The 57,671-nt window shown below is 72.9% G+C and carries 43 protein-coding genes and 1 pseudogene (1 of these 44 cut by a window edge); 24 read left to right on the forward strand and 20 right to left on the reverse strand.

Translation table 11 applies throughout. From position 1 onward, the window contains the following. On the forward strand, positions 1 to 1,004 hold the 3' portion of the coding sequence (locus tag SMA5143A_RS24605) for an ABC transporter permease (RefSeq protein WP_107465018.1). It extends 88 nt beyond the left edge of the window; the window shows 1,004 of its 1,092 coding nt (coding positions 89-1,092); its start codon lies off the left edge, out of view; it ends in the stop codon at positions 1,002 to 1,004. Further along, positions 1,001 to 2,221 carry a substrate-binding domain-containing protein gene (locus SMA5143A_RS24610; RefSeq protein WP_107465019.1) on the forward strand — a complete coding sequence of 407 codons (1,221 nt, stop codon included), beginning with the start codon at positions 1,001 to 1,003 and terminating at the stop codon, positions 2,219 to 2,221. The genes SMA5143A_RS24605 and SMA5143A_RS24610 overlap by 4 nt, the downstream gene beginning before the upstream one ends. A 24-nt stretch (positions 2,222 to 2,245) precedes the next feature. On the opposite strand, the gene SMA5143A_RS24615 is transcribed toward SMA5143A_RS24610, so the two are convergent. Continuing rightward, entirely contained in the window at positions 2,246 to 2,722 is a 477-nt protein-coding gene (locus SMA5143A_RS24615; RefSeq protein ID WP_107465086.1) for a hypothetical protein, read from the reverse strand. A 530-nt stretch (positions 2,723 to 3,252) separates the two neighbouring features. On the opposite strand from SMA5143A_RS24615, the gene SMA5143A_RS24625 reads away from it, so the two are divergent. From SMA5143A_RS24625 to SMA5143A_RS24640, 4 genes are all read left to right on the forward strand, one after another. Next, the gene (locus SMA5143A_RS24625; RefSeq protein WP_146193948.1) at positions 3,253 to 3,657 is read left to right on the forward strand and encodes a hypothetical protein; all 405 of its coding nucleotides are present in this window, start codon (positions 3,253 to 3,255) and stop codon (positions 3,655 to 3,657) included. Between the two features lie 58 nt (positions 3,658 to 3,715). Beyond that, on the forward strand, positions 3,716 to 4,897 hold the full coding sequence (locus SMA5143A_RS24630; protein WP_258193718.1) for a hypothetical protein: 1,182 nt from the start codon (positions 3,716 to 3,718) through the stop codon (positions 4,895 to 4,897). A 67-nt stretch (positions 4,898 to 4,964) separates the two neighbouring features. After that, positions 4,965 to 5,474: a DUF2690 domain-containing protein gene (locus tag SMA5143A_RS24635; protein ID WP_181361997.1), complete on the forward strand. Its 510-nt coding sequence runs from the start codon at positions 4,965 to 4,967 to the stop codon at positions 5,472 to 5,474. Between the two features lie 188 nt (positions 5,475 to 5,662). Next, positions 5,663 to 7,048, forward strand: coding sequence for an LCP family protein (locus SMA5143A_RS24640; protein WP_181361998.1), 1,386 nt, complete (start codon positions 5,663 to 5,665; stop codon positions 7,046 to 7,048). A 16-nt stretch (positions 7,049 to 7,064) separates the two neighbouring features. Here SMA5143A_RS24640 and SMA5143A_RS24645 read toward each other — a convergent pair whose 3' ends face one another. After that, positions 7,065 to 7,895 carry a DUF4394 domain-containing protein gene (locus tag SMA5143A_RS24645; protein ID WP_107465022.1) on the reverse strand — a complete coding sequence of 277 codons (831 nt, stop codon included), beginning with the start codon at positions 7,893 to 7,895 and terminating at the stop codon, positions 7,065 to 7,067. Positions 7,896 to 8,241: 346 nt separating this feature from the next. On the opposite strand from SMA5143A_RS24645, the gene SMA5143A_RS24650 reads away from it, so the two are divergent. The 4 genes from SMA5143A_RS24650 (at position 8,242) to SMA5143A_RS24665 (ending at position 13,336) form a co-directional block, all read left to right on the forward strand. Further along, on the forward strand, positions 8,242 to 9,456 hold the full coding sequence (locus SMA5143A_RS24650; protein ID WP_107465023.1) for a PucR family transcriptional regulator: 1,215 nt from the start codon (positions 8,242 to 8,244) through the stop codon (positions 9,454 to 9,456). Between the two features lie 50 nt (positions 9,457 to 9,506). Next, a complete protein-coding gene (locus SMA5143A_RS24655) occupies positions 9,507 to 10,145 on the forward strand; it encodes a phosphoribosylanthranilate isomerase (RefSeq protein WP_107465024.1) in 639 nt (212 codons plus the stop codon). 147 nt (positions 10,146 to 10,292) lie between these two features. Further along, complete coding sequence (locus SMA5143A_RS24660) at positions 10,293 to 11,756, forward strand: aminotransferase class I/II-fold pyridoxal phosphate-dependent enzyme (protein ID WP_107465025.1); 1,464 nt, start codon at positions 10,293 to 10,295, stop codon at positions 11,754 to 11,756. A 152-nt stretch (positions 11,757 to 11,908) separates the two neighbouring features. Next, entirely contained in the window at positions 11,909 to 13,336 is a 1,428-nt protein-coding gene (locus tag SMA5143A_RS24665) for a cytochrome P450 (protein WP_181361999.1), read from the forward strand. Positions 13,337 to 13,509: 173 nt separating this feature from the next. Here SMA5143A_RS24665 and SMA5143A_RS24670 read toward each other — a convergent pair whose 3' ends face one another. After that, a complete protein-coding gene (locus SMA5143A_RS24670; RefSeq protein WP_107465026.1) occupies positions 13,510 to 14,418 on the reverse strand; it encodes an amidohydrolase family protein in 909 nt (302 codons plus the stop codon). A 198-nt stretch (positions 14,419 to 14,616) separates the two neighbouring features. Between SMA5143A_RS24670 and SMA5143A_RS24675 the strand changes: the two genes are divergently transcribed. The 4 genes from SMA5143A_RS24675 (at position 14,617) to SMA5143A_RS24690 (ending at position 18,160) form a co-directional block, all read left to right on the forward strand. Further along, a complete protein-coding gene (locus tag SMA5143A_RS24675; RefSeq protein ID WP_107465027.1) occupies positions 14,617 to 15,798 on the forward strand; it encodes an ABC transporter ATP-binding protein in 1,182 nt (393 codons plus the stop codon). Further along, positions 15,795 to 16,460, forward strand: coding sequence for an ABC transporter permease (locus tag SMA5143A_RS24680; RefSeq protein ID WP_107465028.1), 666 nt, complete (start codon positions 15,795 to 15,797; stop codon positions 16,458 to 16,460). The genes SMA5143A_RS24675 and SMA5143A_RS24680 overlap by 4 nt, the downstream gene beginning before the upstream one ends. Continuing rightward, entirely contained in the window at positions 16,457 to 17,146 is a 690-nt protein-coding gene (locus SMA5143A_RS24685; protein ID WP_107465029.1) for an ABC transporter permease, read from the forward strand. Before SMA5143A_RS24680 ends, SMA5143A_RS24685 begins: the two co-directional genes overlap by 4 nt. Positions 17,147 to 17,239: 93 nt before the next feature. After that, positions 17,240 to 18,160 (forward strand): ABC transporter substrate-binding protein, encoded by a 921-nt coding sequence (locus SMA5143A_RS24690; RefSeq protein ID WP_107465030.1) that lies wholly within the window; start codon positions 17,240 to 17,242, stop codon positions 18,158 to 18,160. Positions 18,161 to 18,210: 50 nt separating this feature from the next. Here SMA5143A_RS24690 and SMA5143A_RS24695 read toward each other — a convergent pair whose 3' ends face one another. Beyond that, on the reverse strand, positions 18,211 to 20,022 hold the full coding sequence (locus SMA5143A_RS24695; RefSeq protein ID WP_308812047.1) for a protein kinase domain-containing protein: 1,812 nt from the start codon (positions 20,020 to 20,022) through the stop codon (positions 18,211 to 18,213). A gap of 339 nt (positions 20,023 to 20,361) precedes the next feature. Between SMA5143A_RS24695 and SMA5143A_RS24700 the strand changes: the two genes are divergently transcribed. From SMA5143A_RS24700 to SMA5143A_RS24710, 3 genes are all read left to right on the forward strand, one after another. After that, positions 20,362 to 21,750, forward strand: a complete 1,389-nt coding sequence (locus tag SMA5143A_RS24700) for an SMI1/KNR4 family protein (RefSeq protein WP_107465032.1) — start codon at positions 20,362 to 20,364, stop codon at positions 21,748 to 21,750. Positions 21,751 to 21,872: 122 nt separating this feature from the next. Beyond that, on the forward strand, positions 21,873 to 23,651 hold the full coding sequence (locus tag SMA5143A_RS24705; RefSeq protein WP_107465033.1) for a serine/threonine-protein kinase: 1,779 nt from the start codon (positions 21,873 to 21,875) through the stop codon (positions 23,649 to 23,651). Positions 23,652 to 23,885: 234 nt separating this feature from the next. Further along, positions 23,886 to 27,260: a pyruvate carboxylase gene (locus SMA5143A_RS24710; protein ID WP_107465034.1), complete on the forward strand. Its 3,375-nt coding sequence runs from the start codon at positions 23,886 to 23,888 to the stop codon at positions 27,258 to 27,260. 52 nt (positions 27,261 to 27,312) lie between these two features. On the opposite strand, the gene SMA5143A_RS24715 is transcribed toward SMA5143A_RS24710, so the two are convergent. The 10 genes and pseudogenes from SMA5143A_RS24715 to SMA5143A_RS24760 form a co-directional block, all read right to left on the reverse strand. Then, positions 27,313 to 29,172, reverse strand: a complete 1,860-nt coding sequence (locus tag SMA5143A_RS24715) for an ABC transporter ATP-binding protein (protein ID WP_375136540.1) — start codon at positions 29,170 to 29,172, stop codon at positions 27,313 to 27,315. Beyond that, a pseudogene (locus SMA5143A_RS44795) lies at positions 29,118 to 29,519 on the reverse strand (ABC transporter permease subunit); the annotation flags it as partial. The gene SMA5143A_RS24715 and the pseudogene SMA5143A_RS44795, both read right to left, overlap by 55 nt. A gap of 344 nt (positions 29,520 to 29,863) precedes the next feature. Continuing rightward, positions 29,864 to 30,823 carry an ABC transporter permease gene (locus SMA5143A_RS24725; protein WP_181362000.1) on the reverse strand — a complete coding sequence of 320 codons (960 nt, stop codon included), beginning with the start codon at positions 30,821 to 30,823 and terminating at the stop codon, positions 29,864 to 29,866. Further along, on the reverse strand, positions 30,820 to 32,409 hold the full coding sequence (locus SMA5143A_RS24730; RefSeq protein ID WP_107465037.1) for an ABC transporter substrate-binding protein: 1,590 nt from the start codon (positions 32,407 to 32,409) through the stop codon (positions 30,820 to 30,822). Before SMA5143A_RS24730 ends, SMA5143A_RS24725 begins: the two co-directional genes overlap by 4 nt. A 110-nt stretch (positions 32,410 to 32,519) precedes the next feature. Continuing rightward, a complete protein-coding gene (locus SMA5143A_RS24735; RefSeq protein ID WP_107465038.1) occupies positions 32,520 to 33,347 on the reverse strand; it encodes a class I SAM-dependent DNA methyltransferase in 828 nt (275 codons plus the stop codon). Then, entirely contained in the window at positions 33,344 to 34,606 is a 1,263-nt protein-coding gene (locus SMA5143A_RS24740; protein WP_107465091.1) for an MFS transporter, read from the reverse strand. Before SMA5143A_RS24740 ends, SMA5143A_RS24735 begins: the two co-directional genes overlap by 4 nt. Next, positions 34,590 to 35,654, reverse strand: a complete 1,065-nt coding sequence (locus tag SMA5143A_RS24745) for a dipeptide epimerase (RefSeq protein ID WP_107465039.1) — start codon at positions 35,652 to 35,654, stop codon at positions 34,590 to 34,592. Before SMA5143A_RS24745 ends, SMA5143A_RS24740 begins: the two co-directional genes overlap by 17 nt. Continuing rightward, the gene (locus SMA5143A_RS24750) at positions 35,651 to 36,784 is read right to left on the reverse strand and encodes a PLP-dependent cysteine synthase family protein (protein WP_107465040.1); all 1,134 of its coding nucleotides are present in this window, start codon (positions 36,782 to 36,784) and stop codon (positions 35,651 to 35,653) included. The genes SMA5143A_RS24745 and SMA5143A_RS24750 overlap by 4 nt, the downstream gene beginning before the upstream one ends. Continuing rightward, on the reverse strand, positions 36,781 to 37,629 hold the full coding sequence (locus SMA5143A_RS24755; protein ID WP_375136539.1) for a Rossmann-like domain-containing protein: 849 nt from the start codon (positions 37,627 to 37,629) through the stop codon (positions 36,781 to 36,783). Before SMA5143A_RS24755 ends, SMA5143A_RS24750 begins: the two co-directional genes overlap by 4 nt. Beyond that, positions 37,626 to 38,882, reverse strand: coding sequence for an ATP-grasp domain-containing protein (locus tag SMA5143A_RS24760; RefSeq protein WP_181362001.1), 1,257 nt, complete (start codon positions 38,880 to 38,882; stop codon positions 37,626 to 37,628). The genes SMA5143A_RS24755 and SMA5143A_RS24760 overlap by 4 nt, the downstream gene beginning before the upstream one ends. A gap of 117 nt (positions 38,883 to 38,999) precedes the next feature. Here SMA5143A_RS24760 and SMA5143A_RS44090 point away from each other — a divergent pair, with 117 nt between their 5' ends. After that, positions 39,000 to 39,308 carry a hypothetical protein gene (locus SMA5143A_RS44090; protein WP_308812048.1) on the forward strand — a complete coding sequence of 103 codons (309 nt, stop codon included), beginning with the start codon at positions 39,000 to 39,002 and terminating at the stop codon, positions 39,306 to 39,308. Here the strand turns inward: SMA5143A_RS44090 and SMA5143A_RS24770 are convergent. From SMA5143A_RS24770 to SMA5143A_RS24780, 3 genes are all read right to left on the reverse strand, one after another. Then, a complete protein-coding gene (locus SMA5143A_RS24770) occupies positions 39,257 to 40,507 on the reverse strand; it encodes a vWA domain-containing protein (RefSeq protein WP_107465042.1) in 1,251 nt (416 codons plus the stop codon). The genes SMA5143A_RS44090 and SMA5143A_RS24770 overlap by 52 nt on opposite strands. Further along, complete coding sequence (locus tag SMA5143A_RS24775) at positions 40,504 to 41,766, reverse strand: AAA family ATPase (RefSeq protein ID WP_107465043.1); 1,263 nt, start codon at positions 41,764 to 41,766, stop codon at positions 40,504 to 40,506. Before SMA5143A_RS24775 ends, SMA5143A_RS24770 begins: the two co-directional genes overlap by 4 nt. Positions 41,767 to 41,867: 101 nt before the next feature. Continuing rightward, a complete protein-coding gene (locus SMA5143A_RS24780) occupies positions 41,868 to 43,283 on the reverse strand; it encodes a hypothetical protein (protein WP_107465044.1) in 1,416 nt (471 codons plus the stop codon). A gap of 306 nt (positions 43,284 to 43,589) precedes the next feature. Between SMA5143A_RS24780 and SMA5143A_RS24785 the strand changes: the two genes are divergently transcribed. Continuing rightward, the gene (locus SMA5143A_RS24785; RefSeq protein WP_107465045.1) at positions 43,590 to 45,077 is read left to right on the forward strand and encodes an MFS transporter; all 1,488 of its coding nucleotides are present in this window, start codon (positions 43,590 to 43,592) and stop codon (positions 45,075 to 45,077) included. A 126-nt stretch (positions 45,078 to 45,203) separates the two neighbouring features. Here SMA5143A_RS24785 and SMA5143A_RS24790 read toward each other — a convergent pair whose 3' ends face one another. After that, complete coding sequence (locus tag SMA5143A_RS24790) at positions 45,204 to 46,841, reverse strand: cellulase family glycosylhydrolase (RefSeq protein ID WP_107465046.1); 1,638 nt, start codon at positions 46,839 to 46,841, stop codon at positions 45,204 to 45,206. A 163-nt stretch (positions 46,842 to 47,004) separates the two neighbouring features. Beyond that, positions 47,005 to 48,111 carry a GDSL-type esterase/lipase family protein gene (locus tag SMA5143A_RS24795; protein ID WP_107465047.1) on the reverse strand — a complete coding sequence of 369 codons (1,107 nt, stop codon included), beginning with the start codon at positions 48,109 to 48,111 and terminating at the stop codon, positions 47,005 to 47,007. 216 nt (positions 48,112 to 48,327) lie between these two features. Between SMA5143A_RS24795 and SMA5143A_RS24800 the strand changes: the two genes are divergently transcribed. Continuing rightward, positions 48,328 to 51,990: a S8 family serine peptidase gene (locus SMA5143A_RS24800; RefSeq protein ID WP_107465048.1), complete on the forward strand. Its 3,663-nt coding sequence runs from the start codon at positions 48,328 to 48,330 to the stop codon at positions 51,988 to 51,990. Positions 51,991 to 52,048: 58 nt separating this feature from the next. Here the strand turns inward: SMA5143A_RS24800 and SMA5143A_RS24805 are convergent, their stop codons facing one another. Continuing rightward, positions 52,049 to 52,627, reverse strand: a complete 579-nt coding sequence (locus tag SMA5143A_RS24805; RefSeq protein ID WP_107465049.1) for a TetR/AcrR family transcriptional regulator — start codon at positions 52,625 to 52,627, stop codon at positions 52,049 to 52,051. Between the two features lie 226 nt (positions 52,628 to 52,853). On the opposite strand from SMA5143A_RS24805, the gene SMA5143A_RS24810 reads away from it, so the two are divergent. The 4 genes from SMA5143A_RS24810 to SMA5143A_RS24825 are packed head-to-tail and all read left to right on the forward strand — an operon-like array spanning position 52,854 to position 57,658. Beyond that, complete coding sequence (locus tag SMA5143A_RS24810) at positions 52,854 to 53,417, forward strand: 2Fe-2S iron-sulfur cluster-binding protein (RefSeq protein ID WP_107465050.1); 564 nt, start codon at positions 52,854 to 52,856, stop codon at positions 53,415 to 53,417. Next, positions 53,414 to 54,406 carry an FAD binding domain-containing protein gene (locus SMA5143A_RS24815; RefSeq protein ID WP_107465051.1) on the forward strand — a complete coding sequence of 331 codons (993 nt, stop codon included), beginning with the start codon at positions 53,414 to 53,416 and terminating at the stop codon, positions 54,404 to 54,406. The genes SMA5143A_RS24810 and SMA5143A_RS24815 overlap by 4 nt, the downstream gene beginning before the upstream one ends. Further along, positions 54,403 to 56,523 (forward strand): xanthine dehydrogenase family protein molybdopterin-binding subunit, encoded by a 2,121-nt coding sequence (locus tag SMA5143A_RS24820; RefSeq protein WP_107465052.1) that lies wholly within the window; start codon positions 54,403 to 54,405, stop codon positions 56,521 to 56,523. The genes SMA5143A_RS24815 and SMA5143A_RS24820 overlap by 4 nt, the downstream gene beginning before the upstream one ends. After that, positions 56,516 to 57,658 (forward strand): XdhC family protein, encoded by a 1,143-nt coding sequence (locus tag SMA5143A_RS24825; RefSeq protein ID WP_107465053.1) that lies wholly within the window; start codon positions 56,516 to 56,518, stop codon positions 57,656 to 57,658. The genes SMA5143A_RS24820 and SMA5143A_RS24825 overlap by 8 nt, the downstream gene beginning before the upstream one ends. Positions 57,659 to 57,671: the final 13 nt, after the last annotated feature.

Below are 57,671 nucleotides of genomic sequence, written 5' to 3' on the forward strand. Positions count from 1 at the left end.
GACACCTCGCCGGCGCGTACGGACTCCTGGTCCTCACCGGCCTGCTTTACCTGGTCTTCTCCCTCGCCCTGCCCCGCACCTTCCCCACGCTGGACACCCTCGACTCGATCCTGTCCACGCAGTCCATCCCGGCCGTCCTCGCCCTGGCCGCGATGGTCCCCATCGTCACCGGGGCGTTCGACCTCTCCATCGGCTACGGCCTCGGGCTGGCACATGTCATGGTGCTGTACCTCATCGTCGACGCGGGCTGGCCCTGGCCGCTCGCCTGCCTCGCCGTGGTCGCCGGGGGAACGGCCGTGGGCGTCCTCAACGGCGTCATCGTCGAGTTCGGCCGGATCGACTCCTTCATCGCGACGCTGGGCACCGGCAGCATGATGTACGCCGTCACCGGCTGGATCACCGACGGCGGCCGCATCGTCCCCGGACCGGAAGGACTGCCGACCGCCTTCACCGACCTCTACGACTCCACCTTCCTCGGCCTCCCGGTCCCGGCCTTCTACGTCCTCGCCCTCACGGTCGTCCTCTGGGTGGTGCTGGAGCGGCTGCCCCTCGGCCGGTACCTCTACGTCGTGGGCTCCAACCCGCGCGCCGCCGACCTCGTCGGCATCCCGGTCCGCAAGTACACCGTGTGCGCCTTCGCCACCTCGGGGCTGATCGTCGGCTGCGCGGGCGTCCTGCTCGCGGCCCAGCAGCAGCTCGGCAACCCGAGCGTCGGCCTCGACTATCTGCTGCCCGCCTTCGTCGGCGCCCTCCTCGGCGCCACCGCCATCCGGCCCGGCCGCCCCAACCCCCTGGGCACCCTGGTCGCGGTCGCCGTCCTCGCCGTCGGCCTCACCGGCATCGCCCAGTTGGGCGCCGAGTTCTGGACCGTCCCGCTGTTCCACGGCGGCACCCTGCTGCTCGCCGTCGGCCTGGCGGGCTACTCCGCGCGCCGCCGGCTGCGCACCGGCGCCACCACCACCTCCGACGCCGAGGCCGTGACGCCCGAGGACGGTGGCCCATGAACCGGACCGCCCGCAGCGCCACCGAGCCCCGCACCCCTGCGCGAGGAGCCCCCGTGCACCATCACCGCACCCCCACCCCCGGCCCCCGCACGGCCCGGTCCGCCGCAGCTCTCCTCCTGGCCGTGGCCGCCGCCCTGACCGGCTGCGAACGCGGCTCGTCGAGCGACTCGGGGGACTCACCCGCCACCGCGGACGGCTGCCCGGCGGTCCGCGCCAGGGCCGAGGAAGCCGTCGGCAGGGCGGAGCGGACCGACGTCCCCTGGAACGGGCCGACGACCGGCCCGAGGGCGGTGGCGGGCAGGACCCTCGTCTTCGTCGCCCAGACCATGACGAACCCGGGTGTCGCCGGGGCGGCCGGCGGCGTACGGGAGGCCGCACGGGTGATCGGCTGGAACGTCCGGGTGATCGACGGCGGCGGCACCCCGGCGGGCATCCAGGCGGCGATGAGCGAGGCCCTCGCCCTCAGGCCGTCCGGCATCGTCGTCGGCGGCTTCGACCCGAATTCGACGTCCCAGCAGGTCGCCCGGGCGAACGCGGCGGACATCCCGCTCGTCGGCTGGCACGCGGTCGCCTCCCCGGGCCCCAGCAGGCAGCCCCCGCTCTTCACCAACGTGACCACCCGCGTCGAGGAGGTGGCCAGGATCAGCGCCCAGTGGGTCATCTCGGACTCCGACGGGAACGCCGGGGCCGTGGTGTTCACCGACGCCTCGATCCCCTTCGCCAAGCACAAGTCCGAGCTGATCAGAGAAGAGCTGGCCACCTGCCGGGGCGTACGGCTGCTGTCCTACGAGAACATCCCGATCCCGGACGCGAGCAGCCGCACGCCCCGAGAGGTGTCCTCGCTGCTCTCCCGCTTCCAGGACCGCTGGACCCACTCCGTGGCCATCAACGACCTGTACTTCGCCGACGCCGCCCCGGCGTTCCGTGCCGCCGGGCGGAAGGGCTCGGGTCCGCCCTTCAACATCGGTGCGGGGGACGGCGACCCGTCCGCCTTCCAGCGCATCGACAGCCGCGGGTACCAGGCGGCCACCGTGCCCGAGCCGCTGTCCCTCCAGGGCTGGCAGATCGTCGACGAGTTCAACCGTGCCTTCTCCGACAGCCCCGCCAGCGGATATGTGGCCCCCGTGCACATCACCACCGCCGACAACAGCGAGGGCGCCACCACCTGGAACCCGTCCGGCTACCAGGAGGCGTACCGGGAGATCTGGGGCAGGTGACGGCCCGGTCGCAGGGACGCGACGTCAGTCCTCGACACGGAGGTCGAAGTGGACGCGGTCGCCGTCCAGGGTGATGTAGCCGTCGCCCTCGGCGTCCTTGTAGACACCGGTTCCGCCGGCGATGGACGTCTTGGCGGTGATCGGCGCCGGGTTCTCGCGGGTGATCATGTCGTTGAGGGTGATCTCCCCCTTCTTCAGCCGCAGGACACGGGTGCACTGCGTGGTCACCCGGTGTCCGGTGGCCTCCACGGCGGCGCAGCGTGCGCCGGCGTCACCGGCGAACTTCTTCTTCCGGGTGTACAGGTTCAGACGGGTGACCCAGCTGTCGCCGGGCTCGACGTGCCGGGGCTTCGTGTCGACGGCCGTGACGCCGGTGAGCCTGAGGCGCACGACGCCGTCGCCCCTGGCGTCCGCCACCGCGGTGGCGGCGAGCGGGGAGAGGGCGAGGACGGCGGTCAGGGCGGCGGCGGTCACACCGCGACGGACGGAGGCGGAGCGCATGGGTTCTCCCTCGGGTCGGCTTCGGGCGCCCCGGCCACCGGGGCGCCGGCGAGTCATTCCAGGCGTCCGCGTCCCAGCGGGCAACGCGCCTCGCGTGGGCCACCGCACCGGCCACCCGGCCAGGCGAACCGGGGAGGGCGTGATGCCGGACAGCGGTGCGACACCCCGCGGCCTCCCCTGGTCGCCGGAGCCGAGCCGTCCCCGTGGTGTCCACGAACAGGAGACCCGCGCGTCGCCGCCCGCGACCGCCGCGCGGACGGCCGCCTCGGTCTGCGGCACGTACCGGCCGCGGAAGGTCTCCAGGGCGAAGATCCAGGCCTGCGGGTACGCGGTGCGGGCCCTTGCGCAGCAGGGGTCGCCGCGTCGGGGTTGAGCGTGCCGAACTGCCGCTCATCACGGTTCCCTTGACGCCACCGCGGGCCGTGACCAGGGGGTTTCGGTCCTGACCGAAAGGGAGGGCGGATGTCCCTCGCGGGTCGGCAAGCTTCGGTGCGGGACCGAACCAACGAAAGGGCACACTCGACATGCGCATGGGACGCGGAAAAATGCTGGCCACCGCGAGCACGGCGGTCGCCGTGGCGGCACTTCTGGGCACGGCGACACCCGCGAACGCCGCGATCCACCAGTGCGAGAGGTCCGGCAGCCGGATTCCCTGCACCACGGTCACCGGCATCGACCCGGGCTCGTACCTGCTGGTGCGCCGGGGCCCCGGCTACGGCTACGAGTCCATCGAGCCCGCCTACAGCAGGCTGTACAACGGCAACGAGGTCGGCCTGTCCTGCTGGACGCTCGGTGACGGGGCCTACGACAACCCCAACTACCGCTACTGGATGTCCATCGAGCTCCCCAACAGCCGCTCGGGCTACGTCAACGACTGGTACCTGAACACGGGCAACCCCGACGTCTGGAAGCAGCAGATCCGCCAGTGCCCCTGACGTACGGCGCTTGCCCTCTCCTCACGTGAAGGTCGATGACGATATGCGTTGCACTGCCTTGACCAAGGCCACCGTGGGCCGCAGACACAGCAGTCTTCTCGCCACGGTCACGGCGTTCCTCTCCCTGACCCTCGTCGGCGCCGTGTTCTCCCCTTCGGCCGCTGCCGCACCGGCACGGCCCGACGACCCGTCGGCCGCCGCACGCACCAGCGTCGTCGTGCCCGCCGGGGTCACCGCCGGGGTCGCCGTCTTCGACCGGCAGACCGGTGATTTCACCGAGCAGCTGAACCCGAGCATGCGATTCCGTTCGGCCTCGATCGTCAAACTGCTGATGGTCCTGGACTATTTCTGGAACCGGGACCCCGGTTCCCCTGTGCCGGCCGCCGACCGGGCCTGGCTGGAACCCATGCTCCGCGGCAGCGACGACGACGCGGCCAACTACTACTGGTCGAACCACGGCTCCACATCGATCGTCACCCGTATGCGCCGCAACCTCCAGCTGAGCGACACGGAGCTCCCCGCCGACCCGGATTTCTGGGGCTACACCGCCATGTCGGCCCGGGACACGGTGACGGTCTACCGCTACATCCTGGAGAAGGCCCCCGCCTCCGTACGCACCTTCATCATGGACAACCTGCGTCAGTCGACCCGCTGCGCGTCGGACAAGTTCGACCAGCACTTCGGCATCGCCGGTGCCTTCAACCGCCCCTGGGCCGTGAAGCAGGGCTGGTCGGGCGACTCGTACCCGGAGGGCACGTGCGGGCCCGCGAGCACCGTCTCGGCCGGGTCGACGAGGGACGCCGATCCCGCCGCCGCGGCCGTGGACCTGACCCACCCGGTCCTGCACTCCACCGGCACCGTCGGGGCCGGGGACCGCTCCATCGTGGCCGTCCTCACCCAGCACGAGGCAGGTACGTCCTACGGGAAGGCGTACACCGACATCGGTCGACTGACCCGGTCGCTGCATGTTCCCGGTGGCGTCGCGCCGACCGGGAAGTGGTACGGAACGTGGAGTTCGCAGGTCGCCGTCCGCAGCGAACCGCGCATCGGGAACAACGTGCTGACCCGACTGCCCGCCGGGGTGGAGGTACTGGTGGGTTGCCAGAAGAAGGGCCAGTCCGTCTCCGTGCCCCCGTACACCAACGACTGGTGGGCGTATCTGCCCCAGTACGGCGGCTACATCTCCAACATCTACATCAGCCATCCGGACAATCAACTGCCGGATGTCCGCCTGTGCTGAAGTCCCCGGACATGTCAGGGCCATGAGCACACGACCAGGAACGCGACGATCGAATGGGACACACGGAATGCTTGAGTTGAACAGCGGCGGTCGCCGCAGGACCCTGGCGATGGCGTTCGCCGCAGCCGCCTTCGCGACCGCCTTCACCGTGCAGGGCGCTTCCCCCGCGCATGCCGCCAGCCCGTATGACGGCGCCGACCCGGCGGCCACGGGTTGCGCCTCGAATGCCAAGACTCTCGCCTCCGCGCCTCTCTATCTGCCGGGCACGACCAGTCAGGTCGGCACCATCGAGATGCGCTACAGCAACACCTGCCTGACCCAGTGGATCCGCGTCCAGTCCGACAGGACCAGGTGCAGCGGGGACCCCTGCCGCAACAAGGCGGAGATCACCCGCCCCGCCGGCGCCGACGGCCCGGCCCTGACCGTGGGCCGCGGCAACGTGGCCGCGGGCGAGCCCTATCAGTGGAGCCTGATGGTCTACACGCCCAACACCCGCTCCTGCGGGACCGGCAGCGCCGACACGGGCAACAACACGGGCTACCCGTACGGGGAGTGGGGTCGCCAGATCTGCGGCTGAGCCCCGCACCGGGGCCTCCCCACGCGCAGGGACGACGGGGCGTCGGGGAGGCCACCGGGGTGGGTGAGCCGAGTTGGACGTCCTTCCGTATCTCTCCAGGGATAGAGTCCTCGGGTTCGGTGATCACACGTGCCGGGCGTGGAGAGTCAGTCGACCGGCCGGATGCGGCCGAGGCGGGGGGAACGCCGGTGAGTGGTACGGGAAGGCGGCGTGCCGGGATCGGGAGCGGGGGGACGCGGCTCACACGGCGGGGCAGGATCGTCGGCTGGGTCGCGGGGGTCTCCGCGGTGGTCGTGCTCGGTGTCGCGGGGGTCGGCGCCTGGGTGTACAACGACCTCGACGACAACATCACGGCCGCCGACGTCGACAACAAGCTCGGCGGGAACCGTCCGGTGAACCTCAGCCCCGGGTCCAAGAACATCATGGTCGTCGGCTCGGACAGCCGTGACGGGAAGAACGCCAAGTACGGCCGGAACCTGACCACCATGCAGTCGGACACGCTGATGGTGCTGCACATCCCCGCGGACCGGAAGTGGGCGACCGTCGTGTCGTTCCCCCGCGACTCGTGGGTCGAGATATCGGCGTGCGAGAAGGGCGGCGGCGGCACCTCGGGCCCGCACCGGGCCAAGATCAACGAGGCGTTCGCGATCGGCGGCTCCACCGGCGAGGTCGCCGGAGCCGCCGCCTGCTCGATCCGGACGGTCGAGGCCAACACCGGGCTGCGCATCGACCACTTCATGTCCGTCGACTTCTCGGGCTTCAAGGGGATGGTCGACGCCCTGGAGGGCATAGAGGTCTGCCCCGAGCAGGCCATCCACGACAAGAACGCCCTCCTCGACATGGAACCCGGCTGCCAGACCGTCAAGGGCGAGACCGCCCTCGGCTACGTCCGCACCCGCTACGCCGTCGGCGACGGCTCCGACATCGGGCGCATCGGCCGCCAGCAGGAGTTCATGGAAGCCCTCGCCGCCAAGGCGAAGTCCAAACTGACCAGCCCCGGCGCGCTGTACGACTTCATGCAGTCCGCCACCAAGTCCCTCACCACGGACAAGGATCTCGCGGGCATCGACCCGCTGTACGACCTCGCCTCCGAACTGAAGGGCATCCCCAGCGACCGGCTGACCTTCCTGACGGTCCCCAACTACCCGCGCGAGGCGGACGTCCCGAGCGACCGCGCCAACGTGGTCTGGCAGTACCCGTACGCGGCCGACCTGTTCACCTCCCTCGCCAAGGACCGCGAGGTCGAGAAGAAGCAGTTCCAGACCCGGGCCAAGGAGGGCCTCGTCTACGCCTCGAACGTGCGGGTGCAGGTCCTCAACGGCACCGGGGTCACGGGACGCGCCGCCGCCGTCGCCGAGAAGCTGCGCGCCGCCGGGATCACCGTCGTCGGTACGGGCAACGCGCCCGAGACCACCGCGAAGACGACGGTCGCCTACCCGCCGGACCTGGCGAAGCAGGCGAAGGTCCTCACCTCGCGACTGCCCGACGCCCGGGCCGCCGAGGACGCGGGCGCCGCGCAGGGCGTGGTCACCCTCGTCGTCGGACCGGACCTCGACCCCGCCACCCTGCGGTGACCCGGACGGGCAGGGGTCAGCTGCCGGTGAGGCTGATCGCCAGGTCCGTGATGTTCAGCGGGAACTGACGGATAGGCGTCGCCTGGCCGGTGAGGAGCTCGACGGTGTAGAGCGTCGGGTTGCTCGCACCCGACGGGGTGAGGGAGGCGAAGGCGGCGTTGTCGACCGTCCGCCCGCCGCTCAGCGTGCTGTAGATGTCCATGCCGGCCTTCAGCTGGGCGTCGATGCCGAGGCTGCCGGTCGGCGCGAGCGTGCCGTTGTTGGCGGGGGACTGGATCACGACCTGGTCGGTGTTCGTGTTGACGTCGAACAGGGTGGTCCCGGTGGCCGCGTTGAGGTCGTTGTTCGTGTACGCGGCGGCGGTGACGCCCTTGGTCGTGCCCTCGACGGGCGGGGTGGTGAGGTTCAGGTCCTGGATGGTCGAGTGGTCGTTCAGGTTGTGCCGCAGGTTCTGGCCGTTGTCGCTGATCACCCGCAGCCGGTCGGCCGCCGGGTTGAAGTCGACGCCGAACGTGGTGCCGTGCAGCGCGTACTGGAGCTGGGACACCTTGGTGACCACGACGTCCTGGGTGGCCGGCGGGGTCTTGATCGTGTAGATGCCGCCCTTGTTGCCGACGCCGTACAGCAGTCCGTCCTGCACCCGGAAGTCGATGCCGACCAGGGCCGTGTCACCGCTGAGCCCGGTGACGGTCCTGACCCAGTTGAGGACGTCGGGGCGGTCGGTCGTGAACGTGGCCATCAGCGTGCCGTCGCCGGTGATCCCGAACGCCCGCAGGCTGGGGACGGCGGCGGGGGCGGCCGAGGCGGAGCCCGGAGCGCTCAGCAGAAGCGCCGTCGACGTGGCCATGACCGCTGCCGCCGCCGCGATTCTCTTTCGGATACTCGCTTTCACGGTGTGTCCCTCCCGTTTTCGTGGTGCGCCGACGCCCGGCGCGCCGGCTGAGAGATTTCCGGGCCGAATCCCGTATTGATTCCCCCGGTGATTGCGGGGCGCGGGCCGGAATCGGTCCCCATTAAGCCGACTTCACAGTGCCTCCACAAGTGGAGTCGATGGGCGAGAACGCCCTGATCCGGGAATTTTGCGCACTGTGACAAAAGCGCCGCAGGTATCCCGTCATCGGTTTTGCGCACAGTGATGAAGGGGTCCGGAACCGGTCTGTCGGCCGGTTGTGGCGGAATGGGATGCTCCTGCCATGGGGAGCCTCTTCGCCGAACTGGCCCGACAGGCGTCGGCCAACGCCCGCCGGGAGGTCGAGGCGTACGCACGTGAGATTCCGGAGTTCGCGATCCTGGACACGAACCGGCGAGCCAGGGCCGAGACACTGGACTACGCGGTGTGGCTGCGTCGGCGTACCGTCGAACTCTCCCCGGACAACGGCGAGTTGAGCGACACCGACCTCGACTCCATCACCTTCATGGGCGAGGTGCGGGCCGATGCGGGAATGTCACCCTCTTCGCGACAGCAAGTACTGCACCTGCACACCGCGCTCATGCTGCGTGAGATCAACGAGGCGATCGAGGCGCAGCGCGGCGGCGGAGTGGAAGAACTCATGCGGATGATGAGCTGGTTCGCCCCGCAGGGAGAGCGGGGGATAAGCGCCTACCGGCAGGGTTTCGTGACGGTGATGCGGCGACGTTTGCCATACGTCGAGCAAATCGACCTGCTGACCCGGTCGCTGCTCACCGGTGATCCCATGGCGGCCGAACTCGCCGCCGTCACGGGCTCGGAACTGCCCGAATTCTGTGCGGTGACGGTGATCCGGGCCCCCGACCGCCCGGGAGACGACCGCGCCCTGGACCCCGAGATCGAGATACTGGTGAAAACCCACCGGGTACTGGTCGCCCGGTCCACGGAGAACGGTGACAAGGACGGTGAGCTGATCGTCCTGGTGCCGTTGCCCCGGGACCTCGCCGAGACCACGCCGGCGCACTCCGTGCCCGACCTCGTCGCCACCCCCGTTCGGGACCTCGCCCGGGTCCTCGGCCGGCCCTGCGCCGTCGGCACCGCCGCCGCGCCCGTCGCCGAGCTGGCCGGTGCCCTCGACCGGGCCCGGCGGGTCAGCCGGGCGGCCCCGCTGCGCCCGGTGTCCGAGCGGCTGCGGCCGTACACCGTGGCGGATGTGTTCACCGAGGTCGCCGTCGCGGACGTGCCGTTCGTCGACGCATGGCTCCGCGAGCTGGTGGGCCGGCTGGAGCCGGGCCCCGACCTCCTCGTCACCCTCGACGCGTACTACCGCCACGACATGCACCGCGGCGCCACGGCCGTGGCCCTCAACGTGCACACCCGCACCCTGGACTACCGCCTGCGCCGGGTACGGGAACTCACGGGCATCGACCCCGGCTCCACCCGAGGGGTCCGCGTCCTCAGTTCGGTCGTCACCCGGCGGCTGTCCGGGGCGTGGGACTGAGCCGCACACCCCCCCCGGACAGGGAGGTCGCGGTCCCGGAGGCGTCCCCGATGAGGCAGTCTGGGGCGGTGAGCAACTCCAGTGACTCCCTTTTCATCAAGATCTGCGGGCTGCGGACCGAGGACGACGTCGACGCGGCCGTCGAGGCGGGCGCCGACGCCATCGGGTTCGTCCTCACCGCCAGCCCCCGCCGGGTCGACGCGGCCACCGCCGCGCGGCTGTCCCGCCGGATCCCCGAGCACGTCCTCACCGTCGGAGTCTTCCGCGGGGAGAGCCTGGACGACGTACGGTCCCTGGCCGCGGAGTCGGGCATCCGCGCCGTCCAACTGCACGGATCGGAGGACCGCGGCTACTACGACGCGCTCGCGGCGGAGGGCCGCACGCTGATCCGCGCCGCCGCGTTCGGCGACTCGGTGCCGCGCTGCGGCGAGATGGGCGAGGACATGCTGCTGCTCGACGCGCCCGTACCGGGCTCCGGCATGGCCTGGGACTGGTCCCGGATGCCGGTGGCCGACCCCGGTGACAAGTGGCTCCTCGCGGGGGGCCTGACCCCCGACAACGTACGGAACGCCGTCGACACCGCCCGGCCCTGGGGCGTCGACGTGTCCAGCGGCGTCGAGCGGAGCCGGGGCGTCAAGGACCCCGCCCTGATCACCGCGTTCGTGAAGGCCGCCCGCGGCGGGCGGTGACCCTCGGTCCGGCTCCGGGGGAGGGCGCCCGGCGTGCGGTGATCGGCGCGTTTCGAGGGGCCCGCACGTGCAACCCGGTGGGTGTACGTGCGCAGAGCCGCCCGGTGCCGTGGAGCGCCGCGCGGACGGGACCCATCTGGAGGAGCCATGGACCACTCGCGGGTACCCGTGCTGGAGGCGCTGCAGGAGTTCCGGCGACGCGGCGACACGGTGTTCGGGCCGCCCGGACACCGGCAGGGCCGCGGTGTGGACCCGCGGGTCGCGGAGATCGTCGGGCTCGACGTCTTCCGCTCCGACGTCCTCTCCCTCAACGGGCTGGACGACCGGCGTCAGTCGCAGGGCGTCATCAGCCAGGCACAGGAGCTGATGGCCGACGCCGTCGGCGCCGAGCACGCCTTCTTCTCCACCTGCGGCAGCTCCCTGTCGGTGAAGACCGCCATGCTCTCCGTGGCCGGCCCCGGCGAGAAGATGCTGATCTCCCGCAACGCCCACAAGTCCGTGATCGCCGCGGTCGTCGTCAACGGGGTCGAACCGATCTGGGTCCACCCCAAGTTCGACACCGAACGCCACCTCGCCCACCCCCCGGAGCCGGACGACGTACGCCGCCGTCTGGAGGAACACCCGGACGCCAAGGGCATGCTGCTGATCACCCCCACCGACTGGGGAACCTGCGCCGACATCCGGGGCGTGGCCCGGGTGTGCCACGAGTACGACGTCCCCCTCATCGTCGACGAGGCATGGGGCGCCCACCTGCCGTTCCACCCCGCGCTGCCCGCCTGGGGCATGGACGCCGAGGCCGACCTCGTGGTCACCAGCGTCCACAAGATGGGCGGCGCCGTGGAGCAGAGCTCCGTCTTCCACCTCCAGTACGACCGGGTCTCGCCGGAGGCCCTCAAACAGCGCGAGGACCTGCTCGGCACCACCAGCGCCTCGTCGCTGGTGTTCGCGACGCTCGACGGCTGGCGCCGCCAGATGGTCCAGCACGGGCACGACCTGCTGGAGGTGGCGGTCCGCCGCGCCCACAGGATCCGGGCCGCGGCCGGTGAGCTGCCCGGCCTGCGGCCGATGGGCCAGGAGATCGTCGACCAGGGCCTCGCCGCCGAGTTCGACCCGCTGAAGCTGGTCATCGACGTACGGGAACTGGACATCAGCGGGATGCAGGCCGCCGAGTGGCTGCGCACCCACCGCCATGTGGACGTCGGAGGCTCCGACACCTGCCGGATCAGCGCCTCCATCAACCACGCCGACGACGACGAGACCGAGAAGATCCTCCTCGACTCCTTGCGCGCCCTCGTCGAGAGCGCCGACACCGTCGAACGGCAGCCGCCGGTCCATCTGCCCGAGGCGTCGGCACTGGAGCTGGAGCAGGCGATGCTGCCGCGCGACGCGTTCTTCGCCGAGGTCGACCATGTGCCCGCCGAGCGGGCGGCGGGCCGCATCGCCGCCGAGATGATCAGCCCGTACCCGCCGGGTGTCCCCGTGATCGCCCCCGGTGAGGTGATCACCGACGAGGTCCTCGACTACCTGCGCAGTGGCGTCGAGCACGGCGTCCTCATCCCGGACGCGGCCGACCAGTCGGTCAGGACCCTGCGGGTGGTGGCGCGGCACTGACGGCCTTTGGCGACGCCTGACCCCTTTGTCGTGTCCCTGTCTGTGAATCCGGCTACCCGTCGTTCTCCGAAGGGTTGGCCTGGGGTAAGGTCCCCACCGGTTCCGGCTACCGACTGAAGGTGCGCCGGTACGGGGAGTGTCGGAGGGGCGGCATGGCGGTGGAATCCCAGACGGGCGAGGGCGGGTCCGTGGACGCGGACGGCCGGCGGTTGGAGGCGTTGGATCCCCAACCGCTGCTGACCCGGGACTACGAGATGCGCCCCTCCCTCGTGTACGAGCGGCTGCGGCAGCGGCACGGCGCGGTCGCGCCGGTCGATCTGCTGGGCGTCCCCGCCTGGCTGGTCCTCGGCTACAAGGAGTCCCTGGAGGTCCTCCAGGACGACGACGGCTGGCCCAAGGGACTGGAGAACTGGCGGGCCCGCTCGGAGGGCCGGGTGCCCTCCGACTGGCCGCTCGGCCCCTCCCTGGAGGTCAACCACGTACTGATCCAGGGCGGCGCCGGGTACAAGCCGCTGCGGACCGCGTGGGACACCGCGCTCCGGCCGTTCCAGGACCCGCGTCACACCCAGGCCAAGCGGCTCAAGGCGGCTGTCACCGCCTGCGCCGACGATCTGATCACCCTGGTGGGCCAGGCCGGTGGCACGGGCCTCGCGGACCTGTCCGCCCAGTTCTCCCGGCCGTTGCCGCTGATGGCGGCCAGTCACCTCCTCGGCTTCCCCGGTTCCCAGGGCGACGACGCGCTCATGGACATGTGGCGGGTGCTGGACGCCGGCCCGGACGCCGAGCCCGCCCTGGAACGCCTGCTGGCGGCCCTCGCCGACCTGGCGGCGCAGAAGCTCAGGACCCCCGGGGACGACTTCCCCTCCTACCTCCTCGCCGCGCACCCCGGCCTCACGCTCGACGAACTGGCCCGCGAGCTGTTCATGCTGCTGGGCATGACCTCCGACCACGTCGGCATCCTCATCTCCAACACCGTCGTCGAGGTGCTCTCCGGCGAGGGCAGCATCCGCGCCAGCCTGTCGGCCGGCATGGTCCGGGAGACCATGAACCGCGTGGTCATGCGCAAGCCGCCGCTGGTGAACTTCGTCCCGCGCTTCGCCGCCAAGGACACCCCTCTCGGCAACTACACCATCCGCGCGGGCGACCCGGTGTGGGTCTCCTCCGCCGCCGCGCACGCCGACCCGGTCTTCGCCGGCCACGCGGCGACGAACACGGTCAGCACCCGCGCGCACCTCTCCTGGGGCGCCGGCCGCCGCCAGTGCCCCGCCCGCGAGCTGGCGTCCACCATCGCGGCGGTCGGCGTAGGCCGCCTGTTCGAGCGGTTCACCGATCTGGAGCTGGCGCTGCCCGTCGACCAGCTCCCGTGGCGTTCCTCGCCGTTCATGCGCGGCCTGCGCTCACTGCCCGTCCGCTACACCCTCGCCCCGACCCCCGAGCCGTCCACGGCCGAACCCGCGGAGACGGACCTCGCGGGGGAGACGGAGCCGGGGGCGGCCGGACCGGTGGCACGGGACCGTTCCGCCCGGCAGCGTTCGTCGCTGTGGCGCTATCTGACGGGCCTGATCCGCACCGGCCGCTGACCGAGGGCTCAGGGGTCCTTTCACTATGCCCGCCCGGGTCGCGCGGCCTGGCACCGCACCTCGCCGCGTTGCCGAAAAGTCCAGGTAGCTCCGCTACCAGGACTCTCCGGCGCCTTGCGATGCACGGCACCAGACCACGCGACCTGCTCGGACGCTCATGGTGAAAGGACCCCTCAGCCCTCGCCCATGAGCAGCCGCCGCGGATTGGCGATACGGAAGGCGTACGCCGCCGCTCCCCCCAGGCCGAAGCCGGGATGGAGCGGCGGCTCCGCGTAGGGCCGGTCGGAGCCCTGGACCACCGCGTCCACCCCGAGGGCCCGCACGACCGCGTCCACGGCGGTGGGACCGTACGACGACGTCTCCACGAACACCCGCGCGTCCGTCCCCGCGAGGCCCGCGTCACCACGGGCGGCGAAGCGCTCCCCGTGCAACGGCGCCAGCCCGGCCAGCAGGGCGAAACAGACCCGCAGCCGGGGATGACGGGGTCTGCCGAAGGCACGGAAGGCGAACCAGGCGGCGTGCATCTGCTGCACGTACGGCACCATCGCCGGCCACCACCCCGGCCCCTCGGCGCCCGCCTCACCCGCCGGGCCGGGATGCACGAACAGCGGGAGTCCGCGGTCCTCCAGCAGATCGAGCAGCGGCGCGCAGCGCGCGTAACCGGCCGCGTCGGCGAGTGCGTCGGCCGGCAGTTGCAGACCGGCGAAGCCGCCCCGGTCGAGGTCCTCCGCCGTGGCGGCCGCGTCGACGTCCCGTACACAGGCGGCGGCCCACGCCCCGAACGGCTCGGGGAGAGCGGCCACGCCCTCGTGGTAGGCGTCGAGCAGGGGACGCGCCTGCTCCCCGGGCAGCCACTCGACGCCGAGCGGGGAGGACAGCGAGACAAGGGCCCGGCCCAGACCGTCCTCGGCGGCGAGCCCCGCACGCCGGGCGACGTCATGGGCGGCGGGCGCCACCTCGTATGGCGGCTCCCCGTCCAGGAACAGGGTCCAGCCGTCCATGAACGGCGGCTCCCGGCGGGACCGCAGGGCCGCCACCAGCGAGGGGGGCCACAGGTGCTGGTGCACATCGACGTTGGTCATGATGACTCCAGGAAAGCACGACCGCCCGGCGGACGGCCGTGACGCAGGAAAGGGAATATAAGCCGCTGGATCCCCATGTTCCGGACGTCCCCGGACCGGCATCGTGTGAACGTAACGTGCCGTTCATGAAAGTCCATTGACTGTCATTCAGTCACGGACAACTGTGCATGAGCATATGCAGTCGGGTGAGGGGCACTCTTGATCAGATTCGACGCGGTGAGCAAGAAGTATCCGAACGGCACGACAGCCGTCGACGGGGTCACGGTGGAGCTCGCCGAGGGCGCCATCACGATCCTCGTCGGACCCTCCGGCTGCGGCAAGACCACCACCCTCAGGATGATCAACCGTATGGTGGAACCCACGGCCGGCACGGTCAGCCTGCGCGGCCGGGACATCCGCGAGGTCGACGCGCCCGAGCTGCGCCGGGGCATCGGCTACGTGATCCAGCACGCGGGACTCTTCCCGCACCGCACGGTCCTCGACAACATCGCGACCGTGCCGCTGCTCCTCGGCTGGGGCAGGAAGAAGGCGCGGGCCCGGGCGGCCGAGCTGCTCGAACTGGTGGGGCTGCCCGCCGAGATGGCGAAGCGCTATCCCAACCAGCTCTCCGGCGGCCAGCAGCAGCGCGTCGGCGTGGCCAGGGCACTGGGCGCCGACCCGCCGGTGCTGCTCATGGACGAGCCGTTCAGCGCGGTCGACCCCGTCGTGCGGGCCGAACTCCAGACCGAGTTCGCCCGGCTGCAGAAGGAGCTCCACAAGACGATCGTGTTCGTCACCCATGACATCGACGAGGCGATCAGACTCGGCGACCGCATAGCCGTGTTCCGCGACGGCGGCAGGCTCGCCCAGTTCGACACCCCGGAGCGGCTGCTCGCCGCCCCCGCGGACGACTTCGTCGCCGGTTTCGTCGGCCAGGACCGGGGCATTCGCCGCTTGTCCTTCGTCCAGGCCGGCGGACTGCCGCTGCGCGAGGGCCCGGTGCTGCCGGTCACCTCGCCCGTGACCGCGGCCCGCGCCCTGGACGAGCCCTGGGTGCTCGTCGTCGACGACGCGCGCAGGCCCCTCGGCTGGACCCCGGTCGCCGACCTGCCGGGAAGCGGCACCCTCGCGGACGCCGCCCTGGTGCCGCTCGGCCACACCTTCAGCCTGGTCGGGGACTCCGCGCGGGCCGCCCTCGACGCGGCGCTGCTGTCGCCCGCGCGGCTCGCGGTGGGCGTGGACGCCGACGGCGCGGTCGTCGGCGTGGCCGACGCCCGCGAGCTGACCGCCGGGGCGACCCCCGCGAGGCGTACGGACGCGACCGGCAGCAAGGACGCGGCCGGCAGCACGGACGCGGCCGGGAGCCCGGTGGCCGCCGACAGCGCGGGCGGTGACCGATGAGCGACGGGGAACCGCTGGTCCGGTGGCAGTGGATAGCCGACCACACCGCCGAACTGGCCGACTACACCGCCCTCCATCTGAGACTCGGTCTGCTGCCGGTGCTGTTCGGGCTGCTCGTCTCGGTGCCGCTGGGCATCCTCTGCCACCGCAGGCGCCGGCTCTACCCACCGGTCCTGACCGTGGCGAACATCCTCTACTCGATCCCGTCGCTGGCCCTGTTCATGGTCTTCGTCCGCTACACGGGGCTGACCGAACAGACGGTGATGATCCCGCTGACGCTGTACACGCTGTCGGTGCTCGTGCCCAACGTCGTCGACGGTCTCGCCTCGGTCCCCGAACCGGTGCGGCTCGCCGCGACCGCCATGGGCTTCGGCACCGTCCGCCGTGTCCTCCAGGTCGAACTGCCCATCGCCGTGCCCGTCGTCATCGCCGGCGTGCGCGTCGCCGCGGTCTCCTCCATCAGCCTCGTCGCCGTCGGCCAGCTCATCGGCCAGGGCGGCCTCGGCTACTACATCACCCGCGGTCTCCAGCTCGACTTCCCGACGCCGATCGTCACCGCCATCGTGCTGATCATGCTGCTCGCGCTCGCCACCGACGCGCTGCTGGTCCTCGCGCAGCGACTGCTCACCCCCTGGTCCCGGAGCAGGGTGACGACGGCATGAACGACTTCCTCAACCAGATCCGGCTCGTGGCGGACTGGCTGACCTCGCCGGCGCAGTGGCACGGCGACGAGGGCATCCCCGCACGACTCCTGGAACACCTCACCTACAGCGGTCTGTCGCTGCTGTGCGCCGCCCTGATCGGGCTGTCGGCCGGGCTGCTCGTCGGACACACCGGGCGCGGGGCGTTCGCCGTGGCGAGCGTCGCGAACCTCGCCCGCGCGATCCCCACCTTCGGCCTCGTCGTCCTCGTCGTGACGCTCGCCGGGCTCAGCACCGCGCCGGTGCTCGTCGCCCTGGTCGCGCTCGCGGTGCCGCCGATCCTCATCAACACCTTCGAGGGCGTCCGGGGCGTGGATCCGGCCACCCGGGACGCCGCGCGCGGCGTCGGCATGACCGGGTGGGAGGTCCTGGTGAGGGTGGAGGTGCCGATGGCGCTGCCGCTGATCCTGCTGGGCCTGCGGGTGGCCGCGATCCAGGTCGTGGCCACCGCGACCGTCGCCGCCTATCCGGGGCTCGGCGGCCTCGGCCGCTTCATCGTCGACGGGCTCGCCCGCAACGACTACGAGCTGGTCATCGGGGGCTCCGCGGTCGTGGTCGCCCTGGCGCTCGTCGTGCAGGCCGCGTTCACCGCGCTGGGGCGGGCAGTCGTCTCACCGGGGTTGAGGATCTCGGCGCCGAAATCCTGACCTCCGTCGGTCTCCCGGACTCCGGCGCTCTCTCGAACTCCTCCGTTGTTCCGCGCCCTTCGGGCCATGAGAAAGGAAGCATCCATGCGAGGCATGTACCGAGGCGTCGCCTTCGGCCTGATCACCGCCCTGTCCCTCACCGCCTGCGGCGGCGGGGGCGGCGGCGACGACAATCCGCTGACGGGCGACAGCGGTGGCGGCGGCTCCTCCCTGGTCGTCGGCTCGGCCAACTTCCCCGAGAACCAGTTGCTCGCCGAGATCTACGCGCAGGCCCTGGAGGGCAAGGACCTCAAGGTGACCCGCAAGTTCGACATCGGGGCCCGCGAGGTCTACTACGACCAGATCGTCAAGGGCGGTATCGACGTCTTCCCGGAGTACAACGGCGCCCTGCTGTCGGTGGCCGTCGACAAGAACAGCACCGCGACCGACACCGAGGAGATCAACGCCGAACTGAAGGCCAAACTCCCGAAGTCGGTGGAGATACTCGACTCGGCCGCGGCCGAGGACAAGGACTCGGTCACGGTGACCGCGAGCACGGCGAAGAAGTACGACCTGAAGACCCTCGCCGACCTCAAGCCCGTGGCGGGCGACCTGACCCTCGGGGCCGGTTCGGAGTTCAAGACCCGCACCCAGGGCGGGGTCGGTCTGAAGAAGGTCTACGGCGTGGAGTTCGGCAAGTTCCAGCCGCTCGACGCGGGCGCCCAGACCACCCTCGTGAAGCTGCTCAAGGACGACAAGGTGCAGGCCGCCAACCTGTACACCACCGACCCCGCCATCGTCGAGGACAAGCTGGTCGTCCTGGAGGACCCGAAGAACCTCTTCTCCTCGCAGAACGTGACACCCCTCGTCCACAAGAAGGCCGTCGACGCCAAGGCCAGGGAGGCGCTCAACGCGGTCTCCGCGAAGCTCACCACCGAGGACCTGCTGGAGATGATGAAGAAGCTCACCAACGACAAGGAGGACGCGAGCGTCGTCGCCGAGGAGTGGCTGAAGCAGTCCGGGCTCACCGGCTGACCGCCCGGCACCCCCGCACCCTCCGGCCGGGGCGCGGGGGTGCCGGACCGTCACTCCGGGCTGCGCAGCGCGGACCAGGTGTTGCGGTTGACGACACCGTTCGCCCTCAGTCCCACGGCGTTCTGGAACTCCTCGACGGCGGCCTCCGTCCCGCTGTCGAACTCGCCGTCCACGCTGACGCCGTACCCGCGCCTGCTCAGGATGCACTCCACCTGGAGCACCCGCTTGCCGCTGTTGCCGAGTCGGGTGCGGCCGTTGCCCGAGTAGTACGTGCAGTCCGTGAGCCAGGCGGGATCACCGGAGTCGGCCGGCGGGTCGCTCGGGGTCGGTTCGGGGTCGTCCGGGGCGTCGGAGCCGTCGTCGACCGGGGTGCCCCCATCGGTGCCGTCGGTCCGGTCGTCCTCGGCGGGCGCGGAGGCGTCGGGGCGGGCCGACGTACCGTCGATGGCCGCACTGTCGCCCTTGTCCTCGCCCTTGTCCTTCTCCTTGCCGGACACCTCCGAGAGAGAGGAGCCGTGACCGTCCGGAGCGGGTGCGCCCTTCGACTTCCCGGACGTCGACGGGGAGACCGCGTCGTCGGGGGCGCTCATCCCGGTCGACCAGGTGCCCGCCTCCGGGGTGGCCGCCCCGGAGGAGTCCGAGCGGGTGAGGACGAAGACGCCCGCGGCCACCGCGCAGAGCGCGACGCCCGCGCCGCCGAACGTCAGCGCCCGCTTGCGGCGCGTCCGGGTGGGCGCCGCCGGCTCTAACGCCGCCCGGCCGCCCGCGGGGGCGGGGGCCGCCTCCGGCGAGGGGCCGGCGGAGTCGGCCGCGGCGGGCCCGGTTGTCCCGGCGGCGGGCGCCGGTGCCTGCTCCGCCGCGTCGTCGGCGGCCGGGAAGTCGGGCGCCTGGACGAGGGGCAGCCGGCACAGCGCCTCGTACGCCTGCTGCCGGACGAGCACCATGCCGCCCAGTGGCTCGGGCCAGTCGAAGGTGCCGGACGTGCCGGTGCGGGGCTCCGCGGCCCGGACCAGGTCCTGCGGTGTGGGCCGGCGTCCCGGCTCCTTGGCGAGGCAGGACCACAGCAGCGTGGCGAGGTCCTCGTCGGACTCGGCGAGCTCCCGGATCACCTTCGCGTTGGGCTCCTCGAAGGCGACCCGGTGCATCACGTCGACCCCGGTGCCGTCACCGAACGGGGCGGCGCCCGTCGCCGCATAGACCAGGGTGCAGGCCAGCGAGAACACGTCCGAGGGTGCTTCGCACTCACCGGTGCGCAGGTACTCGGGTGACATGTAGGCCGGCGTTCCCACCCGGTTGCCCGTCCCGGTGATCGCGCTCGCGTCGGCGGCCTTCGCGATGCCGAAGTCGATGACGTGGGCGCGCCGGGCGGAGACCAGGACGTTGGAGGGCTTGAGGTCCCGGTGCACGATCCCCGCGTCCGAGAGGTCGGCGAGCGCCTGCCCCAGCTCCGCCAGGAGCCGCCAGACGGCCGCGGTCCGCAGGGGGCCCTCCTCGTTCACGGCGTCCGCGAGATCGACGCCGGGCAGGTACTCGGTGGCCATCCACAGCAGTTCGTCCTCGAACCCCGTGCCGCACAGTTTCGGCATGTGCGCGGTGCGGACCCGGCCGTGCACGGCCGCCTCGCGCTCGAAGCGGCGCCGGAAGCGGATGTCCTCCGCGTACTCGGGCCTGATCACCTTGACGGCGACGAGCTCGGGCCCGCCGTCCGCCGGGCGCCCCAGATAGACGCGCCCCATACCCCCGCTGCCGAGCAGCCCCAGCGACACATAGGGGCCGATACGGCCCGGGTCGCCGGGGCGCAGGGGAAGGGCGCCCGTCTTCCGCAGCGCCGGAGCCTCGTCTGTCGTCGAGCGCGGTGGCACCGGCCGCTGGTCTGACACAACACCCCCGAAGTCACTTTCCGCGTACGTCAGTTCGCTTTCGGAAGTCGAGGCTAGCTCAGCCGGGCGTCATGTACGCGGTTTCTGCCACTTCCGTATCACTGTCGTGCCCGAACCGACAGGTCCGATCCGAAGTACGGTGCCCGTCAGGCCGGTGAACGGCTCGGCCCGCACCCGCGGCGGGCCGCGCACGGAGGGGGCGCGCCCCCGACACCCCGGTCAGCGGCGGGAAACGCCTCCACGCCGGGGTGGGACTCGGACCCGCTGCGGGCGCCCGCGATAATCGCCGGGCCCCGCTCGACGGAAACACCGGAGGTCCTCTTGTCCCCGCTCCACGACTTCACCACGTGGGAACCGCTGCTGAGGGTGCTGCGGGACGGCAACGAGCGGGCGGCGGCCGGCCACCAGGTGGCAGGGCGGATCAGCCGGGGCGCCTGGAGCGTGCCCGTGCGGCGGCGTTCCCCGAAGCCGGGGCGGGCGTCCCAGATCGAGGACATGCAGGACGAGTTCGACGCGGTGCGGCGGGTCCAGGACGCGCTCACGGGCACCGGCATCGACGGCGTCTCGTTCACCGCGGCGATCGCGCCCACCGGCACGGCCGTGCTCCGGCTGCTCGGACCGAGCCCCGCCGTGGAGTCCGGCGTCGGCAGCCCGCACCCGGGCTCGCTGCTCCTGGTCGAGGGAGCCCTCCCGGAGCCCTGGCGCCGTCTGCCCGACCCGGCCCCCGGCGCGGCCCCGGCCCCGACCGCGGACCTGGAGCTGCTGGAACGGGAACTGCGCGAGCGGATGCCCCGAGCCGTCGGTGCCACGGACGAGGAGATCGCCGCCGCCGAGAAGCGCCTCGGCGTCGCCCTGCCCGACGAACTCAAGGTCATCTACCGGGTGACGCGGGCCCGCCCGCAGGACCACGGGGACGACCACGCGGCGGCGGAGCGCGAGTACGACGCCGTCGGCTGCGAGTTGTTCTCCCTGGACGACCTGTATGTGGCCGACGTGGCCTCCCGGCCCTCCCTGTGGGAGTTCGCCGCGAAGGAGGCGGTCGTCACCCCGCCCGACGCCGCGGTGCAGCAACTCGTCGGCTCGCCCGGCTGGATCGCCTTCGGCGACAACGGCGGCGGCGACCGCCTCGCGGTCGACCTGACCCCCGGGCCGGGCGGACACGTCGGGCAGATCATCATCCTGAGCCACGAGGAGGACATCGGCGCGGGCCTGGTCGCCGACTCCCTCACCGAGCTGGTGCTGCGCGGGCCCCGGCAGGACCGCCGCCGTCGCGCCGACGACGGGCCGCCCGCGGTGGCCCACGTCAACTGGCGCGGTGTGCCGGGTGTCGAGGCCGCCGCCCACCCCGGTCTGGAGGTCCTCAGCATCGGTGTCTGGCACGACGAGCCGCTCAGTCTCGCCCCCGTCGTCGGACTGCCCCGCCTGCGCACCCTCGCCGCCTACCCCGGCACCCTCGCCGACCCGCTGGAGATCAGCCGGCTCACCGGGCTGGAGTACCTCCAGCTCTGCCCCGAGGACTGGCGCGTCCTGCTCGACGCCGAAGCCGTCCCGCGCACCCTGCTCGCCGCCTCCGTAGAGCCCCGCCACGACGCCGACCCGCTGCCCGTCGTCGACCTCGCCAACGAGATCCTCGCCCTCTGGAACCGCCCGCCGATCATCCGGACCCGCGTGGAGGGAGACCTCGGGCCGATCGGCCGGGACGCGGTCTGAACGTCCGTGTCGCGGGCCCGTCCCTCCAGGGGCGTCCCGGTGTCACCGTGCTCGGCTAGAGTCTCGGCTCATCCTCGGGCGGACGTGCTGCCCGTGGCCGCGCGCTGGGGGTTGACGGCACCATGGAGCCCGACAGAACGGAACTGCCCGGTTACGAGGTCCAGGAGGTCCTGGGCCGGGGCGGGTTCGCCACCGTGTACCGGGCCCGGCAGCTGGCCGTCGGCCGGGAGGTCGCGCTGAAGGTGGACAGCCAGGTGCTGTCCTCGGCGCGTGACCGGCAGCGTTTCCTGCGGGAGGTCACGGCGGCCGGGCAGCTCTCCGGGCACCCGCACGTGGTGCCCGTGTACGACGCCGGGGTCCTCGCCGACAACCGCCCCTACATGGTGCTGGAGTTGTGCCCCGGCGGCTCCCTGGGGGACCGGCTGCACCGGCGGGGACCCCTGCCCCTCAAGGAGGCGCGCGACATCGGCGTGGGCCTCGCGGACGCGGTCGCCGCCGCCCACGCCGCGGGCGTCCTGCACCGCGACATCAAACCCGGCAACGTCATGGTCAACCGCTACGGCGGCGTGGCCCTCACCGACTTCGGACTCGCGGCCATGCCCCGGCCCGGCCGCGAACTGTCCGTGACCCGCGAGGCGTTGACCCCCGCGTACGCGCCGCCCGAGGCCTTCCACATGGCCGAACCCGCCCCCGCCGGCGACGTCTACTCCCTGGCCGCCACTGTCTACGCGCTGCTGCGGGGCCGCCCGCCCCACCACCCGGACGACGGGACCCAGCTCAGCCTCGCCGAGCTGATCGTGCGCCACACCTGGCCGTACCCCGACCTGCCCGGCGTGCCCACCGGCCTCAACTCGGCCCTCCGGTACGCCCTCGCCCCCGACCCGCGTCACCGGCTCTCCGACGCGGGCGCGTTCCGCGACGCCCTCGCCGCGGTCGACCTCGACACCGTCGACCTGGGCGGCACCGGGGACAGGGACGGCAGGGGTGGGAGTGGCCGGGGTGGCGGCGGCTTCGGGCCCGCGCCCACCATGGCCACCGTCCCGGCGTACCGGGACGCGGTGCCCGCGTCGCCGACGACCGCGGCGCCGCCCGGCGGCGCCGGTGGACACCGCGACACGACGACGGGGTGGGGGCCGGTCGTCGACGGCACGGTGGGGCGCGGGGCCGTGGGTGACACCACGATGGGCCGCGGCCCCGCCGGCGACACGACCGCCGGTGCCCCGCCCGGGAGCGCGGGCGACCCGACCGAGGGAGCCGGGGCGGCGGGACGCCGGGGCGGCGGCGACGGGCGCGGGAGAGCGCGGCGGCCCCTGCTGATCGCCGTGGTCGCGGCCGTGGCCGTCTCCGTGAGCGTGTCGGTCACCGTGGTGGTCAACCAGGGGAGCGGTGAGGGTGACCGTGGGGACCGGGGCCATACCGGGGCCCCCTCGGCGCCCGCCACCGGCGCGGACAAGGCCGCCTCCGGTTTCGGCGGGGTCGCGACCACGACCCGGAACTGTCCCGCGTCGGAGGTCGACGGGTTGGGCGGCCGGTGCGTCGTCAGCCCCGAGTGCTGGAGCGGCATCACCGACGTCTCCGGGCTCATCACCGTCAGCCGCGCCGACTGCCGGACCCGGCACGTGTGGGAGACGTTCGCGATCGCCCCGCTCCCCGAGGACGGTCAGACGAACAACGCGCGCGACCTCATCCGGCACCCCGACGTCAAGGCGCTCTGCTCCCAGAAGGTCATGGCCGCGTCCATGCTCCCGGACGGCCGGGACGTCGCGGACGAATGGAACGTCGACATCCTCCCGCCGACGGCCCCGGAGTGGGACAAGGGGCTGCGCGTCTTCCGCTGTGTGGCCGCGGCCGTCTCGGAGGACGGGCAGAAGACGGGGAGCCAGTTCGCCCTGCCGGAGTGACCGCCCGCGCCCGGCGGACGAGACCAGCCACGCGCACCGCATACGAAACCGGCCACCCGTCCGACGTTCGATGGCACTGTGGGACAGGGATGGGCCGCATCCTTCACCGAGGATTCGATCCCTTCCTCCACATCGGTCCGAAAAATACTGGCACTCAGTGACACGACTCTCATGGCACGTGGGCTACATTGCCGCGACCATGGTGTTCCTCATCGCAGGCCGAAGGGATCAGGGATGCTCCGCAAGGTACTGGTCGCCAACCGTGGCGAGATCGCGATCCGCGCGTTCCGCGCCGGGTACGAAGTGGGCGCGCGGACGGTCGCCGTCTTCCCCCACGAGGACCGCAACTCGCTGCACCGGCTCAAGGCCGACGAGGCCTATGAGATCGGTGAGCCGGGCCATCCCGTACGGGCTTATCTCTCCGTCGACGAGATCATGCGCGCGGCCCGTCAGGCCGGCGCCGACGCCGTCTACCCGGGGTACGGCTTCCTGTCCGAGAACCCCGAACTCGCGCGGGCGTGCGAGGAGGCGGGCATCACGTTCGTCGGACCGAGCGCCCACATCCTGGAACTGACGGGCAACAAGGCCCGCGCCGTCGCCGCCGCCCGCGCGGCCGGCGTACCGGTGCTCGGGTCCTCCGAGCCCTCCACCGACGTGGACGAACTGGTGCGCGCCGCCGACGGGATCGGCTTCCCGGTCTTCGTGAAGGCGGTCGCCGGCGGCGGTGGGCGCGGAATGCGCCGCGTCGAGGAACCCGCGGCGCTGCGCGAGGCCATCGAGGCGGCGTCCCGCGAGGCCGCGTCCGCGTTCGGCGACCCCACCGTCTTCCTGGAGAAGGCCGTCGTCGAGCCCCGCCACATCGAGGTGCAGATCCTCGCCGACGGCCACGGCAACGTCATCCACCTGTTCGAGCGTGACTGTTCGGTGCAGCGCCGCCACCAGAAGGTCATCGAGCTGGCGCCCGCCCCGAACCTCGACCCGGAGCTGCGGGACCGGATCTGCGCCGACGCCGTCCGGTTCGCCCGGGAGATCGGCTACCGCAACGCGGGCACCGTCGAGTTCCTCCTCGACCGCGACGGCAACCACGTCTTCATCGAGATGAACCCCCGTATCCAGGTCGAGCACACGGTGACCGAGGAGGTCACCGACGTCGACCTCGTGCAGTCGCAGCTGCGCATCGCCGCCGGGGCGACCCTCGCGGACCTCGGCCTCTCCCAGGAGACGGTCACCCTGCGCGGCGCCGCCCTCCAGTGCCGTATCACCACCGAGGACCCGGCGAACGGCTTCCGCCCCGACACGGGCCGGATCAGCGCCTACCGCTCGCCCGGCGGCTCCGGCATCCGCCTCGACGGCGGTACGACCCACGCCGGTACCGAGATCAGCGCGCACTTCGACTCGATGCTGGTCAAGCTCAGCTGCCGGGGCCGGGACTTCACCACCGCCGTCAACCGGGCCCGGCGTGCCGTCGCCGAGTTCCGCATCCGCGGCGTCGCCACGAACATCCCGTTCCTCCAGGCCGTCCTCGACGACCCGGACTTCCAGGCGGGCCGCGTCACCACGTCGTTCATCGAGCAGCGCCCGCATCTGCTCACCTCCCGTCACTCCGCCGACCGGGGCACGAAGCTCCTCACCTACCTGGCCGACGTGACGGTCAACAAGCCGCACGGCGAGCGGCCCGTGCTCATCGACCCGGCGGGCAAGATCCCCGCCGTGTCCGCCGCGCGGCCGCCCGCCGGGTCGAAGCAGAAGCTCGTCGAGCTGGGCCCGGAGGGCTTCGCGAGCTGGCTGCGCCGGTCGCCGACCATCGGCGTCACCGACACCACGTTCCGCGACGCCCACCAGTCGCTGCTCGCGACCCGCGTCCGCACCAAGGACATGCTCGCCGTCGCCCCCACCGTGGCGCGGACCCTGCCGCAGCTGCTCTCCCTGGAGTGCTGGGGCGGCGCCACCTACGACGTCGCCCTCAGGTTCCTCGCCGAGGACCCCTGGGAGCGGCTGGCCGCCTTCCGCGAGGCCGTACCGAACATCTGTCTCCAGATGCTGCTGCGGGGCCGCAACACCGTCGGCTACACCCCGTACCCGACGGAGGTGACCGACGCCTTCGTGGAGGAGGCCGCGCGCACCGGCATCGACATCTTCCGCATCTTCGACGCGCTCAACGACGTGAGCCAGATGCGGCCCGCCATCGACGCCGTACGGGCCACCGGGACGGCCGTCGCCGAGGTCGCCCTCTGCTACACCTCCGACCTGTCCGACCCGGCGGAGAAGCTCTACACCCTCGACTACTACCTGCGGCTCGCCGAGCAGATCGTCGAGGCCGGCGCCCATGTCCTCGCCGTCAAGGACATGGCGGGCCTGCTGCGCGCCCCGGCCGCCACCAAGCTGGTGTCCGCGCTGCGCCGCGAGTTCGACCTGCCGGTCCACATCCACACCCACGACACCGCGGGCGGGCAGCTCGCCACCTACCTCGCCGCGATCCAGGCGGGCGCCGACGCCGTCGACGGAGCCGTGGCGTCGATGGCCGGCACGACCTCGCAGCCCTCCCTGTCGGCGATCGTCGCCGCCACCGACCACTCCGACCGGCCCACCGGCCTCGACCTCAGGGCCGTCGGTGACCTGGAGCCCTACTGGGAGAGCGTCCGCAAGATCTACGCCCCGTTCGAGGCGGGCCTCGCCTCACCGACCGGCCGTGTCTACGACCACGAGATCCCCGGCGGTCAGCTCTCCAACCTGCGCACCCAGGCCGTGGCCCTCGGCCTCGGCGACCGCTTCGAGGACATCGAGGCGATGTACACCGCCGCCGACCGCATCCTCGGCCACCTCGTGAAGGTCACCCCCTCGTCGAAGGTGGTCGGCGACCTCGCCCTGCACCTGGTCGGCGCCGGGGTGGCCCCGGCCGACTTCGAGGCCACCCCCGACCGGTTCGACATCCCCGACTCCGTCGTCGGCTTCCTCCGCGGTGAACTCGGCACCCCGCCCGGCGGCTGGCCCGAGCCGTTCCGCACCAAGGCCCTCCAGGGCCGCGGCGAGGCCAAGCCCGTGCGGGAGCTGACCGCCGAGGACCGCGAGGGACTGGAGAAGGACCGGCGCGCCACCCTCAACCGGCTGCTGTTCCCCGCCCCGACCCGCGAGTTCGAGACCCACCGGCAGACGTACGGCGACACCAGCGTCCTCGACAGCAAGGACTTCTTCTACGGGCTCGGCCCCGGCAAGGAGTACGCCGTCGACCTGGAACCCGGGGTGCGGCTCCTGATCGGTCTGGAGGCCGTGGGCGAGGCCGACGAGCGCGGTATGCGCACCGTGATGGCCACCCTCAACGGCCAGCTGCGGCCCATTCAGGTCCGTGACGCCGCCGCCTCCTCCGACATCCCCGCCACCGAGAAGGCCGACCGCTCCGACCCCGGCCATGTCGCCGCCCCGTTCGCCGGAGTGGTGACCCTCGCGGTCGCCGAGGGCGACGAGGTCGAGTCCGGCGCCACCGTCGCCACCATCGAGGCCATGAAGATGGAGGCCGCGATCACCGCCCCGAAGGCCGGGCGGGTCTCCCGGCTCGCCATCAACCGGATCCAGCAGGTGGAGGGCGGAGACCTCCTCGTCGAGATCCGCTGAGGCGGGAACGGCGACGCCCGCGTCCGTCCGTTCGCCGCCCCTGCGGCCGCCGTCACCCTGGGCCCGTGGCACGTCCTCGTGGTGCGACGGTGGCCATGAGGGAGGCGGTGAACGGGTGGCGCGGCGTCGTCAGGATCCGGTGGGTGGGACCCTGTTCGACGATCTGCCCGTCGTCCAGGACGGCGACGTGGTGGGCGACGGCCGCCGTGTCCAGGTCGTGGGTGATCAGGACCAGGGAGAGTCCGTCGTCGCCGTCGAGCAGTCCGGTGAGGACGTCCAGGATGCCCCGCCGGGTGACGGTGTCGAGCCCGGAGGTGATCTCGTCGCAGAGGAGGACGCGCGGGCGGGCCAGGAGGGCACGGGCCAGGGCTGCGCGCTGGAGCTCACCGCCGGACAGCCGGTCCGGGCGGCGGCGCACCAGCTCCGCCGGCAGGCCGAGGCGGGCCAGCGTGGTGAGCGCCTCGGCCTCCGCCGCGCCGGGTGCGGCGCCGCGCAGCCGGACCGCCGTCCGCGCGACCTGGGACAGCACCGGGCGGTGCTCGTCGAAGGCGGCGCGGGCGTCCTGGAACACGTACTGCACGGCCGCCAGGTGCTCCCGGCGCCGGTCCCGGAGGCTGCGCGGCAGAGGAGCGCCGTCGAGGAGGACCTCGCCGTCGTGGTCGCGGTGCAGCCCCGCCAGACAGCGGGCCAAGGTGGTCTTGCCGCTGCCCGAGCGGCCCACCACGGCCAGGCACTGCCCGGAGTACAGGGCGAGTTCGGGTGCCCGAACGGCCACGGTCGGACCCCGCCGGGAGCCGTCCCGGTGGCGGGCGGTGAGGTTCCGCACGCGCAGCACGGGCTCCGCCGCGTCCTCGGGACGGTCCGGCTCCACCCCATCCTTGGGACGGCCCTGCTCCTCCGCATCATTGGGACGGCCCTGCTCCTCCGCATCCTCGGGACGGCCCTGCTCCGCCGTGTCCGACAACAACGGCCTGGACCGGAGGAGTTCGCGGGTCCACTCGTGCCGGGGCGCGAGCCACACCCGCCGTGCGGGGCCCGACTCCACGATCCGGCCGTCCCGCATGACGTGGATCTCGTCGGCGAGCGCGTGGACGACGTCCAGGTCGTGGCTGAGCAGCACGACCGCGAAGCCGCGGGCCGCGACCGCCGCCAGCTGGTCGACCACACGGCTCTTGGTCAGCGCGTCCTGACCGGTCGTGGGCTCGTCGGCCACGACGACCCGGGCCCCGAGCAGCAGGGCCTGCGCGAGGACGACCCGCTGTTGCTGACCACCGGACAGCTGATGCGGATACCGCCGCAACAGAGCCTCCCCGTCGGGTAGTTGCGCGTCGGCGAGGGCCCGCAGGACCCGCTCGCGGGCTGCCGCCCGGCGCTCCGGCCGGGGCAGGTCCCGCACCTGGGCGCGGGCGATGTCGGTCAGCAGCGCCGAGACCCGGCGGGCGGGGTTGAGGACGGCCGCCGGGTGCTGCGGTACGTATCCGACCGGCCCGCCGGCCGCCACCTGGACGCGACCCGTGACCCGCGCACCCGCCGGGAACTCGCCCAGCAGGGCCAGCCCGGTAGTGGTCTTGCCACTGCCCGAGGCACCCACCAGCGCGGTCACCCGGCCGGGCAGCGCCCGCAGACCCACCCCGTCGACGATGACCCGTCCGCCGACCTCGACCCGCAGGTCCTCGATCTCGGCCAGGGGCTCCCCGGCGGACCGGCCGTCCTCGTCGTCGTACCGCTTCACGGCCGTCGTTCCTTCCGTCCCCGGCGCGCACCGGGCGTCCTCGGTGCGGGTTTCTCCAGTGCGGCGTCGAACAGCAGGTTGGTGCCGGTGGTGAGCGCGACGATCAGCAGCGCGGGCACGACCACCGCCCACGGCTGCACGAACAGTCCCGTGCGGTTCCGGTCGACCATCACCGCCCAGTCCGCGGCGTCGGGCTCCACCCCCACCCCGAGGAACGCGGCCGTGGCGACCAGGTACAGCACCCCGGTGAGGCGGGTGCCGGCGTCGGCGCCCAGGGTGCGCAGGATGCCGCGGCCGACACAGCCGAACGCGGTGCGCCACCAGCTCTCGCCCTGGAGCCGCAGCGCCTCCACGACCGGCCGGGCGGCGGCCTCGGTGGCGGCGGCGCGCACCAGCCGTGCCGCGTCCGGCACATTGACCAGTGCCACCAGCAGGGCGAGCCCGACGGCCCCCGGAGTGAACACCGATGCGACCAGCAGGATCAGCAGCAGCGACGGCACGGCGATCAGGACGTCCAGGGGCCGCATCAGCAGCTCCTCCAGCCAGCGCCGATGCGTCAGGGCGGCGGCGAGACCGACCGGCAGCGCGACGAGATAGGCGAGCACACCGGCGCCGAGCGCGGTCAGCACGACGGGCCGCCCGCCGTGCAGCACCTGCCGCCACACGTCCCGGCCCACGAAGTCCGTCCCCAGCCAGTGCCCCCCGCCGAGCGTGAACGACACCGTGCGCGGGCCAGGCTCACCCGCGAACACCGGGCCCAGCAGGGCGAGGAGGAGGGGTACGGCGATGATCGCGACGCCGAGCGCGAAGCGGCCCGTACACCGCCCGGCCGCGGCGGTGCCGGTGCCGCTGGTGGTGGGGGAGGCGGTGGTCACGCGGCCACCCCCGCGCGCGGGGCCAGCCGGTGCGCGACCACGTCGGCGCCCAGGTTGAGGACGACCGTCAGCACGCCGAACACCACGGCGAGGCCCTGCACCACGGGCACATCGCGTTCGGCGACGGCGTTGAGGAGGACGGTGCCGAGTCCGGGGATCACGAAGAGGGCCTCCACGACGATGACACCGCACAGCAACCAGTCGACGGTGCGGGCGAGTTGCTGGGCGGCGGGGGCGAGCGCGTTCGGCAGGGCGTGGGCGTAGCGGACCCGGGCGCCCGGCACGCCGTACCGGCGGGCGTGGGCCGCGTACGGGGAGCCGAGGGCGTCGACCATGCCGGCGCGCACCAGACGGACCAGTGAGCACACCGGCCGGGAGAGCAGCACGAGCACGGGCAGCACGAGCGCGGCCGGATGGGCGAGGAGATCGGTGCCGTAGCCGACGGCGGTCGGCGGCAGCCAGCCCAGCCGCAGCGCGAACACCGTCACCAGCAGCACCCCGAGGGCAAACTCGGGCACCGCGTACACGGCGAGCGTCAGCCCGCTGACGAGACGGTCGACGAGCCCGCCCTCGTGCCGCGCGGCCAGCACGCCGAGGCCGAAGCCGAGCGGCACGAGCAGCGCCACGGTGAGCGCCGCCAGCAGCAGCGTGGGGCCGAAGCCGTCGGCGATGTACCGGCTCACCGGGCGGCCGGACGCCAGGGAGGTCCCGAAGTCGCCGTGCGCCAGTCCGGCCGCCCAGTCCCCGAGCCGTTCCAGCACCGGCCGGTCGAGGCGCAGGGCCTCCCGGATGGCGGCGACGCGTTCCGGGTCCGGCTGGTCCCCGGCCAGGGCGATGGCCGCGTCGCCCGGCAGCGCCTCGGTGAGCGCGAAGACCAGCAGCACCACGGCCACGGTCTGCGCGGCGCCGAGGAGCAGCCGCCGGGCGACGAAGGAGCGCAGCGCGCTTCCGCTCACGCGAGCCACACCTTGTCGAAGCGCGCCCAGTCCAGTGTGTTGGCGGGGGCCCCGGTCTCCACTCCCCTCACGTTCTTGGCGGTGCCGAGGATCCAGTCGGCGAACCCCCAGATGAGGAAGCCGCCCTCCGCGTACAGGCGGCGCTGCATCCGCTGGTAGACGGCGGCCCGCTCCGTCCGGTCACGGGTGGACTGGGCCTGCCGGTACAGCGCGTCGAAGTCCTTGTGCCGCCACTGGGTGGCGTTGGTGGTGGAGCCGGTCAGCAGCCGCTGGGAGATGTGCGCCTCGATGGGCATGGCGCCGGAGCGGTAGCAGGAGAGGGTGCCGGAGTCGAGGATGTCGCTCCAGTACGAGTCCTTGCTGCCCATCCTCACCTCGACGGTGACACCGGCCTTCGCGGCCTGGTCGCGGAAGATGCCGGCCGCCTCGGTGAACCCGGCGGCGACGGCCGAGGTGTCCAGCCGGACCGTCAGCTTCTCGGCGCCGGCCTGCTTCAGCAGGGACTTGGCGCGGTCCAGGTCCTGTTCGCGCTGCGGCAGGTCGGCCGCGTAGTACTCGTAGCCCTTGCCGAACAGGTCGTTGCCGACGACGCCGGCTCCCGACAGCGCGCCGTCGACGAGTTCCTTCCGGTCGGCGATCAGGAAGAACGCCTCACGGACCCGCTTGTCGTCGAAGGGCGCCCGGTCGGTCTTCATGCAGAACCCCTGCATGGCGCTGTTGCGGAGCCGGACGATCTCGATCTGCCCCTTGTCCTCGTGGGCACGCGCGGTGGTGGGGTTCAGCTCGTGGGCGTACTCGACCTGGCCGCCGAGGAGCGCGTTGACCCGGGCGGACTCCTCGTTCGCGACGACGAACTCCAGCTCGTCGAGGTGCGGGGCGCCCTCCCAGTACGCGTCGTGTCGGCGCAGGACGGCCGAGCGGCCGGGGGTGAAGGACACGAAACGGAAGGGGCCGGAGCCGATGGGCTTGCTGTCGAAGTCGCCGGCCTTCCGGCCCGCGTTCTCGGGCACGATGTACGCGCCGAACGCGGCCAGCACATTGGGGAACTCGGCGGTCGGCCGCTTCAGCACGAACTCGATGCCCCGCTCGCCGGTGGCCCGGCTCGCGTCGAGGTCGATGGGCTCCAGGGACGCCTTGGCGCGGTAAGCCTTCTTGGGGTCGGCGATACGGCGGTAGCTGTAGAGCACGTCCTGCGCGGTCACCGGTCTGCCGTCGTGGAAGGTGGCCTCGCGCAGGGTGACCTGCCAGCGGTCCATCGTCGTGTTGGCCTCCCACTTGGTGGCGAGGCGCGGCTGCGCGGACAGGTCGGCGCCGTAGTCGGCGAGCTTGTCGAACAGCGCCTTGGCGCGGGCGACGTCCGCGAACAGGTTCGCCAGGTGCGGGTCCAGGGTCTCGCTGGCGCCGCCGCCCGCGAACGCGGCACGCAGCCGCCCGCCGCGCTTCGGCGTACCGTCGTCGCCGCCGCCCGTCTCGGCGTCGGTACCGCCCCCGCCGCACGCCGTCAGGGCGAGCGCGCCGAGTGTGGCGGCACCGGTGGCGGCGAGGAAGCCGCGGCGGCGCAGGCCGGGGAAACGTTCGTCGTGCATGGAGGTTCCTCGGGGTGTGGTGGTGGGTGGGAGCGGGGGGAGGCGCGCGACGAAGGTCGGTGGGGGGAGGCGCGTCGTGCGGGTCTGGTCAGCGGGGGTGCGGGTGATCTTCAGCGGGAAGCGGTGAGCCGTGCGACGAGGTGCAGCCGGTCGGCATCCGTCGTACGGCCCGGCAACTGGCCCTCCCGCCACAGGGGTTCGGTGCGGGGGCCCGGTCCGTCGTGCAGTTCGAGCACCTCGAAGCCGTGGGCGGCCAGGACGTGGCGCAGTTCCAGGGGGAACAACAGCCGCCACGCGGAGCGCTGTTCGAGGGGCGGGGCCCCGTCGTCGGAGGTCCACACGCGGACCCGGCGCAGGAGCTGGGCGGTGCGGTCCACGGTGAGGGTGGTGGTGGACCGGTAGGCGGTGCCCCGCCAGGTGAAGCCGTCGACGGTCGGGGTGTCGAGCAGATCGGTGCGGCCCAGGAAATAGGCGCCGTTGCGCATCTCCGCGACCAGCAGCCCGCCGGGGGCGAGCGCGCGGCGGCAGGAGGAGAGGAAGCCGTCGAGCTGGTCGCCGGTGTGGCAGTACAGCAGGGAGCTGTCCAGGCACACGACGGCGTCGAAGGCGGCCCGCCCCAGGTCGAAGCCGTGCAGGTCGGCCCGGACGTACGCCGGCCCGGGATGGTGGACGCGGGCGTGGGCCAGCATCGCCCCGGAGAGGTCGGCGCCGGTCACGGTACGGCCGGCGCCGTGCAGATGTGCGGCGTCGCGGCCCGTGCCGCAACCCATGTCCAGCACCCGCGCGCCCGCGCCGTGGCGGCGCAGACAGTCCTCGGCCCAGCGCCCGGCGAGCCGCTCGGGGTCGGGGAAACGGGCCTCGTACAGCTCGGGGTTGTCGGTGAGGAGGTTCCGGGGCGCCGTCCGATCGACGGTCTGCCGCTCCTGTGACGTGCTCACGCGCTGCTCCGTTCGCCGGCCGGGGCGGGGGAGACGGCGACCGGGGTGGCGGGCAGCGCGCCCAGACGGTGCAGCCAGGCGACGCCGGTCGCCGAGACCAGTCCGAACACGGCGCAGCACACCCAGGGCAGCCAGCCGTGACCGGTCCCCTGCCCGGCGTCCATGGCCCAGCCGACGACGGCGTTGCCGACGGCCGCGGCCAGGCCGGAGACGACGTAGAAGATCCCGAAGTAGGTGCCGGTCAGCTCGGGGCGGCCGAAGCGGGGGATCAGCTCCATCACGAACGGGGAGGCCACCATGATCCCGAGGTACAGCAGCAGCGCGCCCAGCAGCACCGGCACGGCGTCGAACCACCCACCCGGATCGGCCCCCGCCCCCAGCGCGGGCGGCAGGAACGCCAGCCCCATCACGGCGAGCCCGGTCGCGATCCAACGCCCCCTGTCCCCACGCGACTTCAGGGCTGTGGTGATCCTGAGCTGGAGCGCCAGGTTGGCGAGGGTGCCGACGAGGAAGACAAGACCGGCCGCGCCGTCCCAGCCGGTGGCCTCGCGTGCCCCGGCGGGCAGCAGCAGATACAGCTGGTTCTCCAGGGTGAACATGCCGACCATGGCGAGCGCGAACGCGAGGAAGACCCGGTTGCCTAGCACCTCACGCCAGTCCCCGAGGACACCGCTCCCGCTAGTCTCCACCTTCCGGGCGGGCAGGACGAGGGCCTGCGCCACGGTGAGCGCGGCGAAGATCCCGGCGGCGGTCAGCGCGGACGTGCGGAAGTCCACCAGCAGCAGCGCGCTGCCCAGCAGCGGCCCGATCAGGGCGCCCGTCGTCGCGAACACGTTGAACAGAGCGAACGCCTCCGCCTTGCGCTCCCCGGCCTCCTGCGCGAGGTAGGCCCGCACGGCGGGGTTGAACAGCGCCCCGGCGAGCCCGCTCAGCGCGGAGGCGGCCAGCAGCACGGCCAGTCCGTCACCGAGCGCGAACAGCCCGAACCCGACGGTCCGCAGCGCGCACCCGGCGATGATGACGCCCCGCGCGCCGAGCCGGTCGGAGGCGGAGCCACCGATGATGAACAGGCCCTGCTGGCTGAGGTTGCGCACGCCGAGGACCACACCGACGAGCGCCGCCGACATGCCCAGGTTCTCGGTGAGATGGGTGGCCAGGTAGGGGATCAGCAGATAGAAGCCGATGTTGACGCCGAGCTGGTTGACCAGCAGCAGGCGCACGGCGAACGGGAAGCGGCGTATCTCATGCCACGTCCGCACCACACACCTCCTCCCTGGGCCGAACTCCCAGTCCCGGCAGCTCACTTGCCCGTACGACCCCGTCGTGGCCGCCGATGCCGGTCCACGGGTCGTGGGCGAGCAGGAGATGTCCGTCGAGGTCGGCCCAGCGGGCCCGGTCGGCGAGGTGGACGGCCGGGGCGAGACCGAGGCTGCTGGCGGTGAGGCAGCCGAGCATGATGTCGGTGCCGCTGCCCTCGATCGCCGCGGCGATCCCCAGGGCCGCGTGGACGCCGCCGCACTTGGCGAGCTTGACGTTCACCCCGTGGACGCGCCCGGCGAGTCGCCGCACGTCCTCGGCGCTCACGGCGTCCTCGTCGGCGATCACCGGCAGCGGCGAGCGCTCGGCGAGGGCGGCCAGCGCCTCCGGATCGCCGGGGACGAGGGGCTGTTCGACGGCCGCCACGCCCAGTTCCGCGAAGCGCGGCAGCAGGGCGTCCGCTCGGGCCGCCGTCCAGGCGCCGTTGGGGTCGAGGAGCAGCCGCACGCCGGGCGCCGCGTCCCGCACGGCCCGCACACGCGCGAGGTCGTCCCCCGGATCGGGCGCGCCCGCCTTGATCTTGACGACCTGGAAGCCGTGCGCGGCGAGCCGGCGTGCCTCGGTGGCGGCACGCGCCGGCGCGGTGATCCCGATGGTCCGGGCGGTGGCCGCCACCGGGGCGGACGGTGCGCCGAGCAGTCGGTGGACGGGGCTGCCCGCCCGCTTCCCGACCAGGTCGAGCAGCGCGGCGTCCACGGCCGCGGTGACGGCCGGCGGAGTGTCCGAGCCCGCCACGTCACCGTCGATGAGGGCCTGGAGCGCGCTCTCCGGATCGGGGAGGCGCTCCAGATCGGTGGCGACCGTTGTGCACAGCCGCCCGAGGGTGTCGGCGTCGAGGCCGTAGTACACGCTGGTGACGGCCTCGCCGTGGCCGCGCAGACCGTCGTGCTCGACGGTCAGCCACACCGCCTCGCGGGCGGTCATGGTGGAGCGCGAGATGCGCAACGGCTCGGCGAGGTCGAGCCGTACGGTGCGCTGAGTGACCTTCACAGGCTCTCCTCCGTCACGGGCGGGGCGGAGGGGACCCGGCGCCGGCCGCCCGCCGGGACGGCGGGTGCGGCCAGGGGGTCGCTGACCCTGCGGCAGCGGACCCAGCCGACCGCCTCGGCCGCGCCGGGATGCGGGATCTCCACGGGCCGTACGGCCGCCGTGGCCCGGTCGATGCCGTGGGCGGCGGCGAAGTCGTCGTCGTAGACGCTGCCGAGGTAGCGGTGCGGCCCGTCGGGGAAGACGGTGGCGACGACGGCGCCCGGATGGACACGGGCCGCCCACGCGGCGACGAGCGCGACCGCCCCGGTGCTCCAGCCGCCGCTGACGAAGCTGCCGCGGGCGAGCCGCCGGCAGCTGTCCACGGCTTCCGCGGGGCCCACCCAGTGGACCTCGTCGAACGCCTCGTAGGCGACGTTGCGCGGATGGATGCTGCTGCCCAGCCCGCGCATCAACCGCGGCCGGGCCGGCTGCCCGAAGATCGTGGAACCGGTGGAGTCGACGCCGATCAGACCGAGCGCGGGCCAGTGCCGCCGCAGCGGGCCGATGATGCCCGCGCTGTGTCCGCCGGTGCCGACACTGCACACCAGGATGTCCACATGGTCGAGCTGCGCCGCGAGTTCGGCCGCCAGGGAGGCGTAACCGGCCGTGTTGTCGGGGTTGTTGTACTGGTCGGGCCAGTACGCGCCGGGCAGCACGGCGAGCAGCTCCCGCAGCCGGGCGAGCCGGGCCGCCTGCCAGCCGCCGTGCTGCGCCGGGCGGTCGACCAGCTCCAGCCGTACGCCGTGGGAGCGCAGCAACTGCCGCATGGACGGCTCCAGTTCGCTGTCGCCGACCAGGACCACCGGATGCCCGAGGGCCTGACCGGCGAAGGCCAGTCCGATGCCCAGGGTGCCGGACGTGGACTCCACGACCGGAGCGCCGGGGCGCAGCTCACCGCGCTCGCGGGCCCCCAGCAGCATGGACACGGCGGCCCGCGCCTTCATGCCGCCCGCCGCGAGCCCTTCGAGCTTGGCCCAGAAGCCGGGCTGCGGTCCGGGCAGGTCGGCGGTGATCCGCGCCAGCGGTGTACGTCCGACGAGGGACAGCAGTTCCGGCCGGGCGACGGAACGCAGAACGGTCGGCGAGGTCACCGGCCACCTCCCGGACCAGGACACTCCAGGCGGTAGCGGTGCAGGACACCGGGACCCGCGTCCAGCCAGAAGAACGGGTACGGCTCGGCGCACACGGCGCTCACCCCGTGCCCGAGGAGGCGGGGCAGTACCGCGCTGCCGGTCTGCGCGAACACCACCAACTGACTGCCGTGCCGCAGGGCGTGGCGCCGCAGCGGTTCGAACGTGTCGTTGCCGAGCGTCATCCCGGAGACGAGCAGCGCGTCACAGCGGCCGGCCGCGCCGAGCGCGTCGGTGACGATCTCCTCGCCCCACTCCGTCACCCCGCCCTTGAGGTCGCACGGCACGTACCGCAGCGCACGGGAACGCAGCGCTTCCAGCAGGGAGTTGACGACCCCGACGACGAGGACCGTCGAGCCGGCCGGCAGATCGAGCAGGTCGACGACCGCGTCGGCCCGCGCCCGGGACTTCTCCAGGGAGGTGCCGGCCGGCAGGGCGAACGGACGCGCCCCGTTGTCCGGGGTGTGCGGGGTGACGTGCATCAGATAGGCGTCGAGCGCCGCCACCCGCACCGGCGCCAGCGGATGGTCCAGCAGCCGGGCCACATCGGCGCCCACGCAGTCGTCGATCGCCGTATCGGGCAGGGCGCCCGGCTCGACCGCGCAGGAGCCGACGGCACCGGCGAGCCGCAGGCTGAGCACCTCGTTGCGGTAGCCGGTGCCGCGCCCGTCGTGCCGTACGGCCTGCCGGGTCGTGAAGGCCACCGCGATCCGCAGGGTCCTCGGGTCGGGACCGAGCTCTCCGGCCCGGGCCCGCTCCAGCAGTTCCTCGTACGTGGCCGCGCGGGCCGTCACGGCGATGGTCACCGGATCACCAGCCCGGCGCTCAACTCGCCGAGCAGCGCCTCGACCTGCGTCCGCGCGCCCTGCCCACGGGGGTCGCCCACCATGATGTGCCCGAGGTACTCGTTGTTGCTGCCGGCCGACCTGACCGGCCGTCCCGGTTCGGCGAGTTGCGTCTCCAGAACCCCGTCGGCGCGCTTCAACGGGGTGTCGTCCAGGGCGTCGAGCGTGCCCGAGACCTCGGGCACGAGGAAGCCGACGGCCGCGCTGCGCAGCCCGGTCTCGCGACGTGTCAGGTCGGGCGCGACGCCGAGGGCGACGTCGACGGCGGCAGCGGCGAGGTCGATGCCGGTGACATGCCGGATCAGTTCGGTGATGCGGTTCCCGGCGGGCCGCGGGTTGACCTCGACGACACGGGGGCCGTCCGGGGTCAGCTTGATCTCGGTGTGCGCCACGACGCCGTCGGTCAACCCGAGGGCCTTGAGCGCGCAGAGCGCCGTCTGCTCGGCGGCGTCCGCGTCGGCCGACGACAGGTCGGCGGGGAACATGTGCCCGGTCTCGATGAACGCCGGTGCCCCGCCGATGCTCTTGTCGGTCACCCCGACGACGTGCACCGCTCCCGCGTACGAGACGGTCTCCACGCTCACCTCGGGGCCGGTCAGCAACTCCTCCAGGAGCACGGCGGGCACCCGCCGCTGCCCGCGCGCGTTCAGCGGGAAGTCGGTCAACGCGCCTACAGCAGCCGCCAGTTCGCTCTCGTCGTCGATGCGGCGCACATACATGCCCGCGCACAGGTCGACCGGCTTCACGACCAGCGGATAACCGATGTCCCGCGCCGCCCGCGCGAGATCGGCCCACTCCTCGTGGACGGCGAAGCGCGGTCCCGGCACCCCCGCGTCGGTGAGGACGCGGCGGGTGGAGTCCTTGCGGCAGGCGTTCTCGACCGCCTCCGGGCCGGGTCCGGGCAGTCCGAGGCGCCCGGCGATCCGGGCGACGGCCGGCAGGTAGTAGTCGCAGGACGAGATGACCCCGTCGAAGCCGAACACGCCGTCGAGCCGCTCGATCTCCGGCAGCAGCGTGCCGAGGTCGTTGGTGTCGGCCGTGATCACATGGCGCGCGCCGAGCAGGGGGTGCGCGGTGCCCTCGGGGGCCGAGCGCAGGTAGTGGTGCAGGTCGCGGGTGAGGAACGTGAACTCGTGTCCGCCCTCCCGAACGGCCCGTGGCAGCAGCCTGCTCATCGATCCGACCCAGCTCTCGACCACCAACAGATGAGCCACGGCTCCCCTTTTCGTGCGGTGTGGTTCAGGCGTCAGGGCAGCCCGACGGCGCCTCGACAGGGAGGCGCCCGGGTTGACATGCCCACCTTATCGATAATCATTTTCATTGTCATGTGGTTGGGGCGAGGGAGGGGCGCGGCCCGCGCCACCGGACTGCCCGGCCGTCCGGCAGCGGCGCTCGCCGTCCTCGTCAACACCCGTGGTCTGACCGAACTCGTCATCCTGGCCGTGGGCCTCCGGCTCGGCGCGCTGGACGACCGGTTGTACTCCTCCATGGTCGTCATGGCCCTCGTCACGACAGCGACGGCGAGGCCCCTCCTGCACCTGATCCTGCCCACGCGCCCGGCGGCACAGGACCTTCCCGGACGCCGCCCCTACCCGATCTCGACCACCCGCGCCCAGTCCGGCGGCGAGTCCGGCACGTAGTCGGGGTCTTCTTCGTCCCAGGAGTGGCCGTTCCGGGGAAACAGGCCCACCACCGTCCGGCACGCGGGCCGACTCGACGGCCACGGTGTCTGACCGTCGGTCAGGACCACGACGACATCGGGCCGGGGCCGCGACCGCAGCGCCCGGGCGAAGCCGCTCCGCAGATCCGTGCCCCCACCGCCCACCAGGGGGATGCCCTCCGCCCGGCACAGCGGATGAGCGATCCGGGCCGCCGCGTCACAGGGCACCACGGTGACCAGATCCCGTCTCCCGCCCACGGCACGGGAGATCGCGGCCACCTCCAGCAGCGCACTGCCCAGTTCGGCGTCGCTGACCGACCCGGAGGTGTCGATGACCACCGAGACCCGGGGCGGGGTGCGCCGCAGACTCGGCAGCACCGCCCCCGGCACCCCCGCCGACCGCCGGGACGGCCGGCCATAGGTGTAGTCGTCGCCCCCGCCCGCGACGGCGACCGCCGCACGCACCGCCGCGCCCAGCAACTCCCGCCACGGCTGCGGCGGATGGAACGCGTCCTCCGCCCATCGCCGCCACCCCTCCGGGGCGTGGCCCGGGCGCCCCTTGATGCCCTGGGCGACCCGGAAACGGACCCCGTCCTTCTCCCGCTCGCTCAGGCCGTGCGCCCCGTCGGGGCCGAGGTCCCACTCCCGCTCCAGCCCGTCGGCGCCGCTGCCGCAGTCCAGCCAGGCCAGATCGTTCATCAACGGCCCGAGCCGGAACAGCCGCAGGTACTCCTCCATGAGCAGCCCCTCACGCAGCCGCAGCGTCTCCGGCTCGACGGCGCCCTCCGGCTTGACCAGCCGGTCGCCGAACGCGTCGTCGTTGATCTCGCAGTCCGCGGCGATGTTGATCCGCAGCCGGTCCCCGCGGCCGGTCAGCCCCAGCTCCCTGGCGATCCGGTCGCCGCGCCCGTGGTGGTCGCGCAGCAGATGGGACACCTCGTGCACCCAGACGCCCGCCAGTTCCTCCACCGGTGTGCGGTCCACGAAGGCGGGGGAGATGTAACACCGCCAGTGCGGGTCCACGGCCATGGTGGGCACCTGCCGGGACACGACGGGATGCAGCGCGAACAGCGCCGTCGCCAGATAGGGCCGCGCCCTCGCCGCCTGGAGCCTGGCCGTGAACAGCTTGTCGCGGTCCAGTGCCGCGTCGAGGCGCGCCCTCGTCGTGTCGGCGCTCATCGGCGGACCTTCGTCGCCGCGGCGGCACGGCTCGCCGCCTCGTCCGCCCGCCGGGACAGCGTGACCACTCCGGCGAGCTGCTCGATCTCCGCCGGCACGTCCCAGTCCTCCCGGCGCAGTGAGGCGAGCGTCGTCGCGGGGACGACCACCAGATCCGGGGCACCCGTCTCCAACGCCCGGACCAGCAGTGCCCACGCGGCGTCCCAGCGGGGCTTCTCCGGGCGTGCCCGTACGGCCGCCACGACCCCGTCGAGCACCGCCTGCCGCAGATCACCCCGGTCGGGCAGCGCCGCGCGCGCCGGGTCCGCGAGCAGCTCCTCGGGATCCGGCAGGTCCATCCGGTCCAGGCTCGCCAGCAGCTCCAGCCCCGGCCCGTCGCCGACGGTGCCCCTGACCAGCAGGGACAGGACGTCGCGGGAGACCCCGGAGGCGGTGGCGAAGGCGATCAGCCGCAGGGTCATCTCCCAGCTGCGCGGCGAGGGCCAGGCGCCGCCCCGCCGGCTCTCGCTGTTGGGCAGTTGGTGCACCAGCTTGGGGCGGGCCGCGAGCAGCCCGCACACCGCGCGGCGGGCGTGGTCCACGGCTTCCGGGAGCCTCTCCGGGGCGAGCCGGGGCAGGGTCGCGCGCGGCCAGGTCCCGCCGAGACCCCGGACGACGACCTCGTGGTCGTGGGTCCATTGCAGGTGCACGAACCGGTTGGCGAGCGGCGGGCTCAGCTCCCAGCCGTCGGCCGCCGAGGACCGGGGGTTGGCGGCGGCCACGATCCGCACCTCGGGCGGCAGTTGGAGCGTGCCGATCCGCCGCTCCAGCACCAGCCGCAGCAGGGCGGCCTGTACGGCCGGCGGCGCGGTCGACAGCTCGTCCAGGAACAGCAGGCCCCGCCCGGCCCGCACCAGGCGCACCGCCCAGTCCGGCGGGGCCATCGGCACTCCCTGCTCGGCGGGGTCGTCGCCCACGACGGGCAGGCCCGAGAAGTCGGACGGCTCGTGCACGCTGGCGATCACCGTCGTCAACGGCAGGTCCAGCGCGGCGGCGAGCTGGGTCAGCGCCGCCGTCTTGCCGATGCCCGGCTCACCCCACAGCAGTACGGGCAGATCGGCGGCGACGGCCAGTGTCAGCGCCTCCAGTTGGGTGTCGGGCCGGGGTTCGGTGGTGGTGTCGCGCAACAGGGTCAGCAGAGCGTCGGCCACGTCCAGTTGGGAGGCGAAGGACACCTCCGGGGTGGCAGAAACAGGGGCAAAGGGTGCGTAAGTCGTCATGGGTGATCACCTTTGGTGTGTGGTGGGGCGGGCCGGGGCCCAGGGGCCCGGGTGAAGGGGGAAGTGGTGCGCAGAGGTCGGTGGAAGAGCGCGTCAGGTGGTCAGTAGAAGAGCGCGTCGCGTGAGCGGCGTGTACGGGTGGGGCGACGGCGGCCGTCCAGGCGGATGCGTTCCGGGCTGGGCCCCATCAGCCCCGTCCGGTACAGCCCGTAGGTGATCCGCCGTCGCGCGGCCGCCTCCAGTTCGTCCCGCAGCGGGCCGTCGCGCAGCACCGCCTCGGGCCCGAGCAGACCTTCGACGACGGCCAGCGCACCGGCGGTGTCCCCGTGGTCCAGCCGTTCCCGCACGCCGGACAGGCCGTCCGGGCGGCGGTGCGCCCGGTCGATCGCCTGGAGGCAGGGCAGGGGAGTGCCGGTCAGCGCGACGAGCAGTTCCTCCCGCCGGATCTCGTCCGGGTCGTGGTCCAGGGGCGCGAGCACCCCGTCGACCAGCCCGATCCGGTGCCGTTCCCCTCGGCACTCCACGACACGCGGCTCCCCCGCGGGGTCCGCCGCCCGGAGCGGCCCAACGGGCACATGGCCGGGCACCAGCGCCGAGGCGACCAGCGGATGCAGCCGGTCGGCGTCGATCGCCCCGGAACGCAGCAACTCCAGGTCGGGCGGCACCCAGGTCGCCGCGTCGGGCAGCACCGGCAGGGGGAGGGCGGCCCCGTCCCCGTCGGACGCCACCTCGATCCGCAGGGCGGGCGATCCGGCGCCGTCCGGACCGTCGTCGAGGTGCAGCAGCAGTCGGCGCCCCGACCCGAGCCGTACGAGGACGGGCCCGCCCGACCGGCCCTCGGCGGCCAGCACGATCCGCGCCTCGTCCGCCCACCGGCCCACGGCACAGCCGTACTCCGGTGGCACGGCCCCCGACGCCTCCCCGTCCGCCAGGACCGGGCCGTCCGCGGACGGCTGGCCGGCCCCGGAACGCGGGCGCAGCTCGGGGGCCCTGCGGGCGTCCCACAGATGTCGGTGCAGATCGAGTCGGTAGCGGTGGCTGGGCCGGGGATGCGGGTGGCGGCACACGTCGGGCGTCGAGCGGGACCCGGCGGATCCGTCCCACAGCGCGAGCCCGATCCGCTGGCCGGCATCCGCCCAGGCGGGCGGGGTCCGCACCACGAGGTGCACCGGGTACGGGCCCGCGCGCCCCTCGGCGCCGTACCGGGCCAATGTGATCGTCAGCCCCGGCCGCAGCAGCCCGTCGGGGGCGATCCTCGGCAGGTGCCAGCGCAGCAGGTCCGGAGCGAGATGCCGCAGGTCGGCCCGTAGCCGGGCGGCGACGTCCTGGCCGTGGCGCAGGGCGACGGTACGTGGATGGAGGTCGAGGTCGATGCCGGCGGCGGCACAGGCCCCCGCCCAGTCGCCGACCTCGCGGCGGGCGGTGGCGGCCTCGATCATCGACGGCGGCACGGCGAACCGGCGCACGCGCGACCAGAAGGAGAGTCGGGAATCCCCGTTCGCGACATGAGTGAGCATCAGCACTCACCTTGCGCGGACGGGACCCCCATTCTGTCAACGGAATGAGTCGTCATCGCGGCGAGCATAGCCCTCACCGTCCGCACGCCGATACGGGTTTTCGAACCCGCGGTCGCCCCGAGTGGCGATTCGAGTGGTGACCCGAGTGGTGAGGGGCATGGCGCGGGCGTACGGTCGAACAACGGACGCATGAGTGGGCCGTTCCGTCCACCGATCAGTGCCGAGCGACATGCCATGAGCAGCGATCCCCAGTCGACCTCCCCCGTAGAGACCACCACCCGGGAATCGGGTGGTGGCGGGAGCGCGATGGCGCTGCTGGTGATCGCCTCCTGCCAGCTGATGGTCGTCCTCGACATCACGATCGTGAACATCGCGCTACCCGACATCCAGCGCTCCCTGGACTTCTCCACCACCAGCCTGGCCTGGGTGGTCAACGCCTACACGCTCACCTTCGGCGGTCTGCTGCTGCTCGGCGGCAGAGCCGGTGACATCCTCGGCCGACGCCGCGTCTTCATCTTCGGCGTCCTGCTGTTCGTCGTGGCCTCCCTCCTCGGGGGCCTCGCCCAGAACGCCGGTCAACTCCTCTCCGCCCGCGCCCTCCAGGGTGTCGGCGGGGCCATCGCGTCCCCGACGTCCCTCGCCCTGATCAGCACGACCTTCCGTGAAGGACCCGAACGCAACCGGGCGTTCGGCGTGTTCGCGGCGGTCTCGGCGGGGGGCGGCGCGATCGGGCTGCTCGCCGGGGGTGTCCTCGTGGAGTGGCTCAACTGGCGGTGGGTGCTGTTCGTCAACGTCCCGATCGGCCTGCTCATCGTGCTCGCCACCCCCCGCTGGATCCGGGAGTCCGAGCGGCACCCCGGCCACTTCGACGTCACCGGCGCGCTGACCTCCACCGCGGGCATGGTGCTCCTGGTGTACGGGTTCATCCGCGCCGCCCAGGAGGGCTGGCGGGACGCGCTGACGCTGGCGTCGTTCGCGGGCGCCGTGGTCCTCCTCCTGCTGTTCGTCCTGGTGGAGAAGCGTTCCCGGCAGCCGATCACCCCGCTCCACATGTTCGCCGACCGCAACCGCGCGGGCACGTACGGCATCATGCTGTGCCTCGCCGCCGCCATCTTCGGCATGTTCTTCTTCCTGACGCTCTTCGTGCAGAACGTGCTGGACTTCAGCCCGTTGGCCACCGGGTTCGCGTTCCTGCCGGTCAGCGCGGTGATCGCGATCGGCGCCGGGCTGGCGTCGCGGTTCCTGCCCGTGTACGGGCCCAAGCCGTTCATGGTGGTGGGCGCGATCCTCGCGGCGGCCGGCCTGGGCTGGCTGACCCTGACCGATGTGCACTCCACGTACGCGGGCAGCGTCCTCGGCCCGATGCTCGTGTTCAGCCTGGGCATGGGCATGGAGTTCGTCTCCCTGACCCTGATGGCCCTGTCCAACGTCGCCACCCAGGAGACCGGTGCGGCCTCCGGGCTCCTCAACGCCACCCAGCAGGTCGGCGGTTCCCTGGGCCTGTCCATCCTCGTCACCATGTACGGCACGGCCAGCACGAACGAGGCGGAGAAACAAGTCTCCCGCTTCCTCTCCCAGGCGACCCCGCTCGAACGCCTCCAGTTCCAACGCACCCACCAACTCCCGCCGCCCTACAGCGACGAGGTCCTCACCGCCGGCGTCTCCGCCGCGTTCGTCATGGCCGCGATCTTCACGGTGGTCGCCGCGCTGATAGCCGTCCTCGCCATCCAGGTCCGCCCGTCCGACCTGGAACGCCTGAAGGGGGACGGGGCGGGGCCGGGGGGCGCGGCGTAGCGGGGTGCCGTAGCCCGAAGCCGGCGTGATCCACACGACAGGCCCCAGCGCCCCCGGGGCCGGCCCGCCCCCGGGGGACCAGACGGCGGCAGCACACCGTCCCGTCCCCCGGCAGCGGTGCCGGCGTCAGCCCGCCGTGCAGGCGGCTCCGTTGAGCGAGAAGGCCGTCGGTGCCGGGTTCGTGCCGCCCCGGGCGGCCGTGAAGCCGAGGGTGGCGGAGCCCGACGCCGGGATGTTCGCGGTGTACGGCGCCGACGTGACGGTGACGTCGGCGCCGCTCTGCGCCACCGTGCCGCCCCACAGGTTGCTGACGCGCTGGCTGTCCGGGAACGTCCAGCGCAGGGTCCAGCCGGTGATCGCCGAGCCGCCGGTGTTGCGGATGACGATCTCGCCCTGGAAGCCGCCGGGCCACTCGTTCGTCACCCGGTAGCCGACGGAGCAGGACGCCGTGGTGCCGCCGGACGGTGTCGTGACGCTCACCGTGCCGGAGCGCGGCGAACGGTTCCCGGCCGCGTCACGGGCGTAGACGGCGAACACGTACGACGTCGACGGCGCCAGCCCGGTGAGGGTGGCGGACGTGCCGGTGGTGGTCGTCACCGGTGTCTCCGTCGTGCCGTTGACGCGGACGACGTCGTAGCCGGTGACACCCGTCGCGTCGGTCGCGGCGGCCCAGGCCAGCCTGGCGGACGACGAGGTCACCGACGAGGCGGTCGGCGTACCGGGCGCGGTCGGGGGAGTGGTGTCGCCGCCGCCGGAGGAGGCGTAGATCGCGGCCTCCTTGGAGGTGGCGGCGATACCGTTCGCGCCCTCGAAGAGTCGCCGGCCCCAGCTCGTCAGCTGGTCCGGGTCGAAGTTCGTGACCATGTCCAGGTACTCCACACCACCGCCGTTGCCGCTCCACGACCAGCCCAGATAGCCGAGACCGAGCTGCTGGGTGGTGGCCAGGATGGTGTCCTCGTCGGGGTTGCCGTCCGAGTGGTCGTGCCCGAACTCGCCCACCACGATGGGAAGTTTCGCGGCGACGAAGCGGCCCAGATAGTCCGTGATCTCGGCGGCCGTGTCGAAGACGCCGTACATGTGGATCGAGAAGATCGTGTTGGCGTCCGGGTCGGCGGCGAAGACGGACGCCGCGTTGTCGCGCATCGTGAACGCCCAGTCCTGGCCCCAGTTGGGGGCGTCCACCATGATCGTGTGCTGGAAGCCGGCGGTGCGCAGCTTCTGGATCGCCGCCTTGGTGTCGGCGGTCCAGCCCGCGTAGTTGTTGTTGCCGTACGGCTCGTTGCCGATGTTGACGATGACGTAGTCCTCCTGACCGGTCAGCGCGCTCTGCACACTGATCCAGTAGTCGGCGGCCCGCGACAGCGTGACGGCCCCGCTCTGCTCGCCGTAGCCCGTGGTGTCGTGCACCTCCAGGACGCAGATGAGGCGGTTCTGCTTGCACCGCGCGACCACGTTCGCCACGTCCGCGGTGTCGTTGCGCGTCCACCGGTCACCGCTGGAGAGCACCACACGCACCGTGTTGGCGCCCTTGGCCTTGATGTGGGACAGGGAACTGGTCTGGTTCGCGTACCAGGTGTGGGCGTGGTTCACGCCCCGCATCACGAAGTCGTTGCCGGAGCGCTCCAGCAACCGGCCGTTCTGGATGCGGAAACCGGTGGGCGCGGCCTGTGCGGACGGGCCGATCACCAACAGGGGCAGCAGCAGCCCGAGAAGGGCCGCGGCCACGGTGGCCACACGGCGGACGGTCGGCGTAGGGGATCTCATCGCGGCTCCAGGTGGGGGTGGGGAGATCGGGGTCGGCTGTGCATGGGGGCTGTACGTGGGGGTGCGGGGTGGGACAGCCGTCACCCGGCGGCGGACGGTGCCGCCGTCCGGGCGACGGCCGCTACGGGCCCCGGTCCGCATCGACCGGTGGGGCCCACCGTCATCAGCCGGCGACGCCCCTCGCCGTGCAGGTGACGGTCGCCGACGGTGTCCCGGACGTCGTCGAGGTGTCGGCGAGGAAACCGAACGTGGCGCGGGCGCCGGGGGCGAGCGTGCCGTTCCAGTCGGCGTTGGTGACGGTGGCCGTCCCGTCGGCCGCCGTGCTCAACGTGCCGTTCCAGACCTGGGTCAGCCGGGCCCCTCCGGCCGGTACGACGGTCGCGGTCCAGCCCGAGACGGCGGAGGCGGACGTGTTGGTCACCGTCACCTCGCCCTGGTAGCCGCCTTGCCAGACGTTGACGGCACGGAAGGCCACGGTGCAGGGCCCCTCACCCGGGTCACCGGGGTCGCCCGGGTCGCCGGAGCCCGGCTCCAGCAGCGCGCTCAGCGCCGGGTACCAACGGGCGGCGATCTTGTTGTCGCCGGCCGAGTTCGGGTGCACCCCGTCGTAGGTGTCGGCGGCCGTGTCGAAGCCGGTCCACTGGTCGACGACGGTCACCGGCGAACGGCTGGTCGTCGTCGCCCGCGCCCAGGCCGGTATCCGCGCGTTGAAGTCGACGACGCGCTGCGCGCAGCCCGGGCAGGTGCTGGGGTTCATGGGGATGATCTGAGCGACGAGGATCCTCATGTCGGGGTTCGAGGCCCGCATCTGCCCGACGAGCTTGGTGTAGGCGGCGAGGACGCGGTCGGGGGAGACGCTGCTCCACACATCGTTCGTGCCGAAGTGCATGACAACGATGTCCGGAAGGGTCGCGGCGAGCCGTGCGGGCAGCAGGTTCTGGTCGGCCACGTGGGTGACGAGTTCGCCGCCGTGGCCCTCGTTGTCGCCGTCGTGGGCCTGTCCGCAGCCCTGGGGGCCGAGGGTGCCGACGAAGTCGATGTCCGTGTAGCCGGCGCTCCGCAGCCGGTTCCACAGCACGGCTCTCCAACAGCCGGGCGAGCCGGTGATGGAGTCGCCGAGCGGCATGATGCGCACCGGGTCGGCGGCCGTTCCCTTCGCCGTGACCGCCGTGGCGGGGGGCGCGAGGGTGATCGTGCAGGGGAGGAGCAGGGCGGCCAGCAGGCCGAGAAGCGGAAGGACTCGGATGGGGGAGTGGCGGGTGCTGCGCATGGTGTTCCCTTCCCTGGTGAGATGGGAGCGCTCCCATGGGAACATGCCACTGTTGTCATTTACGCGTCAAGATGTGTGCGTCGAGCGGTCCAATTCCCTTGTGTTCAAAGGAAGTTGAGCCCCTTAGAAAACGATCACCTTTTCGATACCGTGACACGCGTTCCTTCGTTCACCTCCGCATCTCCTTCAACACCCCCCACTTCGAACGGAGTTCGTGTGACCAGACCACGTGTCCCGGCATGGACGGGCGGCGCCCTGGCCGCCGTTCTGCTCGTGACCACCCAGAGCGGGTTATCCACCGCGGCCGCCTCCTCCACCGGCTCCGGCGCGGCTACCTCCTCCACCCCCACGGCCACCCCCCAGCCCACCCCCGACTCCCCGGCGGCGGCGGACGAAGCCGCCTCGCTCAAGGGCAAGCGGTTCACCCTCGTCACCGGCGACGTCGTGACCGTCGGTGACGAACGGGGCGAGCCCCGCGTCGACATCGAGCCCGGCGAGGGTCGCGAGGGCATCGGCTTCGTCCGGCGGGGCAGCGGCGCGAACCTCCGGGTCATCCCCATGGACGTGGCGCCGCTGGTCGCCACCGGCGCCGTCGACGAGCAACTCTTCGACCTCGGCGCCCTGCACCGCTTCGGCTACGACGACGGTGCCCTCGACGACCGGGGCCTGCCCCTCATCGTCCGCCACCGCGGCCCCCGGCTGCCCGCCGCCACCCGTGCCGAGGCGCTGCCCGGGAACACGGTGGCGCTGGAGTCGATCGACGCCACCGCCCTGACCCTGCCCGAGGACGACCACGGCGCCCTGTGGCGGACGCTCACCGGGTCCGGGGACGGCGCCGACCCCGAACTCGCGCCCGCCGTACGGAAGGTGTGGCTGGACACCCCCGTCGAACTCACCGGCGAGGGGAGCGCGGCCGACGAACCCGAGACCACCCCGGACGGCGACGTCGCGGTCTCCGACCTGGTCGGGCAGATCAACGCCAAGGGCCTCAGGGCGCGCGGCCTCGACGGCAGCGGCGTCAAGGTCGCCGTCATCGACACCGGGGTCCGCGCCACCCACCCCGACCTGGAGCAGCGGGTCTCCAAGGCGGAGAACTTCATCTCCTGGGACGACGAGAAGAGCGACATCGACGGCCACGGCACCCATGTCGCCGGGATCATCGCCGGGACGGGCGCCGCGTCCGACGGCCGGTACGCCGGTGTCGCGCCCGGCGCCGAGGTCCTGAGCGGCCGGGTGCTGTCCGGCCCGATCGGCTCCGTCTCCCACGTCATCGACGGCATGGAGTGGGCGGCCGACGAGGGCGTCGACATCGTCAACATGTCCCTCGGCGCACGGGCGTTGAGCGACGGCACCGACCCCTGGTCACTGGCCACCGAGGCCCTGCTGGAGCGGGGTGTGCTGCCCGTCGTGGCGGCAGGCAACTCCGGCCCCCGCTCCTACACGGTCTCCCCGCCCGCGGCGGCCGAGGGCGCGCTCGCCGTGGGCGCGGCCGGCGGTGACGACGCCGTCGCGAGCTTCTCCAGCCGCGGCCCGCTCTTCGGCGACCACGGCGTCAAGCCCAACATCAAGGCCCCCGGTGTCGCCGTGACGGCGGCCCGCGCCAAGGACACCCCCATCGGCGACATCGACCCGCCCGGCCCCGAGGGCCCCGTCGACGACGTCTACACCCGTCTGTCCGGTACGTCCATGGCGTCGCCCGCCGTCGCCGGGGCCGCCGCCCTCGTCATGCAGGCCCACCCCGACTGGACGCCCCGCCAGGTGGCCCTCGCGCTGGTGTCCAGCGCCCGGCCCGGCGCCGGCGAGAGCGTCTACGACCAGGGCTCCGGACTGGTCGACGCCGAACGGGCGGTGGACCAGCGGGTCACGGCCACGTCGTCCGCCCTGGACTTCGGCCGACTGTCCTGGCCGCGCGCCGAGGAGGACACCCGGCGCAAGGTGTCCTTCACCAACGACACCGCCGAGGACATCACCCTGGACCTCACCCTCGACGTGAAGTCCACCCGTGGGAACCTGCCCACCACTCTGCTCGCCCTGGCGGAGGACCAGGTGACCGTCCCCGCCAGGGGCACGGCCTCCGTGGCCGTCGAGTTCCACGACAACGGCATCCGCACGGGCGGCGCCCTCTCGGCGCTGCTGACCGCCGAGTCCGGCTCCACGGTCGTACGCGTCCCGGTCGGCCTCAGCCTCGAACCCGAGAGCCACCAGCTCACCCTCAACCTTCGTGACCATCTGGGCGAGGGCGCCGACGGCATCTCCCTCGTGGACATCCTGCCGGTCGACCGGTCCCTGGAGCCGTTCGAGGAACCGCAACTCGCCACCCTCGCCTCGAAGATCACGGTCCGGGTCCCCGCGGGCACCTACGCCGTCTCGGCTTTCATCGGCCGCCACGAGGACGACTCGTACTGGTTCGACAGCGACATCGTCCTCGCCGGTGAGCCCCGCGTCCGCGTCGACAAGGCGACCGAACTGACGCTGGGCGGCACGGCGGCACGCGGACTCGCCCACAAGGTCGACGACCGCGAGGCCGAGAACATCTACCGCCAGGTCGGGGTCGCCCAACGGCAGGCGAAGGCCCCCGCGGGGGAGCGAGGCCCGCTCTCCCTCCACACCGACGTGCAGTTCAGGCACCGGGCGCCCGACTACTGGGCGGTGCCGTCCAGAACCCGCGCCAAGGGCAACCGGTACACGGCGTACTTCCGCGAGGACCTCGCCGAGGGCTATGTGTACGGAAAGGCCCCCGACGGCGCCCCCGGCGAAGGCGAGTACTCCTACCCGACGGCCACCGGACCCGTGTACTACCTCGCCGCCTTCCGCGAGGGCCGTATCCCGGCCGATCTCACCGGACGGGTCAGGGACTCCCGGCTCGCGCGGACCGAGGCGCGCTACCACGCCGCCGAGCGGACCGGTGACTTCGACGAACCCTTCCCGCTCAAGTCGAAGCTGGCCACCGCGACCGTGAAGGGCGTCCCGGTCGGTGGACGGCGCGTCAACGTCCCCTCGCCCGGCACCCGTACCGAGTTCTTCACCGCTTCCAAGGACATCGCCTGGGCGCAGGAGCTGCGGTGGAGCTGGCAGAACGCGGACAGCTTCGACCCGCTGGAGCACCGCGCGCTGCTTACCCGGCCCCAGGTCTTCCGGCCCGGCGCCCGCACCGAGCACTGGAACCGTCCGGCGGGCGCCCCCGCGCTCGCGTCCGACGGCCGCCGGCTCACCCGGACCGGGGACACCGTCACCGTGGACCTGCCACTCGGCGGCGACTCCGACCCGCGGCACCTGTTCACCAGCGACGATCTGTACGCCACCTACTCCTACACCCTCAGCCGCGGCGGCGAGCAGCTGGTCAAGAGCCGGGACGGTGCGGAGGAGTTCCCGCGGAACACCGCCCTCGCCGCCTGGGACGTGCCGGCGGACACCGGGACGTATACCCTCAGGGCCCACGCCGACCGCACCCGGTGGAACGCCGTGAGCACCGAGGTCGACGGCGTGTGGACGTTCCGCTCGGGGCGGACCGCCGAAGGGGCGACGGCCGCGCTGCCGCTGACCGGTGTGCGGTTCGCGCCGCCGGTCGACACGTGGTCCCGTCTCGCGGACGGCCGTACGGTCGCCGTACCGTTCACGCTCCAGCGGACCGGTGACCAGGCACGGGGCCGGGTGCGTGCGCTGACCGTCGAGGCGTCGTTCGACGGCGGTGCGACTTGGCGTCGGGCGCCGGTGGTGAAGGACCGGGCGCTGATAGCGCACCCCTCGCTCGCGGCGCTGCCCGCCGAGCACCTCGACCGCAACGGGCACGGCTCCGTCAGCCTCAGGGTCAAGGGCGCCGACCGGGCGTCGACCTTCGCGATCACCGTGAAGAACGCGTACAAGCTCAAGAAGTCCTGACCCGGTCGACCGCCGGAGGGCGGCCGCCCACAAGGGCGGCCGGCTCTCCGGCGGTCTCTCACCGCTTCGGCGCCCCCACGCGCAGGGCGTCCATGACGAGATCCATGAGACGGCCGGCCCGGGCCTGCCAGTCCTCGCTCGGGCCGATCTGCCAGAGGCCCGCGATGGCGAGGAAGAAGTCCTCCGCGCTCACACCGGGCCGAATGGTGCCGGCCTCCTCGGCCGCGCGCAGCAGCGCCTCGGCGGCCGCGAGCACCGGGGCGGGGCCAGGTCGTCCAGGGCTTCCCGGAGCGCCCGCGGCCTGCCTGATCGCGTCCGCGAGCCCGACCTTGGTGAGGGAGAACCGGGCCAGACGGTCCATCCACTCCCGCAGTGCCCGGTCCGGCGCGTGGACCGCGAGCAACTCGGCCGCGCTGTCGGCGACCTGCTGCATCTCGTGCCGATAGAGCTCCAGGACGAGAGCCTCGCGGTTCGGGAAGTGACGGTAGAACGTGCCCTGCCCCACGCCCGCCTTCTTGGCGATGGCGCTTAGCGGCGCGTCCGCGGACCGGGTCAGTTCCTCCAGGGCGACCGCCAGGATGCGCTCGCGGTTCCGGCGCGCGTCGGAGCGCCGAGGCGCGTCCTTCTCCTCTGTCACGCGTCCTCCTCACCGGCCCCTGACCGGATTCCGTCCTTGTCGATCCGGACATCTGTCCGTTAAGTTGTCCGGGTAGACGGACACCTGTCCGCTTGCTGCATCCTAGCGCTGCCGTCGCGCCGGGCGGCACTCTGCCGCCCCTGTTCTCGCACCCCTGTCCTCGCACACCTCTGTCCGCCGGAGCCTCCCCCCGGGCCTGCTCCGGATACGCGAAAGAAGGCTGTTCATGTCCTCAGCCCCCTCCTCGACGTACAGCGCCGTCACTCTGACCGTCAACGGCGAGAAGCACTCGCTGACCGTCGACCACCGCACCACCCTGCTCGACGCCCTGCGTGAGCGCCTCGATCTGACCGGGACCAAGAAGGGTTGCGACCAGGGGCAGTGCGGTGCCTGCACCGTCCTCGTCGACGGCCGCCGGAACGTCTCCTGCCTCCAGTTGGCCGTGGCGGCCGAGGGGCGGGAGATCACCACCGTCGAAGGTGTCGCCGAGGGCGACCGGCTGCACCCGGTGCAGGAGGCGTTCCTCGAACTGGACGGCTACCAGTGCGGCTACTGCACCCCCGGCCAGATCTGCTCCGCGATCGCGGTGATCGAGGAGCACGCGGCGGGCTGGCCCAGCGCCGCCACCGACGACGTACGGCCCGAGGCCGGCCCACCACCCCTCACACCGGAGGAGATCCGGGAGCGCATGAGCGGCAACCTCTGCCGCTGCGGCGCGTACGTGGCCATCGTGGAGGCCGTGGCCCGCGCCGCCGCCGACCGCTCGGCCGCCGAGGAGGTCGCCGCGTGAGGGAGTTCGACTACCGGCGCGCCCATGACGTCCCCGGCGCCCTCGCCCTGCTCGACGCCGACCCTCAGGCACGCTTCCTCGGCGGCGGCACCAACCTCGTCGACCTGATGAAGACCGGCGTGGAACGGCCCGCCCGGCTCGTCGACGTCCGTGACCTCCCGCTGGACCGCGTCGAGTCCACCCCCGACGGCGGGCTGCGGATCGGCGCGACCGTCACCAACAGCGACCTCGCCGCCCACCCCGAGATCCGCCGCCGCTACCCCGCGCTGACGCAGGCCGTCCTCGCCGGCGCCTCCGGACAACTGCGCAACATGGCCACCGTCGGCGGCAACCTGCTCCAGCGCACCCGCTGCGGCTACTTCGCCGACGTCACCAAACCGTGCAACAAGCGCGTCCCCGGCAGCGGTTGCCCCGCCATCGAGGGCGAGCACCACAACCACGCCGTCCTGGGCGCCTCCGAACACTGCGTGGCCACCCACCCCTCCGACATGGGCGTGGCCCTGGCGGCCTTCGACGCCGTCGTGTCCTACGAGACCCCCGACGGGCCGGGCGCCCTGCCGTTCGCCGACTTCTACCTCCCGGTCGGCGACACCCCGCACCGGGAGACGGCCCTGCCGCCCGGCGCACTGATCACCGGCGTCACCCTGCCGCCGGCACCCGTCGCCGCCCGCTCCCGCTACCGCAAGGTGCGCGAGCGCGCCTCGTACGCCTTCGCCATCGGCTCCCTCGCCGCCGCCCTCGACGTCCGTGACGGCGTCGTGCACGACGTGCGCCTGGCCTTCGGGGCCGTCGCCTCCCGGCCCTGGCGGGCCCGTACCGCCGAACGCGTCCTCGTCGGCGCGACGGCCGACGCCGAGACCTTCGCAGCCGCCGCGGACGCCGAACTGGCCGCCGCCCGGCCCCTGCCCCACAACGCCTACAAGGTCACCCTGACGCGCAACCTCGTCGTGGCCGAACTGACCCGACTCACCGAGGAGGCCGCCCGATGACCACCGCCCCCGCCGCCCGCCACCGGGCCGTCGGCAGCGCGCACACCCGCGTCGAGGGCCGCGACAAGGTCACCGGAGCCGCCCGCTACGCGGCCGAGATCCACTTCACGGGACTCGCCCACGGCTGGCTCGTGGTCTCCACCGTCGCCCGCGGCCGGATCCGCTCCCTCGACACCGCGCCCGTGCTGGCGATGCCCGGCGTCCTCGCCGTCCTGCACCACGGCAACGCCCCTCGCGTCGAGACCGACTACACCGGTCTCCTGGGCAAGCCGGACCCGACCGCCGCCGTCTTCCAGCACGACCGGGTGCCCCATCTGGGCTGGCCGGTGGCGCTGGTCGTCGCCGAGACCTCCGAGCAGGCCAGGGAAGCCGCCGAGACGCTCGTCGTGCACTACGACCGGGAGCCGCACGACATCGCGTTCACCGCAGACGATCCGCGGGCCTACCCGGCGGCCGGCTACGGCCCGGCGGCCACGGAGAAGGGCGACCTGGAGGCCGAACTCGCCGCGTCCGCCGTCGTCGTGGACGCCGAGTACACCACCCCCGAGGAGCACCACAACCCGATGGAGCCCCACGCGGCGACGGCCCGCTGGGAGGAGGGCCGCCTGGAGGTCGTCGACTCCAACCAGGGCACCACGTGGGTCGCCGGGGAGCTCGCCAACCTCTTCTCGCTCGACCCGTCCGCCGTGCGCGTGCGCTCCGAGCACGTCGGCGGCGGCTTCGGCAGCAAGGGCGTCCGCGCCCACCAAGTGGCCGCCGTGATGGCCGCGACGGCCCTCCGGCGTCCGGTCCGGGTCGCGATGACCCGCCGTCAGATGTTCTCCCTCGCCGGCTACCGCAGCCCCACCTCCCAGCGGATCAGGCTCGGCGCCGACGCGGACGGACGGCTGCGCGCCCTGGAACACCGCTCCCTGAACCTCACCTCGACGGTGCACGAGTTCATCGAGTCGAGCACCGCCCCGTCGCGCGTGATGTACGACGCCGACGCCCACCACACCGTCAACCGCGTCGTCCGCCTCGACGTGGGAACGCCGACCTGGATGCGCGCACCGGGCGAGGCACCGGGCTCGTTCGCGCTGGAGTCCGCGTTCGACGAACTCGCCGAGAAGCTCGGCGTCGACCCGATCGAGCTGCGGCTGCGCAACGAGCCCGAGCGGGGCCCCGCGTCGGGCCTGCCCTTCGCCGGCCGCAATCTGTCCGCGTGCCTGCGCGAGGGCGCCCGCCGGTTCGGCTGGGCCGACCGGGACCCGCGCCCCGGTGTCCGCCGTGACGGACGCTGGCTGCTCGGCACCGGCACGGCGGCGGCTTCCTTCGCCGCGGGCGCCGGGCCCTCCACGGCGGCGGTCACGGCGGAGGCGGACGGCTCCTTCACCGTGCGGATCAACGCGGCGGACATCGGCACCGGCGCCCGCACCGCGCTCACCCTGGTCGCCGCCGACGCGCTGGAGGTCTCGCCGGACCGCGTCCGGGTGCGGATCGGCGACAGCGACTTCGGCCCGGCCATGATCGCCGGCGGCTCCACGGGCACCCGCTCCTGGTCCTGGGCGATCAACCTCGCCGCCGCCGAACTGCGGGAGCGGCTCACCCCCGGCGGCACCGTACCGCCCGAGGGCATCACCGTCCGTTCGGACACCACCGCCGCCCTCGGCGCCCTCGCGCAGAAGGAACGGCACTCCTACGGCGCCCAGTTCGCCGAGGTCGCCGTCGACCCCGCCACCGGCGAGGTCCGCGTACGCCGCATGCTCGGCGTCTTCGCGGCCGGCCGCATCGTCAACCCGCTCACCGCGCGCGGGCAGTTCACCGGCGGCATGATCTGGGGCATCTCCATGGCCCTGCACGAGGAGGCGGTACGGGACCGGGCCACGGGCGGCCACTACGGCGCCGATCTCGCCGCCTACCACGTGGCCGCGCACGCCGACGTGCCCGCCGTCGAGGCTCACTGGGTCGAGGACCACGACCCGGACGACCCCGTCGGGATCAAGGGCATCGGGGAGGTCGGCATCGTCGGCGCCGCCGCGGCCGTCGCCAACGCGGTCTGGCACGCGACCGGCGTACGCCACCGCCACCTGCCCATCCGGCCCGACCGGGTCCTCCTCGCGGGAGCCCCGGATGCTTGACCTCGCCGCCGAGCTGCACCGCTGGGCCGAGGAGGGGCGCAACTTCGCGGTCGCCACCGTCGTCTCCGTCGGCGGCAGCGCACCCCGGGGGCCCGGGGCCGCGCTCGCCGTCGACAGCGGGGGCACGGCCATCGGCTCGGTCTCCGGTGGCTGCGTGGAGGGCGCGGTGTACGAGCTGTGCCGACAGGCCCTCGCGGACGGCGAGACGGTCCTCCAGCGGTTCGGGTACAGCGACGAGGACGCCTTCGCCGTCGGGCTGACCTGCGGCGGTGTGGTCGACATCCTGGTCACGCCGGTCACCCGGGCCGCCGCGGACACCCCGCTGTTCCGGTCGGCCCTCGCGGCCGTCGCCGGGGAGGGAGCGGCCGCCTTCGCGAGGGTCGTCCGAGGTCCGGCCGAACTCCTCGGCAGGGCCCTGCTCGTACGGCCCGCAGGCGGGTACGAGGGCGGGCTCGGCGGCCACCCCGAGCTGGACGCGACGGCCGTCGCCGAGGCCCGGACGATGCTGGACGCCGGGCGCACCGGCACCGTCGACCTGTCACCGGACGGATCGCACTGCCCCGGCGGGCTCACCCTCCTCGTGGAGTCGTCCGTCCCGCCGCCCCGGATGATCGTGTTCGGCGCGATCGATTTCGCCTCCGCGCTGGTCCGCGCGGGCAAGTTCCTCGGCTACCACGTGACCGTGTGCGACGCCCGTCCCGTCTTCGCCACCAAGCCCCGCTTCCCGGAGGCCGACGAGATCGTGGTGGACTGGCCGCACCGCTACCTCGGGCGCACCGAGACCGACGCGCGCACCGTCCTGTGCGTGCTCACGCACGACGCCAAGTTCGACGTGCCCCTGCTGAGGACGGCGCTGCGGATGCCGGTCGCGTACGTCGGCGCGATGGGCTCCCGGCGCACGCACGCCGACCGGGAGCGCCGGTTGCTCGAAGTGGGCCTGAGCGGGCGGGAGCTGGCCCGGCTCAGGTCCCCGATCGGGCTCGATCTGGGGGCCCGTACGCCCGAGGAGACGGCGCTGTCCATCGCGGCGGAGATCGTCGCCACCCGGCGCGGCGGAACGGGCGTACCGCTGACCGGATCGGGCACCCCCATCCACCGGGCGGCGGGGGAGCGGGAAGCCGCGGCGGCGGCCTGAGCGGTGGGGGCGG

The organism is Streptomyces sp. MA5143a (assembly GCF_900290235.1).
Taxonomy (GTDB): Bacteria; Actinomycetota; Actinomycetes; order Streptomycetales; family Streptomycetaceae; genus Streptomyces.

Excerpts from the sequence above, each read along its gene's own strand:
- SMA5143A_RS24615 (WP_107465086.1), bottom strand. The coding sequence starts at position 2,722 with ATGCGCTCCGCCTCCGTCCGTCGCGGTGTGACCGCCGCCGCCCTGACC.
- SMA5143A_RS24780 (WP_107465044.1), bottom strand. The coding sequence starts at position 43,283 with ATGCTCACTCATGTCGCGAACGGGGATTCCCGACTCTCCTTCTGGTCG.
- SMA5143A_RS24650 (WP_107465023.1), top strand. The coding sequence starts at position 8,242 with ATGGGGAGCCTCTTCGCCGAACTGGCCCGACAGGCGTCGGCCAACGCC.
- SMA5143A_RS24705 (WP_107465033.1), top strand. The coding sequence starts at position 21,873 with ATGGAGCCCGACAGAACGGAACTGCCCGGTTACGAGGTCCAGGAGGTC.
- SMA5143A_RS24785 (WP_107465045.1), top strand. The coding sequence starts at position 43,590 with ATGGCGCTGCTGGTGATCGCCTCCTGCCAGCTGATGGTCGTCCTCGAC.
- SMA5143A_RS24685 (WP_107465029.1), top strand. The coding sequence starts at position 16,457 with ATGAACGACTTCCTCAACCAGATCCGGCTCGTGGCGGACTGGCTGACC.
- SMA5143A_RS24670 (WP_107465026.1), bottom strand. The coding sequence starts at position 14,418 with ATGACCAACGTCGATGTGCACCAGCACCTGTGGCCCCCCTCGCTGGTG.
- SMA5143A_RS24665 (WP_181361999.1), top strand. The coding sequence starts at position 11,909 with ATGGCGGTGGAATCCCAGACGGGCGAGGGCGGGTCCGTGGACGCGGAC.
- SMA5143A_RS24825 (WP_107465053.1), top strand. The coding sequence starts at position 56,516 with ATGCTTGACCTCGCCGCCGAGCTGCACCGCTGGGCCGAGGAGGGGCGC.
- SMA5143A_RS24660 (WP_107465025.1), top strand. The coding sequence starts at position 10,293 with ATGGACCACTCGCGGGTACCCGTGCTGGAGGCGCTGCAGGAGTTCCGG.
- SMA5143A_RS24635 (WP_181361997.1), top strand. The coding sequence starts at position 4,965 with ATGCTTGAGTTGAACAGCGGCGGTCGCCGCAGGACCCTGGCGATGGCG.
- SMA5143A_RS24710 (WP_107465034.1), top strand. The coding sequence starts at position 23,886 with ATGCTCCGCAAGGTACTGGTCGCCAACCGTGGCGAGATCGCGATCCGC.
- SMA5143A_RS24680 (WP_107465028.1), top strand. The coding sequence starts at position 15,795 with ATGAGCGACGGGGAACCGCTGGTCCGGTGGCAGTGGATAGCCGACCAC.
- SMA5143A_RS24625 (WP_146193948.1), top strand. The coding sequence starts at position 3,253 with ATGGGACGCGGAAAAATGCTGGCCACCGCGAGCACGGCGGTCGCCGTG.
- SMA5143A_RS24790 (WP_107465046.1), bottom strand. The coding sequence starts at position 46,841 with ATGAGATCCCCTACGCCGACCGTCCGCCGTGTGGCCACCGTGGCCGCG.
- SMA5143A_RS24810 (WP_107465050.1), top strand. The coding sequence starts at position 52,854 with ATGTCCTCAGCCCCCTCCTCGACGTACAGCGCCGTCACTCTGACCGTC.
- SMA5143A_RS24775 (WP_107465043.1), bottom strand. The coding sequence starts at position 41,766 with ATGACGACTTACGCACCCTTTGCCCCTGTTTCTGCCACCCCGGAGGTG.
- SMA5143A_RS24655 (WP_107465024.1), top strand. The coding sequence starts at position 9,507 with ATGAGGCAGTCTGGGGCGGTGAGCAACTCCAGTGACTCCCTTTTCATC.
- SMA5143A_RS24730 (WP_107465037.1), bottom strand. The coding sequence starts at position 32,409 with ATGCACGACGAACGTTTCCCCGGCCTGCGCCGCCGCGGCTTCCTCGCC.
- SMA5143A_RS24690 (WP_107465030.1), top strand. The coding sequence starts at position 17,240 with ATGTACCGAGGCGTCGCCTTCGGCCTGATCACCGCCCTGTCCCTCACC.
- SMA5143A_RS24770 (WP_107465042.1), bottom strand. The coding sequence starts at position 40,507 with ATGAGCGCCGACACGACGAGGGCGCGCCTCGACGCGGCACTGGACCGC.
- SMA5143A_RS24645 (WP_107465022.1), bottom strand. The coding sequence starts at position 7,895 with ATGGCCACGTCGACGGCGCTTCTGCTGAGCGCTCCGGGCTCCGCCTCG.
- SMA5143A_RS24820 (WP_107465052.1), top strand. The coding sequence starts at position 54,403 with ATGACCACCGCCCCCGCCGCCCGCCACCGGGCCGTCGGCAGCGCGCAC.
- SMA5143A_RS24610 (WP_107465019.1), top strand. The coding sequence starts at position 1,001 with ATGAACCGGACCGCCCGCAGCGCCACCGAGCCCCGCACCCCTGCGCGA.
- SMA5143A_RS24795 (WP_107465047.1), bottom strand. The coding sequence starts at position 48,111 with ATGCGCAGCACCCGCCACTCCCCCATCCGAGTCCTTCCGCTTCTCGGC.